Origin of the sequence: Pseudomonas sp. FW300-N2A2 (assembly GCF_017351735.1) — a bacterium.
Taxonomy (GTDB): domain Bacteria; phylum Pseudomonadota; class Gammaproteobacteria; order Pseudomonadales; family Pseudomonadaceae; genus Aquipseudomonas; species Aquipseudomonas migulae.
The window spans coordinates 1-57,671 of the sequence record NZ_JACNDU010000026.1; the positions used below are offsets into that span (position 1 = coordinate 1).

Annotated in this window: 48 protein-coding genes and 3 pseudogenes (1 of these 51 running past the window's edge); 32 read left to right on the forward strand and 19 right to left on the reverse strand. The window is 56.7% G+C overall.

Going from position 1 to position 57,671, the window contains the following annotated elements; all coding sequences use genetic code 11:
* Positions 1–100 precede the first annotated feature (100 nt).
* The 4 genes and pseudogenes from J4E42_RS23640 to J4E42_RS23655 all read right to left on the reverse strand — a co-directional run bounded on the left by J4E42_RS23640 (position 101) and on the right by J4E42_RS23655 (position 4,334).
* Positions 101–1,933, reverse strand: a complete 1,833-nt coding sequence (locus J4E42_RS23640) for an ABC transporter ATP-binding protein (protein ID WP_207286299.1) — start codon at positions 1,931–1,933, stop codon at positions 101–103.
* A gap of 90 nt (positions 1,934–2,023) precedes the next feature.
* The gene (locus J4E42_RS23645; RefSeq protein ID WP_008040944.1) at positions 2,024–2,587 is read right to left on the reverse strand and encodes a peptidylprolyl isomerase A; all 564 of its coding nucleotides are present in this window, start codon (positions 2,585–2,587) and stop codon (positions 2,024–2,026) included.
* Between the two features lie 3 nt (positions 2,588–2,590).
* A pseudogene (locus J4E42_RS23650) lies at positions 2,591–3,396 on the reverse strand (alpha/beta fold hydrolase).
* Positions 3,397–3,410: 14 nt separating this feature from the next.
* A complete protein-coding gene (locus J4E42_RS23655) occupies positions 3,411–4,334 on the reverse strand; it encodes a LysR family transcriptional regulator (protein WP_008034291.1) in 924 nt (307 codons plus the stop codon).
* Between the two features lie 49 nt (positions 4,335–4,383).
* Here J4E42_RS23655 and J4E42_RS23660 point away from each other — a divergent pair, with 49 nt between their 5' ends.
* The 3 genes from J4E42_RS23660 (at position 4,384) to J4E42_RS23670 (ending at position 6,728) form a co-directional block, all read left to right on the forward strand.
* Positions 4,384–4,698 carry a hypothetical protein gene (locus J4E42_RS23660; protein ID WP_008034289.1) on the forward strand — a complete coding sequence of 105 codons (315 nt, stop codon included), beginning with the start codon at positions 4,384–4,386 and terminating at the stop codon, positions 4,696–4,698.
* Positions 4,699–4,929: 231 nt separating this feature from the next.
* Positions 4,930–5,529 carry an FMN-dependent NADH-azoreductase gene (locus J4E42_RS23665; protein ID WP_207286301.1) on the forward strand — a complete coding sequence of 200 codons (600 nt, stop codon included), beginning with the start codon at positions 4,930–4,932 and terminating at the stop codon, positions 5,527–5,529.
* Between the two features lie 332 nt (positions 5,530–5,861).
* Positions 5,862–6,728, forward strand: a complete 867-nt coding sequence (locus tag J4E42_RS23670; RefSeq protein ID WP_207286302.1) for a carboxylate/amino acid/amine transporter — start codon at positions 5,862–5,864, stop codon at positions 6,726–6,728.
* A gap of 103 nt (positions 6,729–6,831) precedes the next feature.
* Here J4E42_RS23670 and J4E42_RS23675 read toward each other — a convergent pair whose 3' ends face one another.
* The gene (locus tag J4E42_RS23675) at positions 6,832–7,719 is read right to left on the reverse strand and encodes a LysR family transcriptional regulator (RefSeq protein WP_008034284.1); all 888 of its coding nucleotides are present in this window, start codon (positions 7,717–7,719) and stop codon (positions 6,832–6,834) included.
* Positions 7,720–7,878: 159 nt separating this feature from the next.
* Between J4E42_RS23675 and J4E42_RS23680 the strand changes: the two genes are divergently transcribed.
* Positions 7,879–8,523: a hydrolase gene (locus tag J4E42_RS23680; protein ID WP_008040938.1), complete on the forward strand. Its 645-nt coding sequence runs from the start codon at positions 7,879–7,881 to the stop codon at positions 8,521–8,523.
* Between the two features lie 133 nt (positions 8,524–8,656).
* On the opposite strand, the gene J4E42_RS23685 is transcribed toward J4E42_RS23680, so the two are convergent.
* A complete protein-coding gene (locus tag J4E42_RS23685; RefSeq protein WP_207286303.1) occupies positions 8,657–9,955 on the reverse strand; it encodes a mechanosensitive ion channel family protein in 1,299 nt (432 codons plus the stop codon).
* A 193-nt stretch (positions 9,956–10,148) separates the two neighbouring features.
* Here J4E42_RS23685 and J4E42_RS23690 point away from each other — a divergent pair, with 193 nt between their 5' ends.
* Positions 10,149–11,495, forward strand: a complete 1,347-nt coding sequence (locus J4E42_RS23690; RefSeq protein ID WP_008034278.1) for a DEAD/DEAH box helicase — start codon at positions 10,149–10,151, stop codon at positions 11,493–11,495.
* A gap of 159 nt (positions 11,496–11,654) precedes the next feature.
* On the opposite strand, the gene J4E42_RS23695 is transcribed toward J4E42_RS23690, so the two are convergent.
* A complete protein-coding gene (locus J4E42_RS23695) occupies positions 11,655–12,941 on the reverse strand; it encodes a CitMHS family transporter (RefSeq protein WP_008044013.1) in 1,287 nt (428 codons plus the stop codon).
* Between the two features lie 270 nt (positions 12,942–13,211).
* Between J4E42_RS23695 and J4E42_RS23700 the strand changes: the two genes are divergently transcribed.
* From J4E42_RS23700 to J4E42_RS23710, 3 genes are all read left to right on the forward strand, one after another.
* Positions 13,212–14,153 carry a hydroxymethylglutaryl-CoA lyase gene (locus tag J4E42_RS23700; RefSeq protein ID WP_008044010.1) on the forward strand — a complete coding sequence of 314 codons (942 nt, stop codon included), beginning with the start codon at positions 13,212–13,214 and terminating at the stop codon, positions 14,151–14,153.
* Positions 14,150–15,361 carry a CaiB/BaiF CoA-transferase family protein gene (locus tag J4E42_RS23705; protein ID WP_008044009.1) on the forward strand — a complete coding sequence of 404 codons (1,212 nt, stop codon included), beginning with the start codon at positions 14,150–14,152 and terminating at the stop codon, positions 15,359–15,361. Before J4E42_RS23700 ends, J4E42_RS23705 begins: the two co-directional genes overlap by 4 nt.
* 87 nt (positions 15,362–15,448) lie before the next feature.
* Complete coding sequence (locus J4E42_RS23710; protein WP_008044008.1) at positions 15,449–16,210, forward strand: IclR family transcriptional regulator; 762 nt, start codon at positions 15,449–15,451, stop codon at positions 16,208–16,210.
* Positions 16,211–16,308: 98 nt separating this feature from the next.
* Here the strand turns inward: J4E42_RS23710 and J4E42_RS23715 are convergent, their stop codons facing one another.
* Positions 16,309–16,584, reverse strand: coding sequence for a hypothetical protein (locus J4E42_RS23715; RefSeq protein ID WP_008044007.1), 276 nt, complete (start codon positions 16,582–16,584; stop codon positions 16,309–16,311).
* 292 nt (positions 16,585–16,876) lie between these two features.
* On the opposite strand from J4E42_RS23715, the gene J4E42_RS23720 reads away from it, so the two are divergent.
* The 18 genes and pseudogenes from J4E42_RS23720 (at position 16,877) to J4E42_RS23805 (ending at position 41,202) form a co-directional block, all read left to right on the forward strand.
* Complete coding sequence (locus J4E42_RS23720) at positions 16,877–18,583, forward strand: ShlB/FhaC/HecB family hemolysin secretion/activation protein (RefSeq protein WP_008044006.1); 1,707 nt, start codon at positions 16,877–16,879, stop codon at positions 18,581–18,583.
* A 24-nt stretch (positions 18,584–18,607) separates the two neighbouring features.
* Entirely contained in the window at positions 18,608–27,514 is an 8,907-nt protein-coding gene (locus J4E42_RS23725; protein WP_207286304.1) for a hemagglutinin repeat-containing protein, read from the forward strand.
* Between the two features lie 10 nt (positions 27,515–27,524).
* Positions 27,525–27,761 carry a hypothetical protein gene (locus J4E42_RS23730; protein WP_207286305.1) on the forward strand — a complete coding sequence of 79 codons (237 nt, stop codon included), beginning with the start codon at positions 27,525–27,527 and terminating at the stop codon, positions 27,759–27,761.
* 1,151 nt (positions 27,762–28,912) lie between these two features.
* Positions 28,913–29,272: a DUF6124 family protein gene (locus J4E42_RS23735; RefSeq protein ID WP_207286306.1), complete on the forward strand. Its 360-nt coding sequence runs from the start codon at positions 28,913–28,915 to the stop codon at positions 29,270–29,272.
* 56 nt (positions 29,273–29,328) lie between these two features.
* Positions 29,329–32,148, forward strand: a pseudogene (locus J4E42_RS23740) (DUF637 domain-containing protein); the annotation flags it as partial.
* A 9-nt stretch (positions 32,149–32,157) separates the two neighbouring features.
* Entirely contained in the window at positions 32,158–32,361 is a 204-nt protein-coding gene (locus tag J4E42_RS23745; protein ID WP_207286308.1) for a hypothetical protein, read from the forward strand.
* A gap of 270 nt (positions 32,362–32,631) precedes the next feature.
* Positions 32,632–32,949: a hypothetical protein gene (locus J4E42_RS23750; protein WP_207286309.1), complete on the forward strand. Its 318-nt coding sequence runs from the start codon at positions 32,632–32,634 to the stop codon at positions 32,947–32,949.
* A 566-nt stretch (positions 32,950–33,515) separates the two neighbouring features.
* A complete protein-coding gene (locus tag J4E42_RS23755; RefSeq protein WP_207286310.1) occupies positions 33,516–34,031 on the forward strand; it encodes a hypothetical protein in 516 nt (171 codons plus the stop codon).
* A 546-nt stretch (positions 34,032–34,577) separates the two neighbouring features.
* Positions 34,578–35,213 carry a hypothetical protein gene (locus tag J4E42_RS23760; protein ID WP_192225955.1) on the forward strand — a complete coding sequence of 212 codons (636 nt, stop codon included), beginning with the start codon at positions 34,578–34,580 and terminating at the stop codon, positions 35,211–35,213.
* 305 nt (positions 35,214–35,518) lie between these two features.
* On the forward strand, positions 35,519–36,169 hold the full coding sequence (locus J4E42_RS23765) for a hypothetical protein (RefSeq protein ID WP_207286311.1): 651 nt from the start codon (positions 35,519–35,521) through the stop codon (positions 36,167–36,169).
* A 137-nt stretch (positions 36,170–36,306) separates the two neighbouring features.
* Positions 36,307–37,002 carry a transposase gene (locus J4E42_RS23770; protein WP_207286312.1) on the forward strand — a complete coding sequence of 232 codons (696 nt, stop codon included), beginning with the start codon at positions 36,307–36,309 and terminating at the stop codon, positions 37,000–37,002.
* A gap of 224 nt (positions 37,003–37,226) precedes the next feature.
* Complete coding sequence (locus tag J4E42_RS23775; RefSeq protein ID WP_192226564.1) at positions 37,227–37,496, forward strand: hypothetical protein; 270 nt, start codon at positions 37,227–37,229, stop codon at positions 37,494–37,496.
* A 176-nt stretch (positions 37,497–37,672) separates the two neighbouring features.
* Complete coding sequence (gene cdiI, locus J4E42_RS23780; protein WP_207286313.1) at positions 37,673–38,035, forward strand: ribonuclease toxin immunity protein CdiI; 363 nt, start codon at positions 37,673–37,675, stop codon at positions 38,033–38,035.
* Positions 38,036–38,260: 225 nt separating this feature from the next.
* Entirely contained in the window at positions 38,261–38,545 is a 285-nt protein-coding gene (locus J4E42_RS23785) for a hypothetical protein (protein WP_192225961.1), read from the forward strand.
* A gap of 267 nt (positions 38,546–38,812) precedes the next feature.
* Complete coding sequence (locus J4E42_RS23790) at positions 38,813–39,220, forward strand: contact-dependent growth inhibition system immunity protein (RefSeq protein WP_207286314.1); 408 nt, start codon at positions 38,813–38,815, stop codon at positions 39,218–39,220.
* Positions 39,221–39,561: 341 nt separating this feature from the next.
* Entirely contained in the window at positions 39,562–40,122 is a 561-nt protein-coding gene (locus J4E42_RS23795) for a hypothetical protein (protein WP_207286315.1), read from the forward strand.
* A gap of 223 nt (positions 40,123–40,345) precedes the next feature.
* On the forward strand, positions 40,346–40,774 hold the full coding sequence (locus J4E42_RS23800) for an Sbal_3080 family lipoprotein (RefSeq protein ID WP_192225967.1): 429 nt from the start codon (positions 40,346–40,348) through the stop codon (positions 40,772–40,774).
* An 8-nt stretch (positions 40,775–40,782) separates the two neighbouring features.
* Positions 40,783–41,202: a DUF2846 domain-containing protein gene (locus tag J4E42_RS23805; protein WP_207286316.1), complete on the forward strand. Its 420-nt coding sequence runs from the start codon at positions 40,783–40,785 to the stop codon at positions 41,200–41,202.
* 144 nt (positions 41,203–41,346) lie between these two features.
* Here the strand turns inward: J4E42_RS23805 and J4E42_RS23810 are convergent, their stop codons facing one another.
* Complete coding sequence (locus J4E42_RS23810) at positions 41,347–42,081, reverse strand: thioredoxin family protein (protein WP_207286317.1); 735 nt, start codon at positions 42,079–42,081, stop codon at positions 41,347–41,349.
* A gap of 177 nt (positions 42,082–42,258) precedes the next feature.
* On the opposite strand from J4E42_RS23810, the gene J4E42_RS23815 reads away from it, so the two are divergent.
* A complete protein-coding gene (locus tag J4E42_RS23815; RefSeq protein ID WP_192225974.1) occupies positions 42,259–42,648 on the forward strand; it encodes a transcriptional regulator in 390 nt (129 codons plus the stop codon).
* A gap of 124 nt (positions 42,649–42,772) precedes the next feature.
* Here the strand turns inward: J4E42_RS23815 and J4E42_RS23820 are convergent, their stop codons facing one another.
* Entirely contained in the window at positions 42,773–43,642 is an 870-nt protein-coding gene (locus J4E42_RS23820) for a DUF6279 family lipoprotein (protein WP_207286318.1), read from the reverse strand.
* A gap of 276 nt (positions 43,643–43,918) precedes the next feature.
* Complete coding sequence (locus J4E42_RS23825; RefSeq protein ID WP_028621608.1) at positions 43,919–44,107, reverse strand: hypothetical protein; 189 nt, start codon at positions 44,105–44,107, stop codon at positions 43,919–43,921.
* 351 nt (positions 44,108–44,458) lie between these two features.
* On the opposite strand from J4E42_RS23825, the gene J4E42_RS23830 reads away from it, so the two are divergent.
* From J4E42_RS23830 to J4E42_RS29540, 3 genes are all read left to right on the forward strand, one after another.
* On the forward strand, positions 44,459–45,295 hold the full coding sequence (locus J4E42_RS23830; RefSeq protein WP_008034266.1) for a S1 RNA-binding domain-containing protein: 837 nt from the start codon (positions 44,459–44,461) through the stop codon (positions 45,293–45,295).
* Between the two features lie 165 nt (positions 45,296–45,460).
* On the forward strand, positions 45,461–46,393 hold the full coding sequence (locus J4E42_RS23835) for a DMT family transporter (protein WP_008040970.1): 933 nt from the start codon (positions 45,461–45,463) through the stop codon (positions 46,391–46,393).
* Between the two features lie 183 nt (positions 46,394–46,576).
* The gene (locus J4E42_RS29540) at positions 46,577–46,705 is read left to right on the forward strand and encodes a PA1414 family protein (RefSeq protein WP_007914492.1); all 129 of its coding nucleotides are present in this window, start codon (positions 46,577–46,579) and stop codon (positions 46,703–46,705) included.
* Positions 46,706–46,798: 93 nt separating this feature from the next.
* Here the strand turns inward: J4E42_RS29540 and J4E42_RS29545 are convergent.
* From J4E42_RS29545 to speB, 6 genes and pseudogenes are all read right to left on the reverse strand, one after another.
* A pseudogene (locus tag J4E42_RS29545) lies at positions 46,799–46,888 on the reverse strand (acyl carrier protein); the annotation flags it as partial.
* 34 nt (positions 46,889–46,922) lie between these two features.
* The gene (locus tag J4E42_RS23840; RefSeq protein WP_207286319.1) at positions 46,923–47,648 is read right to left on the reverse strand and encodes an MBL fold metallo-hydrolase; all 726 of its coding nucleotides are present in this window, start codon (positions 47,646–47,648) and stop codon (positions 46,923–46,925) included.
* An 85-nt stretch (positions 47,649–47,733) separates the two neighbouring features.
* Positions 47,734–49,113, reverse strand: a complete 1,380-nt coding sequence (locus J4E42_RS23845; protein WP_008034261.1) for a sodium:solute symporter — start codon at positions 49,111–49,113, stop codon at positions 47,734–47,736.
* Positions 49,114–49,301: 188 nt separating this feature from the next.
* Positions 49,302–50,813 (reverse strand): cytosine permease, encoded by a 1,512-nt coding sequence (locus tag J4E42_RS23850; RefSeq protein WP_008034259.1) that lies wholly within the window; start codon positions 50,811–50,813, stop codon positions 49,302–49,304.
* 54 nt (positions 50,814–50,867) lie between these two features.
* A complete protein-coding gene (locus tag J4E42_RS23855) occupies positions 50,868–51,290 on the reverse strand; it encodes a nuclear transport factor 2 family protein (protein WP_008040968.1) in 423 nt (140 codons plus the stop codon).
* A 9-nt stretch (positions 51,291–51,299) separates the two neighbouring features.
* Complete coding sequence (speB, locus tag J4E42_RS23860) at positions 51,300–52,250, reverse strand: agmatinase (protein WP_008034256.1); 951 nt, start codon at positions 52,248–52,250, stop codon at positions 51,300–51,302.
* A gap of 341 nt (positions 52,251–52,591) precedes the next feature.
* Here speB and J4E42_RS23865 point away from each other — a divergent pair, with 341 nt between their 5' ends.
* Together J4E42_RS23865 and J4E42_RS23870 are read left to right on the forward strand one after the other, a co-directional pair.
* Positions 52,592–53,485, forward strand: a complete 894-nt coding sequence (locus tag J4E42_RS23865) for a LysR family transcriptional regulator (RefSeq protein ID WP_008034255.1) — start codon at positions 52,592–52,594, stop codon at positions 53,483–53,485.
* 4 nt (positions 53,486–53,489) lie between these two features.
* Positions 53,490–54,086: a tRNA-uridine aminocarboxypropyltransferase gene (locus tag J4E42_RS23870; RefSeq protein ID WP_207286320.1), complete on the forward strand. Its 597-nt coding sequence runs from the start codon at positions 53,490–53,492 to the stop codon at positions 54,084–54,086.
* Between the two features lie 137 nt (positions 54,087–54,223).
* Here the strand turns inward: J4E42_RS23870 and J4E42_RS23875 are convergent, their stop codons facing one another.
* Both J4E42_RS23875 and J4E42_RS23880 read right to left on the reverse strand, forming a co-directional pair.
* Complete coding sequence (locus J4E42_RS23875; RefSeq protein ID WP_192420866.1) at positions 54,224–55,579, reverse strand: HlyD family type I secretion periplasmic adaptor subunit; 1,356 nt, start codon at positions 55,577–55,579, stop codon at positions 54,224–54,226.
* 10 nt (positions 55,580–55,589) lie between these two features.
* On the reverse strand, positions 55,590–57,671 hold the 3' portion of the coding sequence (locus J4E42_RS23880; protein ID WP_008034252.1) for a type I secretion system permease/ATPase. The gene runs 78 nt beyond the window's last position; only the last 2,082 of its 2,160 coding nucleotides appear in the window; its start codon lies beyond the right edge, outside the window; its stop codon occupies positions 55,590–55,592.

Sequence of the window (57,671 nt, forward strand, 5' to 3'; positions counted from 1 at the left end):
GCTTGGTTACTTGGCGCTTCTCCAAGTGACTCGCCGTAAGGGCGAAACCAATAGAAGCCGTTACCGCAGCAACGGATATGCCCCCAACCCCAATCCCCAATCAATCGATCCCAACAAACCCCCCAGTCTGATGCTGCCACAACCGCGCATACAACCCGCCATGCGCCAGCAGCTCAGCATGGGTCCCCGTCTCGGCAATCTTGCCTTTCTCAAGCACCACCAGCCGGTCCATCCGGGCGATGGTCGAGAGCCGGTGGGCAATGGCAATCACGGTTTTACCCTGCATCAGGGTTTCCAGGCTTTCCTGGATCGCCGCTTCGACTTCCGAATCCAGCGCCGAAGTCGCTTCGTCCATGATCAGAATCGGCGCGTCCTTGAGCAGCACGCGGGCAATGGCGATCCGCTGACGCTGACCACCGGAGAGTTTCACCCCACGCTCACCGACATGCGCATCGAAACCGGTGCGCCCCTCGGCGTCCGAGAGCAACGGGATAAACTCGTCGGCCCGGGCCTTGTGCACCGCTTCCCAGAGTTCGGAATCGGTTGCGTCCGGTTTGCCATAGAGCAAATTGTCGCGGATCGAACGGTGCAGCAGCGACGTGTCCTGGGTGATCATGCCGATGCGCTCGCGCAGGCTTTCCTGGCCGACTTCGGCGATGTTCTGGCCGTCGATCAGGATCCGCCCGCCCTGCACGTCATAGAGGCGCAGCAGCAGGTTGACCAGGGTCGATTTACCGGCGCCGGAAGGGCCGATCAAGCCGATTTTTTCACCGGGTTTGATCGTCAGGTTGAGGTCGCCAATGATCCCGCTCTTCTTGCCGTAGTGGAAATCCACGTGCTCGAAGCGCACTTCGCCCCGGGCGACGGTCAGCGGTTTGGCCTCTGCGTGATCAGTGACGCTGACCGGTTGCGAAATGGTCTGCAAACCGTCCTGAACCATGCCGATGTTTTCGAAAATGCCGGTCACCACCCACATGATCCAGCCGGACATGTTGACGATCCGGATCACCAGGCCGGTGGCCAGCGCAATGGCGCCCACCGTGATCAGCGACTGCGACCACAGCCACAGCGCCAGGCCCGTGGTGCTGACGATCAGCAAGCCGTTCATGCTGGTGATGACTACGTCCATGCTGGTGACCACGCGGCCAGCCAGTTGGGCTTTGACCGTCTGTTCTTCGATGGCTTCCTTGGCGTATTGCTGCTCGAAGTTGGTGTGGGCGAACAGCTTCAGCGTGGTGATGTTGGTGTAGCCGTCGACGATCCGGCCCATGAGCTTGGAACGCGCATCCGAAGACACCACGGAGCGCTCTTTCACCCGTGGCACGAAGTAGTAGAGGGCGCCGATGTAGGCAGCGATCCAGGTCAACAACGGGATCATCAGGCGCCAGTCGGCCTCGGCGAACAGCACCAGCGAACTGATCGCGTAAATCAGCACATGCCACAGCGCGTCCACCGCCTGCACGGCGGAATCGCGCAGCGAGTTGCCGGTCTGCATGATGCGTTGGGCGATGCGCCCTGCGAAGTCGTTCTGGAAGAAATTCAGGCTCTGTTTGAGCACGTAGCTGTGGTTTTGCCAGCGGATCATGCTGGTCATGCTCGGGCTCAGGGTCTGGTGCACCAGCAAGTCATGCAGGCCCACGAACACCGGGCGCAGGATCAGCGCCACGACGGCCATCCAGGCCAGTTCGATGCCGTGTTCCTTGAAGAAATTGACGTTCGGCGTGCCTTGGGCCAGGTCGATGATGCGGCTCAGGTAGCTGAACAGCGCCACTTCGATCAATGCACCGAACAGGCCGACGGTCAGCAGGGCGGCGAAACTCGGCCAGACCTGCTTCAGGTAATAGGTATAGAAGGGGAAAACACGGTCGGGCGGAGCCGCCGTCGGGGCGTCACGGAACACGTCAATCAATTGTTCAAAACGGCGATAAAGCATCGGTTCTCCGCCCGCGTGCGGGCTCTCCTTTAAACACTATGAGCGGCGCCGAATACCGGCGGCCGCTCAACATCCCTGTGCCTGTGGATCTTAGTCGATACGTTTGGCCGACTTGATCAGCACCGGGTCGATAGGCACGTTCTGCATGCCTTGTTTGGTAGTGGTTTGCGAATTGACGATGATGTCCACCACGTCCATGCCCTTGACCACTTTGGCGAACACTGCGTAACCGGCGTCGCGACCCGGGTCGAGGAACGCATTGTCGGCGACGTTGATGAAGAACTGGCTGGTGGCCGAATCCGGGTTCGACGTACGCGCCATCGACAAGGTGCCGCGCACGTTATGCAGGCCGTTGCTGGCTTCGTTCTTGATCGGTGCCTTGGTGTCTTTTTGCGCCATCTGCGCAGTGAAACCGCCGCCCTGGGCCATGAAGCCCGGGATCACACGGTGGAAAATCGTGTTGTTGTAGAAGCCGCTGTCGACGTACTCAAGAAAGTTCTTGGTACTGATCGGCGCCTTGACCGGGTCCAGTTCGATTTCGATCTGGCCGTTGGTGGTCTCCAGCAAAACGTGCGGCGCCTTGGCGGGCGTAGCGGCCATCAGGTTGGCGGCAAACAGAACGGTGCCAGCGACGAGGGCGATTTTTTTCAGCATGGGTCAGTGATCCTGAGTGTGGTGGTGTCGACTGCGGTGAGAAACTCGAGCAGGGTTTGGTTGAAGCGTTCGGGTTGATCCAGCGGGGTGGCGTGACGCGAATCGGCGATCACCACCAGCCGCGCATCGGGCAGCAGTTTTACATAGTTCTCTTTCAGCGCTACCGGCGTGTAGTCCCGGTCGGCGCTGACAATGAGGGTTGGACAGGACACCCTGGAAAGTCGTTCCTGAACCCCCCAACCAACAATCGCGTCGAAGCTGGCGAGATAAGCATGTTTGTCGTTTTTTGCCCAGCGCTCGGCCATCTTTTGACGCAATTCAGCCTGTTCCGGCTTGGGGAACAGTTTGCCACCAAGGGCCTTGCCGATGGTGCCCAGGCTAAGCGCACGCATCAGGCTCCAGCGCTTGAACCATTGCCAGTAATCGTCGCGGCTGCGCAATTTGACCTCGGGCGCGCTGTTGACGATGCACAGGCTCTTGAGCAATTGCGGCTGATCCACCGCCAGTTGGAAGCCGATCATGCCGCCCATCGAAAGTCCCACGTAATGTGCGGGGCCGAGGTTCAGATGTTCGATCAGGGCAACCAGGTCGGCGCTGAACCCGGCGATGCTGTAGCGCTCTCGGGGTTTGTCGGAGCGACCGTGGCCGCGCACATCCGGGACGATCACCCGGTAGCGGGCCGCCAATGCCGAGATCTGTTTTTCCCAGTCCAGGGTGCTGGAACCGAGCCCGTGAACCAGCAGCAACGGCGTGCCGTGGCCATATTCCTCATAGTGCAGGTTGCAACCTTCGTGTTCGAAATAGGCCATGCGATCACTCCGTGTCAGGCTTGTTCTGGGGCAGCGAAGGGCGCATCCAGCGGCGCGGTGTCGAAGGTGCGCAGCAGTTCGATGAGGATTTGCGTGGCCGGGCCCAAGGGTTTTTCCTTGTTTGAATACAGGTAGAAACTCGGGTTCCGGCTACCGCCCTGATCCAACGGTAGCAGCTTGAGCGTACCTTCCTTCAGTTCGCGTTCGATCATGTGCCGCGGCAACCAGGCAAATCCCAGGCCGCTGCTGACAAACGTCGCGGCGGTGGCCAGGCTGCCGACGGTCCAGCGCTGTTCGGCGCCGAGCCAGCCGACGTCGCGTGGCTGTTGACGGCCGGAGTCGCGGATCACCACTTGCATCTGGCTTTCCAGGTCCTGGAAATTCAGTTCACGGTTCAATCGATGCAGGGCGTGCTCGGGGTGGGCGACGGCGACAAATTCAACGTCGCTCAACTCCGCGCCCAGATAGCCGGGAATACTGAACCCGGTGATCGCCAGGTCGGCCACGCCTTCGAGCAGGACTTCCTCCACGCCCGACAATACTTCTTCGCGCAGACGCACGCGGCAGCCACGGCTTTGCGGCATGAACGCGGTCAAGGCGCGGACGAGGCGGGCGCTGGGGTAGGCGGCGTCGACCACCAACCGCACTTCCGCTTCCCAGCCTTGCTCCATGTGATGCGCCAGGTCTTCCAGTTGGCTGGCCTGTTTCACCAGTTGCCGCGAGCGACGCAGCAAGACGCCGCCGGCCTCGGTCAGTACTGCCTTGCGGCCGTCGATACGCAGCAATGGCACGCCGAGTTGATCCTGCATGCGCGCCACGGTGTAGCTGACCGACGATTGCGAGCGATGCAGCGCTTCGGCGGCCTGGGCGAAACCGCCGTGGTCGACCACGGCCTGTAACGTTCGCCATTGATCAAGGGTCACGCGGGGCGCTTTCATCTTGAGCTCCTCTTGTCCTAAGCTGGCGGTCCTTATTGGAGACTGCCGAATGAAAAAATTCTGTTGTGTGGTGCTGGCGATGTTGCCGTTGACTGCGTTTGCCTACCCGATCGACGTACAAAAACAGCTGAACGGCATGGACATCGACTACAACGCGTATGACACGGATACCGACATCGCCTCCATTCAGGTCAACAACTTCGGCAGCACCGATGCAGTCTGTAAGGTGGTTTTCAATAACGGTCCGGAAGCGCCGCGCACCCGCAATATCGAAGTGGCGGCCGGCAAGCACAAAAATGCCACTGCCAAGTTCAACCGGACCATCATCAAGATGCGCATCAACCTGACCTGCACCCCCAAATAACACTGCAACCCTGTAGGAGTGAGCCTGCTCGCGATAGCGGTATGTCAGTCAAAGTCAATTTTGAATGCGCCACCGCTATCGCGAGCAGGCTCGCTCCCACATGAAGCATGCTCAGCTTATAAACGAATTTATTGATGGGTTATAGCAGTTATTTGCGCTTTTTCATCGATATGACTCTGTTTAACCTTCACTCCATCGACTTACAGCATTCTCAGATGGAGGCTACATCCCATGTCCCGCGTTCTGATCATCGAAAGCAGCGCCCGTCAGCAAGACTCGGTTTCGCGTCAACTGACCCAGACCTTCATCAACCAGTGGAAAACCGCTCACCCGAACGACCAGATCACCGTCCGTGACCTGGCTGTCAATCCGGTGCCGCACCTGGACATCAACCTGCTGGGCGGCTGGATGAAACCCGCCGAGCAGCGCAACGACATCGAACAGGCTTCCCTGGAGCGCTCCAATCAGTTGACCGATGAATTGCTGGCCGCCGACGTATTGGTCATGGCCGCACCGATGTACAACTTCGCGATCCCCAGCACGCTGAAAGCCTGGCTCGACCACGTGCTGCGAGCCGGTGTGACCTTCAAATACACCGACACCGGCCCGCAAGGCCTGCTCAGCGGCAAACGCGCGTATGTGCTGACCGCTCGCGGCGGGATCTACGCCGGTAGCACCGCGGATCATCAGGAACCGTACCTGCGTCAGGTCATGGGTTTCATCGGAATCCACGATGTGACCTTCATCCACGCCGAAGGCATGAACCTGGGCGGTGACTTCCAGGAGAAGGGCCTGAACCAGGCCAACGCCAAGCTTTCCCAAGTGGCCTGAGGCTTTAATCGCCAGATAATCGCTGGATGGTCTAGTGACCTGGCGCAACCCTTCAAGCCTGTACGCGCATCGACCTCCCTTTGCACTTGTTGCTCCTGAGTGCTGTAGCCCGATTGAACGCTTTAGCGAGATCGGGCTTTTTTTTGCCTGCGATTTGGGGGGCACGCGTACCACTGTAGGAGCCGGCTTGCCGGCGATAGCGGTGTCATATGCAACATTGATGTCTGCTGATACACCGCTATCGCCGGCAAGCCGGCTCCTACAGGGGCCTGCGTGTCTCGCGATCGTCGGCAAAACCCGCTATCGTCGCCGCCATTCAAAACGAGGCGAGCATGGGCTATCTACTTTTTGTCACGCTGATCCAGGCGTTTTCCTTCAGTCTGATCGGCGAATACCTGGCCGGACATGTCGACAGTTACTTCGCGGTGCTGGTGCGCGTGCTGCTGGCGGGGCTGGTGTTTATTCCGTTGACGCGCTGGCGCTCGGTGGAGCCTGCGTTCATGCGCGGCATGCTGCTGATCGGTGCGTTGCAGTTCGGCGTGACTTACGTCTGCCTGTACCTGAGCTTCCGGGTGCTGACGGTGCCGGAAGTGTTGCTGTTCACCATCCTCACACCGCTGCATGTGACGCTGATCGAAGACGCGCTGAACCGGCGCTTCAATCCATGGGCACTGGTCGCGGCGTTGGTGGCGGTGCTCGGCGCGGCGGTGATTCGCTACGACCGGATCAACCCGGATTTCTTCATGGGGTTCCTGCTGCTGCAACTGGCCAACTTCACCTACGCCGCCGGGCAGGTGCTTTATAAGCATCTGGTGGCGCGTCATCCAAGCGATCTGCCGCATTACCGGCGCTTTGGCTATTTCTATCTCGGTGCACTGGCGGTGGCGTTGCCGGCGTTTCTGTTGTTCGGTAAACAGAACTTCCTGCCCGAAGCACCGCTGCAATGGGGCGTGCTGGTGTTCCTCGGCCTGGTCTCGACCGCGCTGGGGTTGTACTGGTGGAACAAGGGCGCGTGCCTGGTGAATGGCGGTACGCTGGCGGTGATGAACAACCTGCATGTGCCGGTGGGGTTGCTGATCAATCTGCTGATCTGGAATCAGCATGAAGAGCTGGGGCGGTTGTTCTTTGGCGGATCGGTGATTTTGATGGCGGTGTGGATCAGCCGGTTGGGCATACGAAAGTCCTTGGCAATCACCTGACTCCTGTAGGAGCCGGCTTGCCGGCGATAGCGGTGTATCAGCTGACATCAATGTTGCATATGACACCGCCATCGCCGGCAAGCCGGCTCCTACAAGGGACGTGTTATTTCTCTGCCAGTTGCGCCACCAGAAATTCGATGAACGTCCGGGTCTTCTGCGGCACCCGGCGTGCCGATGGATAGACCGCGTTAATCGTGATCGCAGGCGCCTGCCATTCACACATCACCGGCACCAACCGGCCAGCCGCCAGCGCATCCTCGACAATGAAGTTGGGCAGCAGCGCGATGCCCATGCCGGCTTCGGCAGCCTGGGCGAGCAAGTCGCCATTGTTGGCGTGCAGCGGGCCTGTGACGTTGACCCGTTGGGTTTCCTTGCCGTTGCACAGCTGCAAACTCACGCCGCTTTGCAAATACCCGTAGTTCAAACATTGATGGGCGCGCAGATCCTGCGGCGTCTGCGGAGTGCCTGCGCGTTCGAGATACGCAGGTGAAGCGACCATGATTCGCGGGGCCGGCGCCAGTTGCCGGGCAATCATGGTCGAGTCCGGCATGCTGGCGATGCGGATGGTCACGTCGAAACCACCGCGAACCGGGTCAACCTGCTGATCGCTGAGCACCAGTTGCAGCTCTATGTTCGGGTGTTGTTCATGAAACAGCGGAATCAGCGGCCCCAGTCGACGCAACCCGAAGGACATCGGCGCATTGACCCGCAGCACCCCACGTAACTCGCCGATGCCGTTGCGGGCACGCTGTTCGGCCTCGTCCAGCGAGGCCAGCACTTCCCGCGCCGCGTCGAAATACTCCGCGCCAGCCTCGGTCAGGTGCAGGCTGCGCGTGGTGCGTTGCAACAGTTGCACGCCGATGGCTTCTTCCAGCGCCTGAATCTGTTTGCTGACTTTTGATCGCGGCACATCCATTGCCCGTGCAGCGGCGGCAAAGCCGTTCTCGCCGACCGTGACGACGAACGCGCGCATGCATTCGATGCGATCCATGATTGTCCCTATTTTAGAATCAATGATTCTCTATTTTAGGTAATTGTCCCTTTCCTTGCTAGCCCCTAAAGTGACATCCAAGCCGACGACAAAGCCTCTGGAAGCCGCGTCGACTAACCCATTACTGATTTGAACTATCGACATCAAAAGGAACGCGCCATGTCTATTCGTGAACTGCTCAACCCAACCAACTCCGCTCTGATCCTGATTGACCACCAGCCGCAAATGGCTTTCGGCGTGCAGTCGATCGACCGTCAGACCCTGAAGAACAACACCGTCGGCCTGGCCAAGGCCGCCAAGATCTTCAACGTGCCGACGATCTACACCTCGGTGGAAACCGAAAGCTTCAGCGGTTTTATCTGGCCGGAGTTGCTGGCAGTGCACCCAGAGCAGAAGCCGATCGAGCGCACCTCGATGAACTCCTGGGAAGACAAGGCGCTGGTTGACGCGGTGAAAGCCACCGGCCGCAAGAAGCTGATCATTGCTGCGCTCTGGACTGAAGTCTGCCTGACCTTCCCGGCGCTGGAAGCCCTGGCTGAAGGCTACGAGGTGTACATCGTGACCGACGCTTCTGGCGGCACCACCAAAGAAGCTCACGACATGTCGGTGCAGCGGATGATTCAGGCAGGCGCGGTGCCGGTCACCTGGCAACAAGTGCTGCTGGAATACCAGCGTGACTGGGCACACAAAGACACTTACGAGGCGGTAATGGAACTGGTGCTGGAACACAGCGGCGCGTATGGCATGGGTGTGGATTACGCCTACACCATGGTGCACAAGGCGCCGCAGCGTCAGGTCAAATAACACCGGTGTCGCTAAATCAACTCTGCAACCTGTAGGAGCGAGCCTGCTCGCGATAGCGGAGTGTCAGACGACAGATATGTTGACTGACACGACCTCATCGCGAGCAGGCTCGCTCCCACATTGGTTGGTGGGGTTACATGATGTGTTTTTCGGGTTCGGGGATGTGGCTTGCGCCAAGCATCGCCGGGAGCAATCCGGCCCGCAGATCCCCGCCACTCGGCTGCTGATAAAGGCTCAAGCCAAACTCCGGCAGCACCGCCAGCAGATAATCGAAAATATCCCCCTGAATCCGCTCGTAATCCGCCCACGCCGTAGTGCGGGTGAAGCAGTAGATTTCCAGCGGAATCCCCTGCGCTGTGGTCTGCATCTGCCGAACCATGCAGGTCATGTTCGGCTGGACCTCCGGATGGCTTTTCAAATACGCCAGCGCGTAGGCGCGGAAGGTCCCGATGTTGGTCATCCGCCGACGGTTGGCCGACATTGCCGCGACGTTGCCCTGAGCCTCGTTCCAGGCCTTGAGTTCCGCCTGTTTGCGGCTGATGTAGTCGGTCAGCAGGTGCACCTGGGACAGCTTTTGCTCTTCGTCATCACGGATGAATCGCACGCCGCTGGCGTCGATGAACAGGCTGCGTTTGATCCGTCGTCCACCGGACTGCTGCATGCCACGCCAGTTCTTGAATGACTCGGACATCAGGCGCCAGGTCGGAATCGAAACGATGGTCTTGTCGAAGTTCTGCACCTTGACCGTGTGCAGCGTGATGTCCACCACATCGCCATCGGCGCCGACTTGCGGCATCTCGATCCAGTCGCCGACCCGCAGCATGTCGTTGCTGGTCAACTGCACGCTGGCGACAAACGACAACAGGGTGTCTTTGTAGACCAACAGAATCACCGCCGACATGGCGCCCAGACCCGACAGCAGCAACAGCGGCGAGCGGTCGATCAACGTGGCGACGATGATGATCGCGCCAAATACGTACAACACCATTTTCGCCAGTTGCACGTAGCCTTTGATCGAGCGGGTGCGGGCGTGTTCGGTGCGGGCGTAGATGTCCAGCAACGCATTGAGCAGGGCGCTGATCGCCAGCACCAGGAACAGAATGGTGAAGGCCAGTGCGACGTTGCCGAGGAAAATCAGGCTGGTTTTACCCAGCTCCGGCACCAGGTGCAGGCCGAACTGGATCACCAGCGACGGCGTCATCTGCGCCAGGCGATGAAACACTTTGTTCTGGCGAAAGTCGTTGACCCAGTGCAACGCCGGTTGGCGGCCGAGCATTTTGGTCGCGTGCAGGATCAGGTAACGCGCCACTCGTCCGAGGGTCAGCGCCACCACCAGCAACAGAAGCAGCCCGAGGCTGGAATGCAGGAGCGGATGCTGATCGAGCGCACCCCAGATGTCTTGGACGTTGAGCCAGAGCTGTTTGATATCCATGGGTAAAACCGTTTCTTCTATTGTCCGTGTCGGACCGATTAGAGCATTTAAGACGCTTTGCATGACGTTTAAGGACAAAAGAGGCAACAAAAAAGCCACTGTTTACGGTCGATTGCATAAAGAAACTCGGCCTTCGCGCTCGAAACCGTTACCCTATGCAGCTGTTTTTTTGTATTTCTTCGAGGTAGCACCCGTGTTTTCCCAATTCGCCCTGCACGAACGCCTGCTCAAAGCCGTGGCCGAGCTTAAATTTGTCGAGCCAACGCCTGTGCAAGCAGCGGCTATTCCGCTGGCGCTCCAAGGGCGTGACCTGCGGGTGACAGCGCAAACCGGTAGCGGCAAAACCGCTGCTTTCGTTTTGCCGATCCTCAACCGTCTGATCGGCCCGGCGAAAATCCGCGTCAGCATCAAGACCCTGATCCTGTTGCCGACCCGCGAGCTGGCCCAGCAGACCATCAAGGAAGTCGAGCGATTTGCGCAATTCACCTTCATCAAGTCCGGCCTGATCACCGGCGGTGAAGACTTCAAGGTCCAGGCCGCCATGCTGCGCAAGGTGCCGGACATCCTGATCGGTACGCCGGGCCGGATGATCGAGCAACTGAACGCCGGCAACCTCGACCTGAAAGAAGTCGAAGTGCTGGTGCTCGACGAAGCCGACCGCATGCTGGACATGGGCTTTGCCGAAGACGTGCAGCGTCTGGTGGACGAGTGCACCAATCGCCAGCAGACCATGCTGTTCTCCGCCACCACTGGCGGTTCGGGCCTGCGCGAGATGGTTGCCAAGGTTCTGAACAACCCGGAACACCTGCAGCTGAACAACGTCAGCGACCTGAATGCGACCACTCGTCAGCAGATCATCACCGCTGACCACAACCAGCACAAAGAGCAGATCGTGAACTGGCTGCTGGCCAACGAGACCTATCAGAAGGCCATCGTGTTCACCAACACCCGGGCCATGGCCGACCGTATCTACGGCCGCCTGGTGGCGCAGGAATACAAAGCGTTCGTCCTGCACGGTGACAAGGACCAGAAAGACCGCAAGCTGGCGATCGATCGCCTGAAGCAAGGCGGCGTGAAAATCCTCGTGGCCACCGACGTTGCCGCTCGCGGCCTGGACGTTGATGGCCTGGACCTGGTGATCAACTTCGACATGCCGCGCAGCGGCGACGAATACGTTCACCGCATCGGTCGTACCGGTCGTGCCGGCAACGATGGCCTGGCCATCTCGCTGATCTGCCACGGCGACTGGAACCTGATGTCGAGCATCGAGCGCTACCTCAAGCAGAGCTTCGAGCGCCGCACCATCAAGGAAGTCAAAGGCACCTACGGCGGACCGAAAAAGGTCAAGGCCTCGGGCAAAGCGGTTGGCGTGAAGAAGAAAAAGGTCGACGCCAAGGGCGAGAAGAAGAAAACCGGCGCCAAGGCACCGACCAAACGCAAAATCGCCAACCGCCCGAAGACCGACGCCCTGTCGCTGGTCAGCAAGGACGGCATGGCCCCGCTCAAGCGCCGCAAGCCGGAAGCCCCGGCTGCTGAATAAAGCGCCATAGCGATCCCATAAAAAAACCGGACCCAGGTCCGGTTTTTTTTTCGCCCGCAAATTGCACGCACCCCCTGTAGGAGCCGGCTTGCCGGCGATGCGATCTAACCGATACACCGCGGTGCAGCCATCGCCAGCAAGCTGGCTCCTACAGAACGATTACCGGATGACGGAAATCGACCCCAACGCCAGCGCCGCCAACAACATCACCCCCACCGTGCCGATCGTCCATTTCAACGTCATGCGCTGGTTATCGCCGTAGTCCAGATCCAGCAACCCACACAGCAGATACGTGGACGCCACCAGCGGACTGAGTAAATGCACCGGTTGGCCGATCAACCCGGCGATTGCCATCTCCTTGCCGCTGATGCCGTAGTGGCTGGCGGTTTCGGCGAGGATCGGCAGCACGCCAAAGTAGAACGCATCGTTGGTCAGCACGTAGGTGAACGGCATGCTGATGAACGCGGTGATGATCGACATCGAACTGCCGGCCCATTGCGGGATGACATGGATCAGGCTTTCGGAAATGGCCTTGGTCATGCCGGTGCCGCCCATGATGCCGACGAAAATCCCAGCCGCGAAGATCAGCAAGGTCACCGCCATGACGTTATCGGCGTGGCGCGCGATCACCGCTTTCTGCTCTTTGAGGTTGGGGAAATTCACCACCAGGCCGATACCGAACGCGAGCATGAACAACACCGCAGGTGGCATCACCGCGAGCATCATCATCGCGATCAGGGCGATGGTCAGCGCGGCATTGAACAGAAAGCGCCAGTCGTTCAAGCGAAATTCGGTGAAGTGCTCCAGCCCTTCATTGGCGTCGAGTTGCACCACGCCCAAGCGGCGTCGTTCCAGCCGTCCGAGGTACAGCGCCACAAAAATCACCCACACAAGTCCAATGGCCATCAATGGCAGCATCGCCACGAACAGCTCGGTAATGTCGACTTTCATGGCGCTGGCCGCCCGGGAAAACGGCCCGGCCCACGGCAGAATGTTCATCACGCCAATGGCCAGCAACAGCACCGTGGCCATGACTTGCAGGCGCACGCCGGTGCGGCGATACAACGGTAGCAGCGCCGCGCAGGTGATGATGTAAGTGGTGGCGCCATCGCCGTCGAGGCCGACGCAAATTCCGAGAATCGCCGTGCCCAGCACGATTTTCTGCGGATCGCCTTTCACTGCTTTGAGGATCAGTTTGACCAGCGGGTTGAACAATCCGGCGTCGGTCATCATGCAGAAATACAGGATCGCAAAGGTCAGCATCACCCCGGTCGGGGCCAGCATTTTCAGGCCATCGAACATCATCGGCCCCAGTGTCGTGGTGTAGCCGGCCAGGCAGGCAAAGGCGACCGGGACCAGCAACAGCGCAACCAGCGGCGACAGGCGTTTGCTCATGACCAGGTACATGAAGCACGTGATCATCGAATAGCTGAGTAGGGTCAGCATGATTTCCCTCGTTTTTTATAGGTTTTGTCCGGGTATGACGGCGGGCGAAAGCAACGCTTTGTCATTGATAGTGTTCTGCTGGACAGAACATCATTCCTTTTGGTGGAACAACTTTCCGGCCAAATTTTTACGCTGTCAAGTTTTTGTCCATTCGTTGACAAGCCACCGAAACCCGGCAGATACTAAAAATAGAACAATATTCTGTCAGGTAGAACGTTTATCGAAGTGCCCTGAAACAAGGGCTTTCGTGGCGTCTCAGGAGGGCTGGTGATGGGTCATTCGAACGAAATCGATATTCTGGTCAGCGAAGTCGGACCCCGTGACGGGTTGCAAAGCGTCGCGGCGACCATGCCGACCGAACTGAAACTGAAATGGATCGCCGCGTTGGCGAGCGCCGGGCTACGAGAGATCGAAGTGGGCTCCTTCGTGTCGCCGAAACTGCTGCCGCAGATGGCTGATACCGCTGCAGTGGTGGCTTTTGCGCGGACCTTGCCCAACCTGTTCGTGACCGCGCTGGTGCCCAACCTCAAGGGCGCCGAAGCGGCATTCAAGGCGGGCGTGCAGAAAATCACGATGCCGATTTCGGTGAGCGAACCCCATTCCCTGGCCAACATCCGCAAAACCCACGCCGAGGTTTATCAGGAGGTGCGCAACGTCGTTGCCTTGCGCAACGAGCAGTACCCGCACGTCGAAATCGAGGCCGGTTTGTCGACGGTGTTTGGCTGCACGATCCAGGGCGAAGTGCCGGACGACGACACCGTGCGCATGGCTCTGATCATGGCCGAGCTGGGCGTCAACGAAGTGGGGCTGGCCGACACCGTCGGTTACGCCAACCCGACACAAGTACGGCGCTTGTTCACCCGGCTGCGCCAGGAATTGCCGGGCATTGCCGGCAGTGCCCATTTCCACAACACCCGCGGCCAGGGCCTGGCCAATGTGCTCGCGGCGCTGGACGTCGGCGTGACCACCATCGACGCGTCTCAGGGCGGCATCGGCGGGTGCCCTTATGCGCCCGGCGCGTCCGGCAACATCGTCACCGAGGACCTGGTGTACCTGCTCGAATCCATGGGCCTGCGCACTGGCATCGACATCGATCGGCTGGTGCAGGCCCGCGAATGGTTGCGCCAGGGCCTGCCGGGAGAAGCGCTGTACGGCTTCATCCCGGACGCCGGAGTCGGCAAGAATTTTCACTATGCACAGAAGGCGCTATGAACATGAGCCCCAGCCAACAACAAAAGCCTCTGCCGCTGGCCGGCATTCGGGTCATCGAGTTTGTCCACATGGTCATGGGACCGACCTGCGGCCTGGTGCTGGCTGACCTCGGGGCCGAGGTGATCAAGGTCGAACCTGTTCCTGCGGGCGACAACACCCGGCGCTTGATGGGCTCCGGCGCGGGGTACTGGACCACCTACAACCGCAACAAGAAAAGCTTCGCCGTCGACCTGAAATCCGCCGAAGGCATTGCTGCGGTCAAAAAGCTGATTGCCACCGCCGATGTGGTCACCGAGAACTTTCGCCCCGGCACCATGGAAAAACTCGGCCTGGGCTACGCCGACGTGAAAGCCATCAAGCCGGACATTATTTACAGCTCCATGAAAGGTTTCCTGCCCGGCCCCTACGAACATCGTACGGCGCTGGACGAAGTGGTGCAGATGATGACGGGGTTGGCCTACATGACCGGCCCGGTCGGCCAGCCTTTGCGCGCCGGGGCGTCGGTCAACGATGTCATGGGCGGGATGTTCAGCGCGATTTCGATTCTGGCGGCGCTGTTGCAGCGTAACCAAGGCGCTCAGGGGCAGTTCGTGCAGACCGGCCTGTTCGAGAATTCGGCGTTCCTGGTGGCCCAGCACATGATGCAAAACGTGGTCACCGGTACACCGGCGGCACCGATGCCGAGTCGGGTTTCGGCGTGGGCGATTTATGACGTGTTCAGTTGCGCCGGTGAAGAGCAGGTCTTCCTCGGCGTGGTCAGCGACAGTCAGTGGAAAAGTTTTTGTGAGGTGTTCGGCTTCGATGCCTTCGGCAGTGATCCGCAGTTGGCCGGCAACAATCAGCGAGTCGCCGCGCGCAAGGTGATCCTGCCGCAAGTCCGCGAATGCCTGGCGGGCATGAGCAAGGAACAGGTGATGGCGCTGTGTGAAAAGGCCGGTCTGCCGTTTTCGCCGATCCAGCGACCTCAGGACCTGTTCGACGACAAACACCTGAACGAGTCGGGTGGCATGGCTGAGGTGACGTTGCCTGACGGTCAATCGGTCAAGGTGCCGATGCTGCCGTTTGAAATGGACGGCCAGCGCTTTGGTACGCGCTTGAATGTGCCTGAGTTGGGCAGCCATAGCGATGAGTTGCTGGTGGAGTTGGGTTATTCGGATAGCGATATCAGTGCACTGCATCGCGCTGGCGTGATCAAGTCCGAGGGGTGAAGGGTGGTCGCCCGTTCGCTCAACGGTTAAGGTAGCCGCTGCGCAGCCCGGTGCTGGCGCCGTCCTGAAGTTTTGTCACGAGCGAACATGAGCAAACAAACCCCATCGGAAGACGAACCTTCCACGCCCGCTGCCGAAGGCGGCGTGGCGGCCGTGGATCGCGCCTTTGCGATCCTTGCGGCGTTCGACGTCGGCAGCAACAGCCTGCCACTGGCGGAAATCGCCCGGCGCACCGGCCTGTATAAAAGCACCATCCTGCGTTTGATGAGTTCACTGGAACGCGCCGGTTTCATCCGCCGCCTCGGCGATGGCCAATACGCCGTCGGCCCCGAACCGCTGCGGTTGGCGCAGGTCTACCAGACTTCGTTCCGCCTGCGCGACGTGATCTACCCGCTGCTGGAATCCTTGTCCGACACGAGCGGCGAAACCTCCTCTTTTTACGTACGGGAAAACGACAGCCGCGTGGTGTTGTTTCGCGTCGAGCCGAAGCGCGCAGTCAGGGTTTCCCTGCATGAAGGTGCCCGATTTCCACTGAATGCCGGGGCGTCGGGCAAAGTCCTGCGAGCCTTCGGCGCGCTATCCGAGCCGACCCTCGGTGCGATTCGCGAGCAATTCTGGGCAAGTTCCTTTGGGGAACGGGATCCGGAGACGGCTTCGGTGTCGGTGCCTGTATTCAATGCCGCGTATGAATTGACCGGTGCGTTGACCTTGTCCGGCCCGGCGGAGCGATTCAGCCAGGAGAAAGTTGCCACGGCGTGCGGGTTGTTGCTCGACGCAGCGGCCAGGGCGACCGTCGCGTTAGGCGGGGACAATCGCGAATTGCTCAAGGCGGCTGAGCGCATCACTTAAGCATTGCACAAACCCTTGTAGGAGCCAGCTTGCCGGCGATCCTTGGCGACTCGGTGTATCTGGTCAACCGAATCGCCAGCAAGCTGGCTCCTACAAGGTCAGCTTTCAGCTTTTTTATCTGCTGTTTCCAACTCCCTCAGACGCTGATCGATCAACTGGCACTTGTCCGGCAGATCCGCGCTGGCCGTGCCCAAATCCATTTTCTGCAGCTCATCGTTGATCTCCTTGGCCTTCTTCGGATTCTGCTCGGTGAGCTTGGCCACTTCCTTGGCCAGTTGTTCGCGTTTGGCGGTGGCCTCCTCGGGTGTGCAAGCCCAGGCGGGGAGGGCGCAAGCGAGGGTGGCGGCGAGGGTGAGTTTCAGCAAGGTTTTCATGGAATGGGCCTCGGTTCCGTTTTGGGCGGTTAATCGGTTGAGGCCACTCGGGACCTTAAAGTTCCGCTTGCTGCACACGGTGGAAACAGCGCTTGGGAATCGTCCTGTTGCCCTTGGTTTTTCTTCCGGCATGCGTTCAGAGGTTTCCTGCCGTTTCCCGGATTGGTCTGCTTCAGGCGATAGCGCTCATCGGTTTGCGTTTCCTGGCAGGATGAATAATTGACGTCAGGATAGTGGCCATCTAACATCGCGCCACTATTTTGCTATTACGCCCTAATTCGAGGGATCGAACATGTCTCTGCCCGCCCTCGTGGCGAGGTTGTGCCTGGCTTTGCTGTGCCTTTCTCCACTGAATCTCGCTCATGCCGCGCCCACTCCCGGTGAAACCGACCTCATCCGTGAACGCCAGGATCGTCTGCTCGAAGAGCAGCGTCGGCGCCTCGAAGAGCTTAAAGAGTTGCCCGGCAAGGAAGTGAAACCGGTCCAGCCCTCGGCACCTGCCGACAGCCGTTGCTTCCCTATCCAGGACATCGAACTCAAAGGCACCGACAGCCTTTCTGCCGGTGAACGCGAACGCTTGCTCAAGCCCTACATCGGCCAATGCCTGGGCGTCTCTCAGCTCAACGAATTGCTCAAGGTCATCACCACTCGCTACATCGAAAAAGGCCTGGTGACCAGCCGCGCTTACTTGCCGCAGCAGGACTTGTCCGGTGGGCATTTAAAAGTCTTGGTCGTTGAAGGGCGGCTTGAAGGTCTGAAAGGTGCGCAGGGCAGCCAACTCTCGGACCGCGAACTGGCCATGGCTTTTCCGGGCCAGAGTGGCGGATTGGTCAATCTGCGTGAAATTGAACAGATGGTTGATCAGCTCAACCGCTTGCCGTCGAATCAGGCGCAGATGGAATTGACCCCGGGCCAGAACGTCGGCGGCAGCGAAATCCTGGTCAAGAACACACCGCAAAAGCCTTGGCGCGTCGGGTTGTCGCGCAGCAACGACGGTCAGCGCAGCACCGGCGAGCAGCAGTGGCGCACGACGCTGGACTGGGACAGTCCGCTGGGGCTGGCCGATCAGTTGATGCTGCGCGGCGGTGGCGATGTGATGACCGATCACCAGCACACATCCAACAACGCAACGCTGTATTACAGCCTGCCGTGGGGCTGGTGGGACTTCAGTTACACCTACACCCAGAACGAGTACCGCACGCAGCTTGTCGCCAACGATTACCCCTTCAAGCTGACCGGTGACACCGAAAACCATCAGCTGCGGGCCGAGCGGGTGATCCACCGCGATGCCATGAGCAAGACCTCACTCAGCGCCGGCCTCTCTTATTTGCGCACCAACAACTTCATTGAAGACAGCAAGCTCAAGTTCAGCAGCAACCGGATTACCGAGTCGCAGTTCGGCATCAATCACGGTCGGCGCGTCGGCAGCGCGTTCGTCAACCTCGACCTGGGTATGCAGGAAGGCATCGGCGCACTCGATGCTCAGGGCAATGACCATCCCGCCCCCGGCGAGCCGGATGCGCGTTACCGCAAATACATGGCCGTCGCGTCCTACCTGCAACCGTTCAAGGTGTGGGGCGAGTCGTTCAGTTTCACCAGCCTGATGACCGGCCAGCGCAGTGAAGACGTGTTGTTCAGTCCGCAACGCACCAGCCTCGGCGGGCAATCGTCGATTCGTGGCTACAAGGACCAATCCTTGTCGGGCGACAGTGGCGGTTACTGGCGCAACGATCTGCGCTGGACCCGTCCAGTGAGCGCCGAATGGCTGCGCCCGGTGTTCGCTGAATACGGCACTAGCCTCGGTTACGACCAGGGCGTGATCCGCGGCAATCGTTTCAATGACGATCAGCACGGGCGCATGTCCAGCAACTCGGTGGAGCTGTTTGCACGCGGTCAGCATGTCGCCGCCAGCGTGACCTTCGCCCACTCCCTGGAACGCCCGGACACCCTGACCGAGCGTGAAGCGCCGATCTATTTCCGCGTGGATTTCTTCCTTTAATTTCGCTGCATCGAGACCTTCCACATGGACGTTCGCCAGTACGCTTTCCTCGCTCGCCAGTCTTCTGCCGTGGTGAAAACCCGCGAGCACTTCTGGGGTATGCCCAAGCGCGGATTGGCGTTCCTGCTGGCCAACGTCATGTTCTGGCAACCGCTGTGGGCGCAGGCCGACGGCATTGTGGTCGCTACGCCGGGCACTACGCTGGACAATGCCGGCAACGGCATGCAAATCGTCAACATCGCCACGCCCAATGGCAGCGGTCTGTCGCATAACCAGTTCCATGATTACAACGTCAGCGCCCAAGGGCTGATTCTCAACAACGGCTCGGCGCAGACTTCGCTCACGCAAATGGGCGGCATCATCATCGGTAACCCGAACCTGAAAAACAGCGGTTCGGCGCAGACGATCCTCAACGAAGTCATCGGCGGCAGCCCCAGCCAGTTGCGCGGTTACACCGAAGTGGCGGGGCAGTCGGCACACGTCATTGTCGCCAACCCCTATGGCATCACCTGCAACGGCTGCGGCTTCATCAACACCCCGCGCGTGACCTTGACCACCGGCAAACCGGTGCTTGATGGCGCGGGTCGCGTCGATCACTTCCAGGTCGATCAAGGCAGCATTGCCATCGAAGGTGCCGGGCTCAACGCGAGCAACATCGATCAGTTCGACCTCATCACCCGCTCGGCGACGATCAACGCCAACCTCTACGCAAAAAAACTTAACGTCATTACCGGGCGCAACAACGTCGACGCCACCAGCCTGTCGGCCAAGTCCCTGGCGGCGGATGGTTCCACAGCGCCAATGCTGGCAATCGACAGCAGCGCGCTCGGCGGCATGTACGCCGGTGCGATCAAACTGGTGGGCACCGAGCAGGGCGTGGGCGTCAAACTCGGCGGGGAGATGGCGACCAGTGCCGGTGATCTCAACCTCGACGTCAATGGCAAGCTGACACTGGCGACCACCGGCGCCAGCGGCGCGCTCACGGTCAAGGCGCAAAGTGTGCAAGCGGATGGGCCGCTGTACGCCGGCGGCAACCTGAACGTCACGGCCAGTGAAGACCTGTTCAATCAGAAGAGCATCGCTGCAGGCGGCAACGTGATGCTGGCCAGTAACGGCCAACTGACCAACCTCGGCATCATCGAAGCCGGGATCAATGCCGACAACACCCACAACCTGACGGGCGACGTGCAGATCGACGCCAAAAACCTGCGCAACGCGGGCCAGGTCATTGCTGCGCGCAAGCTCACCGCCAACGTCGAAAAAGACTTGGATAATCGCAAGGGGCTGATGAGCGCGAACGCGGCGCTCGCAAAAGTGACGGTCGGCGGACGGCTCGACAACACCGAAGGCACCCTTCAGGCAAAGACTGATCTGGTGGTCAGCGGCGCAACGGTCATCAACCAGAACGGTGCGATGCTCGGTAAGGCGGTCACCGTTACCGCCACCCACCTCGACAACAGCCAGCAGGGCCGCGTCGTGGCGGACAGCGGCGCGCTGACCGTGACGGTGGATCAAGCCGTCAACAACCAGCAGGGACGGCTGCAAGCCACCGCCGGTGATGTTGCACTCAAAGCCGGCAGCGTCGACAACCGCGCAGGTGTCGTAGTCGGGCAAAAAGTGGCAGTGACCACCACGTCAGGCAATCTGGACAACCGCGCCGGGCAAGTGCTTGGCAACCGTCTGGAGGTCGACGCCAAAACCGCCGTTGATAACCGTGACAGCGGCCAACTGCTTGCGGGCAGCGACGGCTTGAAACTGAAAGCCAAAGGGCTACAGAACCAACAAGGCAACATCACCGCCGGCGGTAGCCACGCTGAACTCGATTTGGGTCAGGGCCGTCTGGACAACCAGTCGGGCACCCTCAGCGCGAGCAGCGTCAGCCTGACCGCGGGTGACGTCGATAACAGTGGCGGCAGCCTTGTCAGCCTGGCAGGCAACCTGCAATTGACGGTGGATCGTCTGATCAACCAGGGCGGCTTGATCGAAGCCAGCCAGAAGTTGCAGCTCGATGGGCAGAGCCTGGACAACAGTGCCGGGGGCCGACTGCTTGCGCACTTCGGTGATTTGAGTCGAATCGCCCTGCAAAACGAACTGGATAACCGTGGCGGACACATCGCCATCGGCAGCGACAACTTCGTCCTGCAGGCCAGCACCTTGCGCAACGGCGCCGGGCAGATCGAACACGCGGCCACCGGTCAGTTCAGCGTGAACTCCGCCAGCCTGTTCAGTGCCCAGGGCCGCTTGGTCGGTCTCGGCAGTGGCGACTGGAACATCACAAACGTCGACGGTATCGGCCTTTGGCATGTCAACGGTGCGCTGGATATCAGCGGCCTGCAAAGCATCGCCCTGCAAGCCGGTGACCGCATCGCCAGCGCCAGCAGCCTGAGCCTGGATGCGGTCAGCCTGAGCAATGCCGGCGAGTTGCTCAGCGACGGCGACCTCACGCTCAAGCTGTCCGGCAACCTGACAAACCAAGGGCTGATTTCGACCCAGCAGGCGTTGAAAATCAAAGCGGTCAACGTGACCCAGAACGACGGCCGAATCGCCAGTGCCGGCAACGGCGAACTGGTCCTGAGCGGCACGCTCGACAACCTCGGCCGGTTGACCTCCAGCGCCAATCTGAGCGTCGTCGCCGACCGCATCGACAACGGCGGCACCCTTGGCGCGCAACAGCTACTCACCCTCAGCGCTACCCGAGACATCAACAACCGGGCGGACAGCCTGATCTTCAGCGGCGCCGACATGACCTTGCGCGCCGACAGCCTGCTCAACCGCTACGCCGACTTCTACAGCAAAGGAAAACTCAGCTTCGCGGCCCGTGATGGCGGCAAGGCCAGCCAGTTGATCAACCGTTCCGGCAGCATCGAAAGCGCCAGTGACATCAACATCAAGGTGCGCGAGCTGACCAACGAAAAGGCCGAATTCGAAGCCACCCAAAGCATCGCCAGCCGCCGCATCGTGATCAACTGCACCGATTGCAGCGGCGGTACTCACTCCGGCTATTACATCGTCCGCACCCTTTACGAAGGCAGCATTCTCAAGGACTCCCCAGCGTCGCGACTGCTGGCTAACCAGGACCTGCTGCTAGACGCGGTCACCGTCACCAACGGCCAGAGCCTGCTGGCCGCCAACCGCCACACGACCATCACGGCCAGCAATTTTTATAACCGTGGCTTCACCCTCGACAATCGCGAAGAGAACATCAACTACTTCCTCGACGGTGTCAGCAAGAGTGCCTACCGGGTCACCGAGGCCGCGACCAACGCCTGGAACGACAGCTACGCCGGGCAGCCACTCGCCAGTCAGGCGCCGATTCCGATCGAGGTGACGAAATACCCGATCGAGAACATCACCAACACCATCATGCCCGGCAACAACACGACCCATGTCGGCACCGTGCAGGCCGGTGGCGCGCTGAAACTGAACGTCAGCGGTGAGCTGGTCAACGGCAGCCTCACCAACCAGGGGAACGCCCAACTCATCGGCGCCACCCTCGACAGCCAGGCCTTTGGCGCCGGTGGCCAGCAAATAATCCTGGCCAGCCCGGTGGGCAGCCCGGGCCCGTTGAAGGACGTCAAACGCATTGAAACCGTCGCTGTCGACGGCAGCGTAAAAGTCAGCTTTGTCCCGGTCGATTTTACCGGCGCAGCCTTCGTCGGCATCGACCCGACCTCGCTCCCGAGTTTCCGCCTGCCTCAAGGCAGTTACGGCCTGTTCACCCAGAGCCGCAACCCGGCCAACAAATACCTGATCGAAACCAACCCCTCGTTCGTCGACCTCTCGAAGTTCATGAGCTCGGACTACTTGATCGGCAAGCTGGGTTACGACCCCGACCAGGCCGCGCGCCGACTGGGCGACGGCCGCTACGAAACCCGACTGATTGCCGACGCCGTGCGCGCCCAGACCGGCCAGCGCTTCCTCGCCGACGGCCTGAGCAGCGACTACGAGCAATTCCAGTACCTGATGGACAACGCCATCAGCAGCAAAAACGCCCTGAACCTGAGCGTCGGCGTCATGCTGACCTCGCAGCAGGTGGCCGCCCTGACCCACGACATCGTCTGGATGGAAGAACGGGTCATCAACGGCGAAACCGTGCTGGTGCCGGTGCTGTACCTGGCCAAAGTCGACTCGCGAAATCTGCGCGGCGGCAGCCTGATTCAAGGGCGCAACGTAGAGATAATCACCGGCGGCGATCTGAAAAACGTCGGGACATTGCGCGCCAGTGAAGACCTCAGCGCCTTGAGCGGCGGCAGCATCTTGCAGGGCGGCCTGGCACAGGCCAACGCCAACCTGACCCTGCTGGCGCAAGACAGCATCCGCAACGCCATGGCCGGGGAAATCCGCGCCGACAAGGTCAACCTCACCAGCCTCAAAGGCGACATCGTCAACGACCGCACCGCCACGGCATTCAACATCGGCGCCGGCAGCGCCACGCAGGTCGATGCCGGCAGCAGCATCAGCGCCGGTTCAAAACTGACGATCAACGCGGCGAACAACCTGACCAGCAAAGGCCAGATCAGCAGCGGCGGCGATGCCACGTTGACCGCCGGCAACGACATCAACCTGCTCGCAGTGGAAGACCGCACCGTCACCCGTGACGCCCTGCGTCGCGGCCTGCGCACCGAAGAAACCCTCACCCAGTTGGGCTCCAGCGTAACCGCAGCGGGCAACCTGACCCTGCACGCCGGTCGCGACCTCAACGCCGTCGCCAGCAAGGCCAGTGCTGGAAAGGACTTGAACGCCAGCGCCGACGGCGACATCAACCTGATCTCGGCCGAGGACGAACACAACCTTGAGAGCCGCTACAAGAAGGGCAACAAAAAGGTTCATGAGATCGATGACCAGACTCGTCAGGTAGCCAGCGAGTTTAGTGCGGGGGGGAATCTGTCCGTTAAGGCCGCAGGGGATGTAACGCTGTTGGCCAGTAACTTGAGTGCCGGGAATGAGGCCTATCTGGCCGCCGGGAAGGATTTGCTGATTAGGGCAGCACAGGACGAAGACTACCGCTTCTTCAACCAGACCAAGAAAACCTCGTCGAGCAAAAAGAGCCTGCTTGAAGAGATTTTCAGCACGACCAGCGTCGGGAGTTCGGTGACGGCTCAGGGCAAAACCGTGTTACTCGCCGGCAACAACCTGCTGGTCGAAGGCAGCAATGTCATCTCCGAGAAAAGTGGCGTCAGCCTGGTTGCCGGCAATGATGTGAAGATTGTGGCTGCCACTGATTCAACCAGCATGCGTCATGAAAGCAGCTCAAGCAAAAGCAGTTGGGGCGGTTTTAAGTCGAGCAAGGTCAAGGATCAGGTTTCCGAGACGCAAACCAATGCTGTCGGCAGCATGATCTCGGGTAATACCGTGGATGTTGCCGCCAAGCGCGACGCCATAATTACCGGCTCATCCCTGGTCAGTACCCAGGATCTGACCGTACAGGCCGGGCGCGACCTGACAATCAATGCAGCAGAAAACACCTTTACCCGTGATGAACGCCATAAGGAAAAGAATCGCGATCTGACCGGTGTACTGACGGGCAATAAGCTCGGCGTCGATGACATTACCGGCAACCAGCACCTGTCGGTCAGCAGTCAGAATCACACCGGCAAGTCTGCGCAAACCACGCTGACGGGGAGCACCATCGGCTCCAGCGAGGGCAATGTCAGCCTCACCAGTGGTCGCGAACTGAGCGTGATTGCCAGCGACCTCGTCAGCACCAAGAACATGAGCCTGATCGGGGCCAAGGTGACCATCGCTGCCGGCATGGAAAGCGCGAGTCAGAGCAGTACCGACAAGTCGAGCAGTTTAGCGGTAGGCCGGGTCATAGGCGGCATGGTCCTCGATACGGTCAATACGATTCGCAGTTCAGTAAAAGCGGCCAACAGCGCAGACGATCCGCGACTCAAAGCGGTGAAGCTGGCTCAGGCGGTAATGGCGCTCAACGATCTGGGAAGCATGGCCGGTGATACCGAAAATGCGGGTTCGGACTATGCAAACAAACAGGGGAGTGCCAGTAACGGATCTCTGATCAAGATCGGCACCGAACTGGCAAACACCCACAGCAAAAGCACCAGCGAGTACGCCAGTCGGACTGCCAAGCAAAGCACGATCAATGCTGGCAAAAGCTTGTTGATCATCGCCGATGGCGGCGTGCCGGGAACGGCGGGTGATATTCATGTTATAGGCAGCAGCTTGAAGGCCGCCGATACCGTATTGCTGGCGAAAGACAACATCATTCTGGAGAGCGCACAGAACACCGCCGACTGGGCTAACAACAACAGCAACAACAAAACCGCCATCGGTGCCAGCTTCAACCTGGGTGAGCAGAATGGATTTACCCTCGACCTGGGCGCTTCCATCGCCAAGAGCATGGGCACCGGCAGCTCGGTCACCCAAGTCAACACCACGCTGGAGACCGGCACTCTTTCATTGCACAGCGGGCAGGACACCACCCTGGCTGGCGCGCAAGTCCGTGCCGACAGCATCAAAGCGTTAGTTGACGGCAACCTCAACATTACCTCGCGCCAGGACACCGAGAGCCAGAAAAACAAACAAGGCAGTGCCGGTTTCGGCGCCAGTATTTGTATTCCACCCTTCTGTTATGGCTCAACGGTAGCGGCGTCTGTAAACCTCGCTGCGAGCAACATGAACAGCGACTACAAGGCTGTGACAGACCAGAGCGGTTTGTTCGCCGGGAAGGGCGGTTACGACATCACTGTCGGTAAAAACACCGCCCTTCAAGGTGCGGTGATTGCCAGTGAGGCCTCGGCAGACAAGAACCTGCTCAGCACCGATCGCTTGTTCGTCAGCGACATCAAAAACACCAGCGAGATCAGCGCCCAATCGGCAGGCCTTACGGTGTCCTATGGCAGCTATGCCGGTTCGAGCCTGGGCGGTAGCGTTCCGCTGTCACTGAAAGATTCGGAGCACAGCAGCACCCGCAGCGCGGTCAGCGAAGGCACCATCATCGTGCGCAACGCTGAAGGTGCGAATGATCTGGTTGGATTGAATCGCGATACCGAAAACGCCAATCAGGCGCTGGACAAGCCTGATGAAAAAGCCATGCAGGAGCGCATAGAACTTGTCCAGAGCACGGTTAAGCTCGCGCAAAACATCATCGACAAAATGGCCAACGCCCAGCAGCAAGCGGCGTTGGACAAAGCCAATTCGGCGCCGACCGAAAAGGAGCGCGATGCCGCGCGTGATGATTACGATAGCTGGGGTGTGGGAGGCGATAAACGCTTTATGGCGGACATCGCTGCGGGCTTGATTGCGGCAGGCATGGGGAGTGTGGGGGGGGCGACGGCGGTAGGTTTGGTCGCTAATACCACGGCGGCAGATACCTACAAAAAGATAGGCGACTATGCCGATCAACAATTAGCGGATGCGATACACAGAGAAGACAAAAACCTACAAGCGGCATGGGTCGAAGGTGGCTCAGCACGTGTCTTGTTGCACAGCTTGGCGGGCGCAGTACAAGGCTTGTCCAGTGGCACGGTCGCGAATGGAGCCCTGAGCGCGGGCGCGTCGGCGGCAATTATGCCTGCGTTGGACAAGGTGCTGAAAAGTTACGACATTGGACTGGCAAGCCGAGATGCGTTTGGCACTTTAATCGCCGCAGGATTGGGGGCGGCAGCCGGAGGTGGTGGTTCGATTGCGCAGATGAGCGGTGCTGCAATTGCTTCCAATGTTGAGCGGTACAACCGTCAGATACACCCTATAGAAATTCCGTGGATTAAGGCGCAAGCGGAAGCATTGGCCAAGGACGCTGGTATCACAGAAGCCGAGGCTGAGAAACGATTGGCCAGAGCGTTGGTGTACTACACCGATGCCGGCTGGCGTAAGGTCATTGACTCCAAATCGTCGGTACCCGATGACATCACCCTCAAGCATTTAGGCACTGCATTAGCGCCGTTGGCGGATAGTTATGATGTCATTGCAACGGTCAACGGTTTTCCCGTGCCCGGAGACAAAAAGAGCTACACGCCAGAAGAAACCGTTCGTCTGCTTCAAAATTACGCCGTCACTCATCCAGAGGCGTATGCGAATAACCGTCTTAACGGCGAGTATCTGAATCCAAACTTCAATTTCTTTCCGACAACTGAGGACTATCGTAACCAGGATTTTTATAACAAAAATCTGAATTTCCGTGACGGTATCGGCGGTTTCCTTGCCGGTTCAATCACAGGGTTGCCGAAAGGGTATTGGGACGCCGCTGCGGGAGCTGCCTCCAATTTCTGGGCGCTGGGCGGTAGCCTTTTTAACCAGCCCGCGGACACGATGAGTCAGGTCGCCAACGGTCTATTGTTCTCGATGGCAAGCCCCGATAGGCTGTTCAACAGCTACCGTGATAACAAGAATGACGTAGAAATACTGTCCTATCTGTATCAGTTGCAGGGCGACACTTCTGCTAGCGCGGCGGTTCGAGCTAAATATGATGCGGAAATGGCAATTAATCTGTTGCCGGCGGGGCGGATTGGTAAGCTGGGTGAGGTTGGTGCGGAGGCGAACTGGTTAAATGCTACTGGTGCAGATAGGAGCGGCAAGGCATATACCACTGGCGCTCGCGAAATCTCAGTCGAGGAATATCTGAAGCGCGAACAATGGGCGGGAGATCAATACGAAAATATCCGGGCTTCTACTACGGATGTTTCCGATATTGCTAAGAGTTTAGGTGTTCCAGAGTTTCAAGTTGAAAAGGTAAAGGAGCATCTGTTCTTCAATGATCATATAATGCGTGATGGAAGTGTAGGGCGTTTTGATCCTGATGCAGGTATCGCTGACGCATGGTCTAGATTCCAAAATGGAACCTACAAGGCAGAAGACGTCCAGTTGTTTAAACATGAGTATTTTGAAGCTAGATTTGAAGGCATTTTTAAAGTTGACTATGGTGTTTCGCATGACAAAACACAGATTCGGTACCCGAGTCCACTAGGAAACTGAGAGAGGTTGTATGGCATTTTATATTGAAATGGATAAAGTTGCAGAAACTGAAGAGTATGTTGAATACACGTTCGGTAGGGGTCTTGAGATTGGAGTAATCCGGCTTGGGAAGAAGGATGGAACTATTCATGTGTTGAAAGAGTGCCCTCTCGATATGAAAGGAGAATGGTCTCAAAGAGCTGCTATGAAGCTAATTCGTCTTATGAGAAGTGGTGATTTTCCCGAGAGAACTCAGTGGGCTTCTTGACGAAAGAATGAATGGAAGAGGACGTGTTTTTGCTATGCGTAGATAACGGGTACAGACCACATTTTTGAGAGGTGAAGGGGGCAGGCGACATGTCCTGAGGTATATTTTGATTATGCTGAAATGATAGGGGATGAAATTACGCTCAGTCCCAAGGCGCAGGAATAATTACTATAAAAGGTCGCTATGCATCTCCGGAAGGGTCTTTGCTTGGAACTGGCAGCGTTAATAATATAAATCAAAGTTTTTCTTTTGGATTTTTAGCAGCTAGGGATGGGTTGAAGGAGTTTTTAAAGGGGGGGGTGAAAACTCGACGATCTCTTTTAAAAAGGATGAAAAGTATAGAGGGCTTAGGACGGGGGTGCGTTTATGAGGCTGCTAAAGAGGGGTGAGTCCTGTTTTCGATTAATCTGCAATATGGACAGATAGATGTGCATGTAGAAGGTTTCTCCTTTATGGAGAGTGACGTTGAGTGCAAAATATTGTTTGCCGATATTTCTAGTATTCATAGCCACTTGGATGTGGAGTCTTTTTCGAATGCAGTCGTTCAGGGTACTTGGATTTTTACGTTTCGTTAGATGTAGAGTATGGGTTGTTTCACTCGTCGTTATCTATACCATTCTTGACGTACTCTAATGTTATGAATATTTTGGTTGGGCTTGGGGAGGACTGGATGAAGCAGGTCTCTTCTAGTGGTTAGTTGCGCCAGCTGAGTGGTATATGAGGGGGCGCCATAGGTGGATCATTCAAGTTCGAAAAACGTCGTGGGTTTTGTGCGTTATCTCGCTCTTCCATTTGGTCGTGAAATGATGCTTGTTTAAAAGTGCTCAGCGTTACGTCCTGAAAGCTACAAGACCTTGCGCCGTTGCCTACGGTTACGCCAGAATCCGCCGGCTTGTGTGCCTTGACCCTGAACTCTATTGTTTCCCTGCCACTGCCCATCAGTGGTCGGGTTTAGTAGCTCGTGGTGTTTTCAGTTAGGTGTTCAAGCTCTGTCAGGCAGGTAGTTCCCTACCTATCCTTGATGGTGGCTGTGCGCAGGGCGCTTCGGCGCGCCGGTAAATGCTGATACTCCCCGGTCTACTAACCTGTGCACAGCCGCCACCCTTCTTTTAGTAGAGAAGTATTGGCGGCTCCTTCAGGAGTATCAGCAAATGATAAAGCCTACACCGAATCCGCCAGATACCGATCCGGCATCCCCGTACGAACCCGATTCAAACAAACTCAACGAGGCCGCCGAGCGGGCTCTCGATTATCACTTTCCGTCGGCTGCCGACATCAAAGCTACCCCGCGTACACCCAGCACCCTATTTACTGTGGATCCAGAGGTCACGACCGAAACCCTGGCGGTTTTTTTGGTTGAGACGCTGGCCTCGGTCGATGTGATGGTCCATCACTTGGTGGACCTTCTCGATGGTGGAGCGCGTAATGCCCTGCTGGGCATCTCCAACAGCATCATGCTGGCGGAGATCACGGCTAATCGGATGTTGGATCAGATAGACCCAACTGAGTAGGTCCGGGCCACTGTGGCAAGGGGACCGCCCCTTGCCACAGAAACGATCTTCTTTTGAATGGTTCGATTACTGCAATTGAAGTAATTGGAGGCAGGGAGCGTCGTTCGCACCCTTTACGAGACCGCACCGCCACGACCTTCAACATCGGCGCCGGCAGCGCCACGCAGGTCGATGCCGGCAGCAGCATCAGCGCCGGTTCAAAACTGACGATCAACGCGGCGAACAACCTGACCAGCAAAGGCCGGATCAGCAGCGGCGGCGATGCCACGTTGACCGCCGGCAACGACATCAACCTGCTCGCAGTGGAAGACCGCACCGTCACCCGCGACGCCCTGCGTCGCGGCCTGCGCACCGAAGAAACCCTCACCCAGTTGGGCTCCAGCGTAACCGCCGCGGGCAACCTGACCCTGCACGCCGGTCGCGACCTCAACGCCGTCGCCAGCAAGGCCAGTGCCGGAAAGGACCTGAACGCCAGCGCCGACGGCGACATCAACCTGATCTCGGCCGAGGACGAACACAACCTTGAGAGCCGCTACAAGAAGGGCAACAAAAAGGTTCATGAGATCGATGACCAGACTCGTCAGGTAGCCAGCGAGTTTAGTGCGGGGGGGAACCTGTCGGTCAAAGCCGCAGGGGATGTAACGCTGCGGGCCAGTAACCTGACAGCAGGCAACGAGGCCTACGTTTACGCCGGCAACAACCTCAACGTGCTCGCGGCGGAAAACAGGGATTACACGCTGTATGACATGACGGCCAAAGGCGCATTTGGGGCGAAGAAAACCAAGCGTGATGAAGTGACGGATGTGAAATATGTCGGCAGTCACATCACCAGCGGAGGGAACCTGACGCTGGAGAGTGGCGGGGATCAGTTGTATCAGGTGGCCAAGCTTGAGAGTGGCAAGGACATTACGCTGGACAGTGGTGGGAGCATCACGTTTGAGGCGGTGAAGGACCTGCATGATGAAAGCCACACCAAGAGTGATAACGACGCTTTCTGGAACTCATCCAAAGGCAAGGGCAATACCGACGAGACATTGCGCCAGACCCAGATGATTGCCAAAGGCAACATCGTGATCAAAGCGGTCGACGGTCTGAAGATCGACATCAAACAGGTTGATCAGCAAACCGTCAGTCAGACCATTGATGCGATGGTCCAGGCTGATCCGCAATTGGCTTGGCTGAAGCAGGCGGAGGCACGGGGGGATGTTGACTGGAGGCAGGTCAAGGAAATCCATGAGTCGTTCAAGTACAACAACTCGGGGTTAGGCCCCGCGTCGCAGTTGATCATTGCCATTGCCTTGGCGGCCGTGATGGGGCCGATGATGGTTGGCATGAACGCGATGTTGCAGGCGGTTGCGGTGAGTGCCGCGACGAAGGCCACCGTCAGTACCATCGACAACCGGGGCAATCTCGGGAAAGTCATCAAAGACGTTACTTCGAAGGACAGTATCAAAGGCTATGTGACGGCCGCTGCAACAGCGGGCGTTATGCAAGGACTTAAGTACGATCCGAGAGCAGTGGGGCTCGATGCCAAGAGCATGCGGGTTGTGGCCATCAAGATAACTGCGGATGCGCTGATCAAGACGGCTGTTTACGGAGGCAGCCTCAAGGACAATCTTGCTAGCTCAGCTGTGAGCGTTGCAGCGAACATCGGTGGCGCGATCGGAGCCGGAAAGATTGGGAATATGGTCCGCGCAGACGGTGGAATTGAGAAGATTCTCCTGCATGCGGGGTTGGGTGGTTTGTTGGCCGAAGTTATGGGAGGGGATTTCCGTACCGGGGCGCTGGCGGGTGGAGCTAACGAACTGTTGGTTGGGCTGCTCGGTGACAAGCTCTTGCCTTCCAACCTTGTTCAAGGTTCCGCGGATTACAACCAGGCCCAAGCTAATCTTCTGGCGCTTTCGCAAATTGTCGGTGTATTAGGTGCAGTGGCGACAGGTGGGGATGTCGGAATAGCAGCCACCGTGGCGGCCAATGCGACACAGAACAACTACCTGAGCCACAGCCAACTGCAGCGGGCCGCCAGAAAACTCAGCACCTGCACGACGACCGCTGATTGCGAGAGCATTGCTCAAGAGTTCAGGGAGATCAGTAAAGAGCAGGATATCGAAGCCATCAAGAACTGCGTGTTTGCAGTTGAACTTTGTCGTCCTACATCTCTGGATCACGCCAATACCATGGCTGACCTGAACAAGGTGTATGACGCATTAGGTGATGGCTCTCAAGCTGCTCAAAACGCGCTGAAGTCGCTAATCAGCGAAAACCACGACTTTCAGCAGATATTGACCATGGCAACAACTGGTCATTCCGCCGATGCGCTGGCAGGAGCGATGCAAGCCAAGTGGAACCTTACTAACGAACAAACAGAGGTTCTAAGGGACAACTTGGGCATGATTGCTGCTGCCGGTGCTGGTTTGGCGGCGGCTGGTGGTAAGGCTATAATTGGCTCCTTGAAGCCAGCGACAGGTACAAAAGCGACTACGATACCGCATACGCCACTAGCTGGTCCTACTGAAAACTGGAAAACCTTTGTTAATGCTGAAAAGCAGATTCAACTGGAGGCAGGTGCTGGGCAGCGTGTAGATCAAGTTATCAATGAAACTCTATCCGGTAAGAAAAATTTCACGAGTTCTATGACGCTCACAACCGATGAGGCCCTATCAGCAGGGCAGAAATATCTCGGTCCTGAGTACAGGGAAATCGGTAAGCCTGGATCTGGGGTGTTCCATAGCGCTGATGGCACCAAGGAATTCCGTATCGACTCAGGATCTATATCAGGAGCACACGCTCCAGGAGTTCCGCATGTGCATTTTGGAGTTAAAGACCCTGTGACTGGAGAATATATTTCTAACAATCATGTTCCCTATGCGGACTAGGATGTAAATATGTCTATCGTTCGGAAGGGTATTGTTGTCGCTGGCGAATATTCTGGCTGGAATATTTTTGTTGATGATGACCGTGATGGCGACACTGGTGGGTATTATCTTTACTTGAAAAAAAGTGATGCTGAGGGGTTTGATTACTGGTTTGAACATGAGGTTGGGCTTCAAGCCCAACTAGTTGGTTTTGAAGTGGATTGGATAGATTAGTATATTTAATGAGCATTATTTTTAGTTTGCCTTTGGTGCAAAAGGTGCAGGCGGGAGTGCTCTTCCAAACAGAGTTCCGGCTGTAGGTGTGCTAGATGATAGTGTCTTCGCACAAGTGTTAGCGAAGCCCACAAAAGCATTCGGTGAAGAAGGACAAAGTATTTATTCACCAGCAGCTGTGTGGGGTAACGTGGTCTGTCCCCATTTTTTCCTTGACTACTCGATCAATGGAACAAAAATGCGTAAGTCATTCAGGAATGAGGCCGGGCAATGAGCATTGAGCAACAAGTACAAGTCTTGAATTCGCTCACGCAGATTATGCATGATTCTGCGAGTGGGCAGTACGAAGAGATCCGCTGTGAATTTGAGTATGAGGTTTACGATGGAGGATGGTCTGTAGGTTCTAAATACTCATTTGTTCGCGATGGCTTGTTCTTTAGCGAGCTTTTAGATGACCCTGAAGATAGAGTTTCTAGTCATGTGCATAAGCTGCACGAACTGATGAAGTCGCACACGGGTGGCGATTGGAAAAAATTTGTATTGGTTATCGATCCTAGTGGTAAAGCGAATTCCAAATTCACCTATTAAGTTAGGGCAAAAGGCGCAGGTGGGATTGCTTGTCCAAACAGCGTTCCGGCTTTAAGTGTGTTAAATGATGGTAAGTGTTAGCGGAATCCACAAAAGCGTTCAGTGAGGAGGAACAGAGTATTTGTTCGCAAGCAGCTGGGCGGCCTATCAATACGGTTGCTGATCTTACTGTTGCCTGAAGGGGATAACAGGGGCAGATCACATTTTTGTAATTAAGATAGGCTACATTCTCTAAGCATATTTTGATTGGCCGAAATGATAGGGGAATGTGGTCTGCCCCCATTTTTCTCATGGGCGTCCGCAGGGGGTATTGATTGACGGAGGCATTATGGCCGGTTTGTTGGAAATTGTGTTTGAAGATGTCGGCAAGGACCTAATCTTGCCATTGCTGGAGGCGATTATTTCTGACTCTGAGTCAATCGTTGGTGCCGGGTGTTCAGAGGGTTTTCCGGTTTGCGAGATAACGGGGACAGACCACATTTCCTCCGCGTTATCAACAATACTATGATACCCAAGGAAATCGTCTGAAATATGAGGGCGGTGAGTGGAAGGGGTGGAAGTGATCTATGAGAAATTTATTCCCTGATTTGTACTCTGACCTTGTTCCAGGTATGTCAGCAGCAGGATTCTCTTTAGGTGAATCGTTTTCCAATGTTAGCGAAAAAGTTGGGGCGGTTGAGTGGTACGGTCCGGAAGTACCTGTTCGTGACATTCTCCTTCAGAATAACTCTTGGGTCGGAATTAAGAGAAAGATCGGTTTTGGCAATGAGCTTTTATTTTCATATCGATTTATGAATGAGGTGGTCTCGCTGTACTTCGAAAATAGCGGAAGGCTTTATAGGATTGCCGTAGGTGAAGGGTATTGTGGAAAATTTAATAGTGTCAGCGTGGGGGATGATCTCCGGAGCTTAGAAAGGGAGTTTGATGTTTTGTTTAATGATGCGGATGATGACTTTCTTCTAAGAAAAAGTGGAAGCATATTGACAGGGATTAGTTTTGTTACAGACTACAGAGCTTCCTTGGAAGATGCGCCAGAACAAGTTATCAAGTTTATATCAATACATGACTGGTCCCTTCGATAAAAATAGTGGGCAGACCACGTTTTCATAAGCCCATAAAAATAAATAGGTGCAAAAGGGGTAGCAGGAGTTGCTGATGAGATACCTGCGACTTCAGCTATCGCCCGAGATGGGGTGCGAGAAGACTTAGCCACACAGGCGGGAATACCGCGTAATCTTGTGGACCAGCCCTCTAGTATTTTGGGGGAACGATAGACGATATTAAGCAATCGTTCATTATGGATGGCGCTACGGTTACATCTGGGATAACGGGGGATAACGGGGACAGACCACGTTTTTGTGATGCCATGGATAATTGGGATAGACCACATTTCTAAAGCATATTTTAATTGGCCGATATGAAATAAAATAGAAAGGAATTATATTTTTTCTTAGGTTGTCTAAGCTTTCGGATTGCCTTGTATGAAAAGACTCACCAAATGCCTCGCAGAGCACGTATCTTTATGCTGGGAGACCGAGCAAACATTCAGTTTTTCAGGTGGAAAACGTGGTCTTTCCCCATTTTCCCCGTCCACATATATTAGTCCCGTTAGAAAATAGAGGCTGATGATGGAACGTAAAATTTACGATCTGTTGAATAGCGTGCCGAATTATGCGGACTATGCGGTTGATGCCGGAGACCTTGATTTGGAAGATGTTCCCGAGGAAAGAATCAATGCTGTAAGGGACTTGTTGTCTCATACGGATGACGACACGGAACGCTTTTTGGCTGCCAAGTTGCTGACCAGTTGGGGAGTGCATGAAGGTCTGCTTGCACTGGAACAGTGCATGGATAATTACAAAAATATTGAAGACTCCTACCCTCACCGATTACGTGGGTATGATGATACTTATCATCAAGTACTGATGACCGTTATCAGGTATTTTTCGAACTCGGCTGACAGTGGTCGTGCGCAAGAGGCAAGAGCTCAAGTTTATGCTCTATTGTCCAAGATAATAATGTTGTCTGGTCACATGCCGTTTGAAATAGCCAATGTTTTTGACTTTGTTGAACGAGAACAGTTTTTTGAATACGTGCCTCTTATAAAACAGCATCTTGTTTCGATAATTGATAATCCTGCGATGCATAGCTGGAAAATTACTGATGCTATTGATTTTTTGCTGAAAGTGGATGAGCCGTTTGTGCTGTCACTCCTGAAGGAGAAAGGTAAAGCTGTCGATGACTTCAAAGGGAGGTTTGACTGATATATTAAGGGGTATTAAGGGGTATTAAGGGGTAACGGGGACAGACCACGTTTTCTGTATAGAAAACGTGGTCTGTCCCCATTTTCCCTTCTAGGTTCTTGAGCAGCCGTGAAATCGCGGCCGAGTTGCAATCAAGGGTAGATGCGGCACGGGAGAAATACACGAACAACCCATCCACGAAAAATGAGACTTCATTGACGAGGGCAGAGGCAGAATTGCGGAACGCCACGCGTGATGGAGAGTGCTTGATCAAGGGTTGTGTCCCGGCCGACTATATTAAATTTATCGATAAATAGGTATTTATCATGGATCGGAAAACAAACGACCTGCTTAATGGTATTCCGGAACATGCAGATTATGCTGCTGATGCAGGAGACTTGGACCCGGAGGATATTCCGCAGGAAAGAATGGATGCTGTGATGGGTTTGCTTCTTCACGCAGATAATGATGTGGTGCGCTTCCTAGCTGCGAAATTATTGACCAGTTGGGGGGGCCATGAAGGCCTGATTGCCTTGGAGAAGAGCATGGAAAGACCTGAAATTATCGAAGGCATCTATTCTCATAGGCTGCATGGATACGATGATACTTATCGTCAGATACTTATGGCAGTGACCATGTATTTTGCCAATATGGCTGACAGGGGGGAAAGAGAGGTGGCGAGAACCCAAGTCTACTCACCCTTGTCGAAAATAATAGCGTTGGCGGGAAGTAAACCTTTTGAAATAACCGATGCTTTTGCTTTCGTGAAGCGAGAAAGATATCTGGAGTATGTACCTCCTATTGAACAGCATCTTGTTTCAATAATTGATCATCCAGAAATACATCGTTGGAAGATTTATGATGCTATCGAATTGTTGATGGATTTTGATCCTGAGTTTGTCATGTCTCTGTTGAAAGAAAAAAACAAGACGATTGATGATTTCAAAAGGGTAACGGGGACAGACACGTTTTTGTGATGCCATGGATAATTGGGATAGACGACATTTTCTAAAGCATATTTTGATTGGCCGAAATGATAGGAAATAGAAAGAAATTATGCTTTTTCTTAAGTTGACTAAGCTTTCAATTTGACTGGTATGAAAGGACTCACCATATGCCTCGCAGAGCACGTATCTTGATGCCGGGTGTACCCTTGCATCTAATTCAACGAGGAAATAATCGATCGGTTTGTTTCTTCTCAGAGGAGGACTATCTTTTTTATATAGAGCTGCTGGCTGAGCAAGCCAATAAAAATGTGTGTGAAGTTCATGCGTGGTGTTTGATGAGTAATCATGTCCATTTATTGATTAGTCCTCAAGAGCAAAGTGGTGCCAGTTTGCTTATGAAGGGTGTAGGGCAACGATATGTGCAGTACGTGAATCGTACATATGGACGTAGTGGGACTTTATGGGAGGGGCGCTTTCGTTCAAGCCTTGTTCAAAGTGATCGCTATGTTTTGGCCTGCTATCGTTATATTGAAATGAATCCTGTTCGAGCAAAAATGGTAGCGCATCCTGGGGAATATCGTTGGTCGAGTTATCGCAATAACGCACAATCAGAGTTTTCGTATTTCATTACCCCGCATGCTCAGTACCTGTCGCTTGGTGGAGCGAATATATCGACCACAGATGCCTATAGAGAGCTTTTTAGAAACGAGTTGGAGACAGGGTTGGTTAACCAGATTCGGGCTGCCACCAATGGTAACTATGCGCTTGGTGGCTCGCGATTTGCTGCTGAAATTGAAGCTATGATAGGACGGCGAGCCCAGCGAGGACGCCCGGGGAGACCGAGCAAACCTTCAATTTTTTAATGGAAAACGTGGTCTGTCCCCGTTTTTCCCAAAAGCATTCGGTGAAGAAGGACAAAGTATTTATTCACCAGCAGCTGTGTGGGGTAACGTGGTCTGTCCCCATTTCCCCTTTGCCAATGGAATGTTAAAAGACAATGCTGCTTTGAATACCTGGACAGGCCAAATATCCCAGAAATACGGATGCAGGAAGGTCGAAAAAATTGACACCATTGGTGAAATTACCTATGTCACTTTCGGAAAATAGAAATTTGTTAGCGAAAATACTGGATCGGAAGTCGCCAAGCATCGTGTTGAATATGATGCTGGAGGTCGGCCATGATTTAGATAAATACGCTTTAGCAGATATCTTTTTGGAAGAGTTTGATCGTCTGGATAGCAGAATTCTTCCTGTAATATGGAAGTGGAAGAGTGCCAAATCTATTAGAGGTATATCGGATCAAGAATTTGATGAGACGGTGCTGTTGCTGATGAGGTCTGCGGGTTACATGGTGTAAATAATAAGGGGGCTTAGGTTTTCCCTAAAATTCATTGTTGTAAAAGCAACAGGCGTAGTTGGCGAGACCGCAGGGTCGATAGTACGATGCTACAATCGGGGGGCTTTCAGGGTGTATTTAGATAAGGCTGCTGGGGCTGTGAGCAACTTCCACCCTAAATAAGGTAGTGTGTTTATATGAGAGAGTTGTTCGGTCAGCCATATAATGAGTCAGACCCTTATTGGGTTGTTAAAGGGTATTTCGACAGAATGTATGATGGTGGTTATTTCATTGAGGCGGTTGGCTATATTGTGAAAAGGTGGGGGTTCAGTACGGATGGTGCGTACTGTAACTTTCCTGATGAAAATAGCCCGTTCGATGAAGAACACTTCGAAGGGGTTGAGTTTGCTTATGGCTATCCCCCTAGGGATGAAGACACAGTTGTTGTGAACGAAGCGGTTTGCTCTAAATGTATTCGGTTGGCTTGCGAAAAATATCTTCAATGTCATCCCGAAGATACCGCGAAAGTAAAAGAGCTTTTGAATAGCCTCGCTTTCTAATTCTGCATGAAAATATCCCCGGCACTGCCGGGGATTTTCATAAGTTTTACTCCGTCGCAATCACCAAACACTCTTTCATAGATAACGAGGACAGACCACTTTTTTTGTGATGCCATGGAAGATTGGGATAGACCATATTTTCTAAAGCATATTTTGATTGGCCGAAATGATAGGGGAAACGTGGTATGGCCCCTTTTTTCTATAATGGTTTAGGGATGTAGACGTATGAATGTTTCTGAGTCGTGCTCTGAGTCAAATCGGTTCATGTTTTTTGAGGGTTATGAGGAAGAGCGGTTTGAAGAGTTTGTTGATGTTGTACTTAGAGCTCTAAATTCTAAAGTGGAAAGTCGTGAGTCTGGCCCGTATTCAGTGTTGGTTATTGTTTGTTATGCGGGGCATAAGTTGGTTTTGACGAGCGGGTCATTTGAAGGATGTTTCATTTCCATGGAGAAAAATGTGGATGGGGGAGTGGTAAAGAAAATAACTGAGGCTTTTAAAGTCACAGGTTAGGTAAAAAGCCAACAGAAACAGCAACTGCAACTGCTTAGTATTGCTTATGAATCAAGGTTTATTATCTAAAGAGGTTTTAATGGGGGCTATGGTGGTGCGTGTTTAGGAGTATTTAGTCAGCGGTCGATCACGTTATATCTGGACGATGAACCCAGATAGGATGCCCGGGGAGATCGAGAAAACATTCAGTTTTTCAGGTGGTAAACGTGGTTTGTTCCCATTTTCTCCGATTAAACTAATTGAAGATGAAATTTCTGGGATTGGTATATGAAAAAGACATTTCGGTCAGTAGCGAAAGAAAATAATAGCTCGTGGCAACCCGAGGCTGAAATGTCATCCTTGACTCAATGGTATCTTTCCATTCGCGATATACCTCTTGAAGATCTTCCGATGGAGGACCTATGTCGTGCAGTGAGGCAAGAATTATTTATATCTGACTTATTACCAATAGTGGTTTCTACTCTAGAGAAAGATTTGCTGTCGGGCTTCATAGATGATGGTGAGTTGCTGGGGGCGGTATCGCGGCTATCGCCACATTATTGGAGTGGGAATATTGTTCTCGCCAAAAAAATGATGTCTCTATTGTTAGAGGGTGAAGATGATTTGGCGGTGGATCCTAATGCGGTTAAATCTGCAAGTGTCCTTGATGGTAAGTTGCTGGATATTATTAATTAGTGGGGATGACGGGGGCGGACTACGTTGTCTGAGGCATATTTTGATTGGTCGAAATGATAGGAAATATAAGGGAGTTATATTTTTCTTGGGTTGACTAAGCATTCGGTTTGACTTGTATGAAAGGACTCACTGTATGTCTCGCAAAGCACGTATCTTGATGCCGGGAGACTGAGTAAACTCTCAGTTTTTAGGTGGAAAACGTGGTATAGCCTCATTTTCCTCCCATTTTTCCCTGCAAAATCTCCCCGCTGCGTTCAGTGGTTCAGCGTTTAGAACGTGCCACTTGGTGTAAGTCATCTTATCAGTCAAAAAATACGCGTTTATAAGGAAATCTATACGTCGTGAAGAAAATTACACTGCTACCACTGACCCTGGCTGTCGCATTGACCGGCTGCCATTCCAACGTCAGGGACTCGTCCCCCAGCCTGCTGAAAGACGGCATTCAACTGCGCCAGAACACGGTGACCGTCGATGCACAGCACGCCAAGGTCATCATGAAAGCTACAGGCAGCACCCATCCCGTACAGTTTTCAGTCAAGCGTGCCGCCGATCCTGACCAGCGTATGGAGTTGCTTGGAACTGTAGTGGATTCGGGCCAGGGCAAGGTGTTCGGCTGGATCGCCAAACTCAGCGAAGTGGCCAACAGTGCCACGGTTAAACGCTTCCCGCAGTTGGAAGCACAGGCCGATGCCGATAAGGCGTTTCAGGTGTCGGGATATTCGAATAGCAGGGTGGCAGGCGGCTTGTATAGCTGCGGTCCGCTGCAAAGTTCCTTTGTCCCGGAAAGAGCCAAGGTTTACCTGGTTGAGTTCCAGTTTATTGGCTCCGATTGCGAACAGCATGTTTACGATGTCACCCAGCCTGATCAGCGTATTCCCGTGGCGAGCGTACCTGCGGTGTGAAAGGGATTCATCTATTGCTCACGCGATAAAAAACGGGCGACCCAAAAGGTCGCCCGTTTTCATTGGCGGCGCAATTTTTGCTGAGAACAGTGTCGTTCTCGTGGGACCTAAATGCGAGCTTCCCGCGATCTGCTCCGCGTCAAACGACGTAAATTGACCCCGAAATTCTGCTGATCCAGTATGCGCCATTATTGCGCCATCATTCTGGATTCAGGGACCGAATATGCTGTCCAGAGCCATCACGGCAAGCCTTCTACTGGTATTGGCCGGTTGTACCAACATCAAAGTCGAGCCGGTCGCTCCTCAATATAAAATCTCCCAACTCTGCATCGAAGAGAACCCGAAAGTGGTGGTGGGCGATTTCGTCGATGGCCTGCAGACGCTGTTGCGCAAGCACAACATCGACAGTCGGCTTTACGCGACGCCCATTCCGGACAGCTGTGAGTATCGTCTGACTTACACCGCCATTCGTTCCTGGGACTTTTCCCCGTACTTGTCCGATGCCAATGTCCGGCTCTTCAAGGGCGATCAGCAGATCGGTTTCGGGCAATACCACCTGACGGGCGAGGGCGGTTTTGATCCGTCCAAAGTGGCGTCGGTCGAGGAAAAGATGGGGCCGGTGATCAACCAGTTACTGGGGCAAAACAAATGAGCGCAGTAATGAAAAGTATTCCGGCGTTGTTGCTCATGCTGTTGTTGGCCGGCTGCGGTCACACTAGCTCCAGCCAGCCTTATTTCGAGCCACCGGCGCCACCTCAGGGCAAGGCGTTGGTTTACATGATGCGGACCCAGGTCATTCAAGGCAGCTTTTATGACAGCGTGTTCAGCATCAATGACAGTGCGGTGGTGGGGCTTAATGACAAGACCTATTCCTGGGTGTTGGTGAGTCCGGGCCTGCACAAGGTATCGGCCGGGCCGCGTCCGCATCCCCGAAACGTATTTCTGACCCTCTCGGTCGAGCCAGGTAAAGAGTACTTCGTTGAATACACGCAGGAGTACGCGGCGGAGATGGTGCGGGTGCGGGATGCCAAGGACGGGAAAGCCATGGTGAAGGGGTATTCGTATAAACCGGTGAAGTAGCCGAAAGCGGTGTGTCAGTTGCATCGGCGTTGATTGTAAGTGAGTCATCGCGAGCAAGCTTGCTCCTACAGGAATTGCGGTGTTCACGGACATTGTGTCCGGTCCTGACCGCTGAGGGAGCAAGCTGGTTCGCGAAGGTGTGGTCTACCCCCCATGGCAGCAGCTCGAATTCACCTTGTCTTCATACCTGTCGTGATGCCTTACCCATTCCATGATCTGCTCTTCGTTGCGCCCCTTGGGCGTCAGGTCGAGGTAGTTATAGGCGCCGACCAGCATATCCAGGCCACGGGCATAAGTTGAATAGGTGTGAAAAATCTCGCCTGCTTCGTTGCGATAAAACACGCTAAGGCCTGGGAGTTCTTCTTCGGCGCCGTCAGTTTTTTCGTAGTTGTAGGTGGCCTTTCCAGCAGCAACATCTTCAGCTCGGGCCGAGACGCCAAAGTCATAGTTAAAGTCGCAACCTTCTGACGACACCCAATCGAATTTCCAGCCCATGCGTTGCTTGAACGCCTGGAATTCGGCGAAGGGGGCGTGGGAAACCGCCACCACCGCCACGTCGTGATGCGCCAGGTGCTGGTTGGCGCCGTCGATGTGGTCGGACAGGAATGAGCAACCGGGGCAGCCTTCGTCCCAACCGTCGGCAAACATGAAGTGGTAGATGACCAGTTGGCTGCGACCGCCGAACAGGTCGGCCAGCTTCAATTCACCATTGGGGCCCTGGAAGTGATAGTCCTTGTCGATTTTCACCCAGGGCAGGGCGCGGCGTTCGGCGCTGAGTTTGTCCCGTTCCCGGGTGAAGGCTTTTTCGTGGGCCAGGTGTTGTTTGCGGGCGGCGAGCCATTCTTCTCGCGACACGACCGGATGGTTCTGAACGTTCATCGGGTTTTCTCCTGCGCAATGCTGGGCGGTGACTGACACAACCTTGTCGTTTGACCTATGCCAAATTCGACATACCGCCGGTCAGCGCCGTTAAAGAACTGCGCTGAACGGCGGCGAGCACTGTCGGTCACAAGCTATGAAGGCCATCACACTCACGGGTTTTGGAGGTTGGACAGGATGACGACTTATAACTGGGATTTGATTGAACGCCTGCTGCACGAAGTGCAGAACGCAGCACCCAGCTTCACGCCACGGCCCTATGCCGAGCAGTACGCGGCGGAGAAAGCCATGGAGGGCGAAGAGACTGAGAACCTGGATCACCTGAAAGCGGTGGCCGGCGAGTATGAAAAGTTACTGTTGGCGCGTGGCTACATCGAGCCTCGACCTGAAGAGCAGGGTGGAACCGGTTCGAATTACAGGCTGACGATGCGGGGTTCGAGGTTGTTGAGCCTGATCGACAGCAGCATTCCGGGCAATGATCATCCGCGGCAGGTGCTGGATGAGCAGGACGATGCGCTGGATGAGGTGACGTTTGATGAGGTGGCGTCCCACGCGCAGATTGCCTGAAGAACTTCGATTACCAATGTGGGAGCGAGCCTGCTCGCGATGGCGGTGTGTCAGTCGACATCGATGTTGTCTGAAACACCGCCATCGCGAGCAGGCTCGCTCCCACATTGTTTTTGTGTTGTTCTTAGCTCTGTTGTGCTGCCTTAAGGCACTTCAAGTCGTTGAAGTCTTTGCGCACTCCTTCGATTTTTTTCAGCAGCCGCTGGCGTTGAGCCGGTGTGCTTTCGGCCATCAAATCCACAAACAGGCTTCGTGCTTGTGCTTCGGTGTTGGCGTAGGCCTTGCGGTAATCGGCTGTCCATAAGCTCTCGCGATTCACCAGAAGCGTCTCGATGCGCCGTGGGAATCCAGGACTCTGGCGTTGCGCAACCGCCGCGCTGAACTGTTTCTGCCAATGTACGCGGTTGGCAATCCATTGCGTGTTCTGGTCGCCCAACGCATTTGACCAGGCAACGACCCGTTGTTGTTGGGGCTGGCTCAGCGGTCCGATCCAGCCATCCAGACGTTTTTCCATGCGCTCGCTACGCTCCTTGATCTGTTGAACGAGCGATGGTTTTACGTAGTCCTGCTGGCGTTTGCGCTGGTCCTTGGCAAAGGCTTCGTTCATTTCCGCGACTTGTTTGTCGTCCAGCCCCTGCAACAGCTCGATGGCTGACGGGGTGATTTCCCGGGCGGTCTGGGCGATGGCTTGTTTGGCTTCCTGGGTGCGGGTTTGCAGCGCGGCGTCGGTGACCTGATTGGTTTCGACCATTACCTGCAAACGGTCCAGCCAGTCGAGATAGCCTGGCAGTTGCGTGGTGCAGTGCCAGCTCAGGTGTTCCTTGAGGCGCTCGTTGAACCAGCCTTTTTGCTCGCCGTTCATGTCCAGGTAATCGCTGAGCGTCCACGGGATGATCACGTCGAGGTTGCGATAGGCCAGGCCCATGCGGCTGCAGGCACCAAGGGCAAGGCTGAGGGTGATGACGACGGCGAGACACTTCAACCAGCGCGACATGGGCGAGTCCTTGCGAAAGCGTAGGTTCTCATGTGATCGCAGGATGAGCCTGCCAGTTCAGCCAATCAATAAAACGCGCATTCAGCCTTGAAGGTGGCCAGGCCATCGCACTGACTGTTGTGCCCGGAATAGGCGGAGCTACCGGCGAATGCTCGGCATCGAGGGCCGTTCGTCGATTTTTGAAATATTGATGGGGTTTGGCGGGGTGTTGCGGGGGAGGGTTCCAGTCCAAGCGCTTCGAAGCTCAAAGCGCTTAGGGACCAGGTAACGCGGGTGTTATTTTTTGCCCAAGGTAATCTGCTTGGACGGGCCGAACGTCTGGCCGCTGACGCCTTTGGCAATTTGCTGGATCTCGCCGCCGGATTTGAGGAACGCAGCAATCTGATTGTTGATCGATTCGCTGGTTTCAACGGCTGGAGCTGGCTTTGCTTTGCTGGTGGATGCTTTTACGCGCATGGCGGCCATTAACCTGTAGAAAATTAACTTGGCCACGCATCGTACAGGAAATACTTGACAATTGCTTGGCAAATATCCCCCTGAAATACACATCACAAAAGCGCCATTAATCGCAAGTTATTATTCGAGTTATGTCCCTAAGCTGCTGTTTTAAATAAGAACATCGTTGGGGAAGAATGGATTTTTGCCTGGCTGGAAGGGAGATGAATCGACAGGTTGGCCTGACGAGCGGCCAGACCCGCCTGTCAAACCCCAGGAAAATTAAGGCCCCCAGAGGATTTTCTCGCGCCACCGGGCCGGGCGCCGAACGCGGCCTGCAAAAACGGGTAGAATGCCGCCCACGCAATGAGGGTATTGGAAATGGCTTTAGTCGGGCGTTACAACAGTTTGCAAGTGGTTAAACACACTAACTTCGGTTTATATCTGGACGGTGGTGCGGACGGCGAAATCCTTCTGCCTAATCGTTATATTCCCAAAGATATTCCCAGCGAAGATGAAGACTGGCTCAACGTTTTTATTTATCTGGACAGCGATGACAAACTCATCGCAACTACCGAAAAGCCGAAAGTTCAGGTCGGTGAATTCGCCAGTTTGAAAGTCGTTGAAGTCAACAGCATCGGTGTCTTCCTGGATTGGGGCTTGCCGAAGGATCTGTTGCTGCCGTTTTCCGAAGAAAAGCGTCAGATGACCGCGGGCGAGTACGTCGTGGTGCATGTCTACCTCGACAAGCACACCCGTCGCATCACCGCGACCGCGCGTCTGGACCGTTACCTGGACAAGACCCCGGCCAACTACACCCCTGGCCAGGAAGTTGATCTGCTGGTTGCCGAAGCCACCGATATGGGCTTCAAGGCAATCATCAACAACAAGCACTGGGGCTTGATCCACAAGAACGAAATCTTCAAGTTCATGCGCGCCGGTAAAGAAGAGAAGGGCTTTATCAAAGAAGTCCGTGCCGACGGCAAGATCAGCCTGAGCCTGCAACCGGTGGGTGAAGAAGCCGCCACCAGCCTGAACTCGAAGATCCTCGCCAAGTTGCGCGACAACAACGGCGCGCTGCCGGTGAGCGACAAGAGCGATCCGGCGGTGATCACCAGCATGTTCGGTGTCAGCAAGGGCAACTTCAAGAAGGCCATCGGCGCGTTGTACAAGAATGGCCAGATCGTCATTCATGCCGATCGCATTGAACTGAAGTGACGTCGCGCAAGATGGCGTCCGTGGTGACTTGAAGGTCTCCCACAGGCTACTTTTTCTGGCCATCTGGTTAATAATCGACAGCATAAATATTTGCCCCGACCTTGAGTCGGGGCTTTGCTTTCTACTGTGAGTCACTGCCATGGATTGTATTGTCGAGGTGTTCCGGTGAGCGCCACCCGGCGTAGCGCCGATGGGTTTGCCCTGCAAGTGATGGTCGGGTTGTGCCTGATCTGGGGCGTACAGCAAGTCATGATCAAGTGGGCGGCGCCGGACATCGCGCCAGTCATGCAGGCGGCCGGTCGGTCAGGCATTTCTGCGTTGCTTGTAGGATTGCTGATCTGCTGGAAGGGCGGTTGGGATCAGGTCAGCCATACGTGGCGCGGCGGACTACTGGCCGGCGCGCTGTTTGGACTGGAATTTTTCTTCATTTCCGAAGGCTTGCAGCTGACCACGGCCGCACACATGTCGGTGTTCCTTTACACCGCGCCAATCTTCACCGCGTTGGGCGTGCACTGGCTGTTGCCGAGTGAGCGTTTAAGACCGGTGCAATGGTTGGGGATTTTTCTGGCGTTTGTCGGGATTGCCATCGCGTTTGCCGGTGGGGTGTCCTGGGACAACCTCGATCACCGCATGTTGATGGGCGATGCACTGGGCGTATTGGCCGGTGCCTCCTGGGGGGCGACCACGGTCGTGGTGCGGGCCTCGCGCCTGTCGGAAGCGCCGGTGACGCTCACGTTGTTCTATCAGTTGATTGTCGGTTTCGTCGGCCTGCTGCTGATCGCGATGCTCAGCGGCCAGGTTACCCACGTCAGTCTGACCACCGTGGCCGTGGCCAGCGTGCTGTTCCAGGGGCTGGTGGTCTCGTTTTTCAGCTACCTGACGTGGTTCTGGCTGTTGCGCCGGTATCTGGCGGCGAACCTCGCGGTGTTTTCGTTCATGACGCCGTTGTTCGGTGTCACGTTCGGTGTGGTGTTGCTGGGTGAGGCGCTGAGTCTCAACTTTGTCATCGGTGCCGTGCTGGTGCTGCTCGGCATTACGTTTGTCAGCGCTGAGCAGTGGGTGCGCCGTCGTTTGCGCAAAGCCCTTGGCCAGCAGTGACCGGTCTACCCAGGGTGTCGATTCAGGCCCAGGCGATTGCCTGAGCTAATGGTCAGGTATTTTGATCAATTCAGTAACAGATCATTGCGGATTTTGCCGAGCATTTCGTAGGACTTCGGACTATTATCAGTGCGAAGGGGCTACAGAATTTCAGCCGCTCGGCACTACCCTGAAGGGGGCACCATGAAAGAGAAAATTCAAAACTGGCTGCATGACCTGGGTGTCGCACTCGGTTTGATCGAACCGCCTCTGCAACCTGTGCCTATTCGCACTGACGATGAACAGCGTCGACGCCAGCAGCGTCGTCGGTAACGTCAAGGTCTGGAACACCGCAGCCGTGTTGTAGCAGCTGTCGACGGCTGCATTCGGCTGCGTAGCAGGTGTAAATTCAAAAAACGGGCGAAATCAGTGTCGCCCGATCTCCATCAAAAACCGACTCAGATCATTCGCCGTCCTGGCGATTTTGAGCATCCGCTCTTCTTCGGCGCTAAATGCCTGTTGTTTTCCCTGGTGTCGAGTACAGCAGGCGTCAGCCGTGCGAGCGCTGCCACTCATCAATCATCGTGCGCAGATGTTCCCCGGAAAAACTGCCGAAATGCCCGCCATGCACGGTGCGGATCGGCAACTCACGCAAGCGTTGCAGGCTGCGCGCGTAGTCGTTGAGGTTGGAATGGTAAGCGTCTTCAATCAGCGGCCCGTCGTAGATGATGTCGCCGCTGAACAGGGTTTCGGTCGCCGCTTCATACAGGCTGATGCCACCCGGTGAGTGTCCCGGCGTGTGTAGCACCTGCAATACGCGATTGCCCAGATCCAGCACGTCACCTTCCTCGATCATTCCCGTGGCCGGCGCGGCTTTGACCCGGTACTCGGCGTAGCACAGCGGGCAATCGGGATGCGCCTCGAACATATCGTCGCCGACAAATGCCCGGCTCAAATCGTTTTCGCCGTCAGGTGCCGCCAGGATATCGGCCTCGGCGGGATGCACCAGGCGTTCGGCAAATTCGTGATGGCCGGCGATGTGGTCGAAATGGCAGTGACTGGCCACCGCCACCAATGGCCGTTCGGTGATCCACGGCAGTTGCTCGCGCAGGCTCACCAAACCGGAGCCGCTGTCCAGCAGCAGGTCCTTGTCGCGGCCCTGAATGTGCCAGAGGTTGCAGCGGTAGAAGGGACGGATGTAAGGCTCGTGAATCAGACGGATGCCGTCGCTGAGTTGCTTGACCTCGAACCACTGATCGCGAGAAACAATCTTCATCAAAGGTTTTCTCCAGGCGAAAAAAAACGGGTGTGGCAACCGACGCCACACCCGTCGAAGAAAGCATCAAGTCGTTATAGAAAGCTTAGATGGCGTTCGCCACCGCAGCCGGGCGGCGAGACATCAGGCTCACCACAATGAAGCTCACCAGACCTGCGAGCAGGCTGTAGTAGATCGGGGTGTTGGCATCCAGACCGTCCTTGACCATGAACAGCAGCGCAGTGGCGAAGCCCAGGCCCATGCTGGCGATGGCGCCGGCGGTAGTGGCGCGTTTCCAGAAAATCGCACCCATCAGCGGGATCAGCATGCCGCCGACCAACAGGTTGTAGGCCAGGGTCAGGGCGCTGATCACATCGTTCACCACCAGGGCGATACCCAGCACGACAATACCGGTCAGCAGCGTCACCAGGCGGTTCAGGCTCAGGCTCGACTGTTTACCGCCACGCAGTTTAGGTAGCAGGTCTTCGCTCAGAGTAGTGGCGGCAGCCAACAGGCCTGCGCTGGCGGTGGACATCATGGCGGCCAGTGCAGCGGCGATGACCAGGCCACGGATACCGTCCGGCAGCGACAGTTTGACGATGGCGGCGAATGCGTTGTTGACGTTGTCCAGATCCGGGATCAGTACGTGAGCGGCCATGCCGATCAGGGCGCACGCCAGACCGTAGATGATGCAGTAGAGGCCTGCGGCAGTACCGGCGTATTGCGCGACCTTGGCGGTCTTGACGGTGAACACCCGTTGCCAGATGTCCTGACCGATCAGGATGCCGAAGAAGTAGATCACGAAGTAGGTGATGATGGTGTCCCAGCCGATGGTGGTGAAGCTGAAGCTCGCCTCCGGCAGTTTGGCCACCAACTGGTCCCAGCCGCCGACGCGGTACAGGCAGATTGGCAACAGGATGAACATCAGGCCCACCGTCTTGATGACGAACTGAACGATGTCGGTCAGGGTCAGGGACCACATGCCGCCGATCGCCGAGTAAATCACCACCACGCCACCGCCGACCAATACCGACAGCCAGAACGGCAGGTCGAACAGCACTTGCAGCACGGTGCCGATGGCCAGGATCGAAACCACGCCGATCATCAGTGCATACGCCAGCATGATCACCGCGCTCGCGGAGCGGGCCATCGGGTTGTAGCGTTTTTCCAGCACCTGGGTAACGGTGTAGATTTTCAGTTTCAGCAGCGGTTTGGCGAGGAACAGGTTCAGCGCCACGATCCCGCAACCGAGAGCCGCGCAGAGCCAGAAACCGGAAATGCCATGGACGTAGCCCAGGCGTACGGTGCCGACGGTAGATGCGCCGCCCAGAACGGTAGCGGCCATGGTGCCCATGTACAGGCTCGGACCGAGGTTACGACCGGCGACCAAAAAGTCTTCGTTGGTCTTGGCCTTGCGCATGCCGTAGTAGCCGAGTATCAGCATCGCGGCGGCGTAGATGAGTACGACGAATAAATCCAATGCCATGATGGCGTGTCTCCGATTGTCTTTTTTATGGTGAGGCGAAAATCAATCCCTGTGGAAAAACCATCTCTGTAGGAGCGAGGCTTGCCCGCGAAAGGAGCGCCGCGGACAGTCAGGCAGACCGCGTCATCGTTCTTCGCGGGCAAGCCTCGCTCCTACAGGTCATCCCTAACCACAGGTAATGCGTTTAATCAGGCGGCTTGTCGCAACGCCGGTTTACCGAGCGAATCCGTGCTCTTGCTGCGTGGATCATTCGGGCCGAACACCGCAGCCGATTCCGGGAACAGGCTCAGCAGCGCCAGGTACACCAGCGAGGCCAGGCCGAGGGTTACCGGCAGGCTGATGTCGATGCCATCCGCCAGGTTCCCCAGTACACCCACGAATTGCCCCGGCAGGTTCACAAAGCACAAACCGACCAATGCACTCGGGATCCAGGCACCCAGCCCACGCCAGTTCCAGCCGTGGGTGAACCAGTAACGACCGCCTTTCTCGCCGCGGGTGAACACTTGCAGGTCATCCGGGCAATAGAAGCCGCGGCGTACCAGCAGGCCGATGATCATGATCACCATCCACGGAGTGGTGCAGGTGATGATCAGCACGGCGAAGGTCGACACGCTCTGTACCAGGTTCGCTGCAAAGCGACCGATGAAGATGAAGGCAATCGACATCACACCGATCAGCAACGTGGCCTTGACCCGCGACAGCACACGCGGGAACACGCTGGACATGTCCAGCCCGGTGCCATACAGCGAGGTGGTGCCGGTGGACATGCCGCCGATCACCGCAATCAGGCACACCGGCAGGAAGAACCAGCTCGGCGAGACGGCCAGCAGGCCGCCGACGTAGTTGTTCGCGGCGATGTAGTCCGGCGCCTTGATCGCTACGATAGTGGCGGTGGCGAGGCCGAACAGGAACGGGATGAACGTTGCGATCTGCGAGATCACCACCGCGGCCATGATCCGGCGCTTGGAGGTTTCACGCGGGATGTAACGCGACCAGTCGCCGAGGAACGCGCCGAAGGAAATCGGGTTGCTCATCGCCACCAGCGCAGCGCCGATGAAGGCAGCCCAGAAACCCGGTTGGCCCATGCTCACGGTACCGGCGTAGTTCACATCGAAAGGACCGGCGAAAGCGAAGATGCCCAGCAGGAACAACAGGCTGGCGCTCCACACCGCGATCTTGTTGACCCACAGCAGGAAACGGAAGCCGTAGATGCAAACCGTCAGTACCAGGATCGCGAACAGACCGTAGGCCAGGCCCAGGGTCAGGTCGGTTTCCGGCAGGCCGATCAGGCGTTTCGCCCCACCGATCAGCGCATCACCCGAACTCCACACCGAGAGCGAGAAGAAGGCGATAGCGGTCAACAACGACAGGAACGAGCCGACGATCCGCCCGTGCACGCCGAAGTGCGCACCGGAAGACACGGCGTTGTTGGTGCCATTGATCGGGCCGAACAGGCCCATCGGCGCGAGGATCAGCGAACCCAGCAACACGCCCAGCACAATCGCCCAGACGCCCGCCTGGAATGACAGGCCGAACAGCACCGGGAAACTGCCGAGCACGGCGGTGGCAAAGGTATTGGAACCGCCGAAGATCATCCGGAACAAGTCCGTCGGGCCTGCGGTGCGTTCGTTGTCCGGGATCTGTTCGACCCCGTAGGTTTCAATGTGCGTAAGGCTTTGGTCGTTGTTGTTGTTATTCATGATCTGCTCCGATCATAAAGGCGCGCTCATCGTGTGTGAGCGTCACCTGTTTGGCTAAGGGGTTGGCAGCCCTTCCGGCATTGCGGACAAATGTTCGTGGCAGGCCAGCCATAGGCCTTGTTGTTCTTGGCCAGACGCTTGTTTCTTGAAAACAATCGTCTCGCGCTCCTGGCTGAAGTGTTGCTCCCCTTGCATGCGCAGCTCGGTGGCCACGTCATGGATGAAAATCGCGACGTCACCCTGCAGGCTGACGAAAGCGTTGCTCGAGGTGCACGACAGCACCTCGAAGCCATCCTCGGCACGCCAGGTGTCCCACAACGCCTGATAGGCATCGCGCGACAGCAGAGGCTGCTCGAGGGTGTAGAAGACGAAGCTGGCATCGGCGCTGAAGGCGCCGAAGTAGGCTTCGCGATCATTACGGGCAAAGGCTGCCACCAGATCGGCGGCAGCGTGCAGAACCTGATCACGTTCGTTCATGACCAATCCTCAGCGGTGGGCCACGCCAGGCAGTACGCAGAGCATTTCGTACAGCAGGTTGGCGCCCAGCAGCGAGGTGTTGCCGGTGGTGTCATAAGCGGGCGAGACTTCTACCAGGTCGCAACCGACCAGGTCGAGACCTTGGCAGCCACGAACGATCTCGATTGCCTGAATGGTGGTCAGGCCGCCGATTTCCGGAGTGCCGGTGCCAGGTGCCCAGGCCGGGTCGATACCGTCGATATCGAAGCTCAGGTACACCGGACCGCCGCCGACTTTCTCGCGAACTTCGGCCATCAGGGGGGCCAGGGATTTGTGCCAGCATTCTTCGGCCTGAACCACACGGAAGCCCTGATTGCGGCTCCAGTTGAAGTCATCGGCGGTGTAGCCCTGAGCGCGCAGGCCAATTTGCACTACACGGTCGCAATCCAGAAGACCTTCTTCGACGGCGCGACGGAAGGTGGTGCCGTGGGCGATTTTCTCGCCGAACATGTGATCGTTCACATCGGCGTGAGCGTCGATGTGCACCAGGCCGACCTTGCCGTGCTTTTTGTGGATGGCACGCAGGATCGGCAGGGTGATGGTGTGGTCGCCGCCGAGGGTCAGGGGGATCACATCGTGTTCAAGGATGTTGTCGTAGGACTCTTCGATGATCCGCACGGCGTCGAGCAGGTTGAAGGTGTTGATCGCGATGTCGCCGATGTCGGCAACCGACAGCGAGTCGAACGGTGCTGCGCCGGTGGCCATGTTGTACGGGCGGATCATGACCGATTCGGCGCGGATTTCACGCGGCCCGAAACGGGTGCCAGGGCGCAGGGAAGTACCGATGTCCAGTGGGATGCCGATAAAGGCAGCGTCCAGGCCGGCAGCGGTAGGTACATGGGGGAGTCGGAGCATGGTGGCGATGCCGCCGAAGCGCGGCATTTCGTTGCCGCCCAGTGGTTGGTGAAGAATCTTGTCCACGGGTAGGGCCTCATCGTCGTTGTTTTATTTATGTCGGTTGCACCGCACCGGGGAGGCTCGGGCACCGTTAGGGGCCGATTCTGCGAAATGTAGTGGCCGGGAAGAATCGCTACGGACAAATACTTAGTTCAGATTTTTCTAAACTAATGGCGGGAGGGGGGATAGACTTCGCGCCAGACGCCCAGCCACGGTGACCCCTTGTGGGAGCGAGCCTGCTCGCGATGGCGGTGGGTCAGTCAACATTGGAGTTGATTGTGCTGCCGCTATCGCGAGCAGGCTCGCTCCCACAATGATCTTCATTGTCTTCAACCGTGTGGGTTACCCCAAGATCGGAGCTTTCGATGGCCAACGCTTTACCCGACCTGAAACTATTACGCATCTTCGTCAGCGTGGTCCGCCATCAGGGGTTTGCCAACGCCCAGCAAGAGCTCAACCTCTCGACCTCGGCGATCAGCACCTACATGAGCCAGCTCGAAGCGGCCCTCGGCCTGGTGCTGTGCCATCGCGGGCGCGGCGGTTTCAGCCTGACCAGCAAAGGCGAGCTGTTCCATCAGGAAACCCTGCGCCTGCTCGGCGAACTCGAAGGCTTCGAGCAATACGCGGCGGCGCTGAAAGGTGAGCTGCGCGGTACGCTGAACCTCGGCGTCATCGACTCCACCGTCAGCGACAAGGCCTTGCCGTTCGCCGAAGCCATCGGCGCCTACAGCCAGGAACACCCGGCCGTGCATTTGCACCTGTCGGTGATGAGCCCGTACGAGCTGCAACTCGGCGTACAGGACAACCGCCTTGACCTGGCCATCGGTGCGTTTTCCACGCGCATGAGCGGGCTGGTCTACATGCCGTTGTACCGCGAGCAACACTGGCTGTATTGCAGCAGCCGTCATCCGCTGTTCACCGAGCGGCGCATTCCCGAACAGGTCATCACCCAGCAGCGCATGGTCGGCCGCGGCTATTGGAGCCAGGCCGAACTGGCGCGCCACGGCTTCAAGCACAGTGCCGCGACTGTGGAAAGTATGGAGGCGCAGTTGATTCTGGTGCTGTCCGGCGCCTACATCGGTTACCTGCCGGAGCATTACGCCCAGGCCTGGGCCGACAAGGGTGATTTGCGCGTATTGCTGCCGGCGACCTTTGGTTACCAGGCGCCGTTCTCGATGATCATGCGCCGGGGCCGCAGCCGCGAACCGTTGATCCAGACCTTCCGCGACCTGCTCAAGGCGCAGCTCAATCAGGCTTGAAACCATGTCCAGAATCCAATGCCCGCGCTGCCTGCGCCCGCAAACCCACTGCTTGTGCCCATTGATCCCGAGCCTCGACAGCCGCACTCGCGTGTTGCTGCTGCAGCATCCGAGCGAAGTGAACCATGCGCTGAACACAGCAAGGCTGGCGGCGTTGGGGTTGAACAATGCCGAATTGGTTGTGGGTGAGGTGTTCGAGGATTTGCCGGCGCTGTTGAATCAGCCGGGCTATCAGGCGCGATTATTGTTTCCGGCCGATGATGCGCAACCGATGCAGGCTTACACCGCAAACGATGAGCCACTCTTGTTGGTGGTTCCGGACGGCACCTGGCGCAAGGCGCGCAAAATGCTGCACCTCAATCCGCTGCTGGCGGCATTGCCCCGAGTGACATTGGCGGATGGCGGTGTGTCGCGTTATCGGTTGCGCAAGGCGCCGGCGCCGGGGGCGTTGTCGACGGTGGAGGCGATTGTGCAGGCGTTGCAGGTGCTGGAAGCGCCTGTCAGTTTCGAGCCGTTGTTGAAACCGTTCGAGGCGTTGATCGAGGGGCAGATTGCGGCGATGGGGGAGGAGGTTTTCCAGCGCAACCACGGTCCGAAATAATCGTTGGACTTGAAGGCCTCATCGCGAGCAGGCTCGCTCCCACAGTTGACCGGGTTCCTCCAGAAGAAACGCGATCACTGTGGGAGCGAGCCTGCTCGCGATGACGGTAAAACAATCAAAGAAAATCTCAGCAAAGACTACCTTTCCCGCATCGCCTCCGTCCGCGCTTTCAACACCGGTTTCAGCAGATAATCCAGCACACTCTTCTCCCCGGTAATGATATCCACCGTCGCCACCATCCCCGGAATGATCAGCAGTGGTTTCACATCCCCGCCCAAGTGGTTTTTATCGGTCCGCACCTGAATCAGATAGAAGCTATTGCCCTTGTCGTCAGTAATCGTGTCCGCACCAATCAACTCAAGCCTGGCACTCAACCCACCATAAATCGTGTAGTCGTACGCACTGAACTTGACCATCGCTTTCTGCCCCGGATGCAGGAACGCCACGTCTTGCGGGCGCACCTTGGCTTCGATCAGCAGGTTGTCTTCGATGGGCACGATTTCCACCATATCGCTGCCCGGCTGGACCACGCCGCCGATGGTGTTGACCTTCAGCACTTTGATAATCCCGTGTACCGGCGACACCACCGTCGTACGGCTGACGCGGTCATCGATGGCGATGCTCGACGCGGTGATTTTCGACAACTCGGTGCGTTTCTCATTCAGCTCTTTTGCCGCATCCGAGCGGAAGGATTGTTCCGATTCGTCGATCTTGCTTTTGATCTCGTTGATCGCCGACTCGGCGCGAGGAATCGCCAGCGTCGTGGCATTCAGCGAGCCGCGAATCTCCACTGCGCTGCGTTTGAGCCGCAGGATTTCCACCGGCGACACCGCCCCGGTGCCCACCAGTGGCGCGGACATGTTCATTTCCTGTTGCAGCAACGCCAGGCTTGAACTGTATTGACCCTGTTTGGAGCGGAACTCCGCCAGTTCCTGGGTTTTCTGCCGCAGTTGTTCGGTCAGCGTGCGTTGCTCGCTGGCCAACCGGCGTTGCCGTTGTTCGTACAGCGAGCGCTCGTCCTCGGCCACTTGCGGGGCCTTGGCGATTACCTCCGGCGACAAACTGAACGGCCGTCCCTCGGCCTCGGCAGACAGGCGTTCGACCTGCGCGGTCAAGGCATAACGATCCGCTTCACTCTCGCCCTTGTTCGACAGAAACCGCGTGTCATCCAGGCGCAGCAACGTGTCGCCCTTGTTCACCATTTGCCCTTCGCGCACGAAAATCTCGGTGACGATGCCGCCCTCCAGGTTCTGGATCACCTGCACCTTGCTCGACGGAATCGCCTTGCCTTCGCCCATGGTGACTTCCTGCAACACGGCGAATTTGGCCCAGACCACGGCGCTGATGATCAACGCAGCGGCGAGCCACACGGTGATCCGCGACCAGCGCGGTGAATCCTGCAACGAAGCGCCGGCCGTCTCCGGCATGAACTCGCTTTCGGCGCTTTTGCTGAAGCTGTCGAAGTAGCCGCGTGAGCTTTGTGACGATGACATGAGCGGACTCCTAGACGGCCGCAGAGCCGACACGGCCCTTGCGCAGTGCATCGATGACCGCTTCTTTCGGACCGTCGGCGACGATCCGCCCGTTGTCGAGCACCACCAGCCGATCCACCAGGCTGAGCATCGAGGTGCGGTGGGTCACCAGCAGCAAGGTTTTGCCCTGGACCCAACCGTGAAGTTTTTGCCGCAAAACATCTTCGCTGCTGTTGTCCATGGCGCTGGTGGGTTCGTCGAGCAGCATGATCGGCGGGTCGAGCAACAAGGCGCGGGCCAGCAATACGGCTTGGCGTTGCCCCCCCGACAGCAACTGCCCGCGTTCGCCGACGGGCCGGTCAAACCCTTGTGGGTGTTGACGCGCGAGCTCGGTGACGCCGGTCAGTTCGGCCACCTCCAGCATCCGCGCATCGCTGATGTAGCGTGCGCCGAGTGTCAGGTTGTCGCGCAGGCTGCCGGCCAGCAACGGCAGGTCATGGGCGACATAACCGATCTGCTGGCGCAGGTCGGCGACGTCCAGTTGCCGCAGGTCCAGGCCATCGAGCAGCAACTGGCCTTCTTCCGGTTCGTAGAACCCCATGACCAGTCGCCCCAGGGTGCTTTTGCCCGAACCGCTGCGACCGATGATGCCGACCCGCTCACCGGGTTTGAGGCTGAAACTGATGTTGGCCAGCGCTGGTGCATTCTGGCCGTTGTAGCGAAAGGTCACGCCGCTGACGTCGAGGGCGCCTTGCAGTTGCGTGCGCTCCAATGGCCGCTGTTTCGCATCGCGCTCCTGCGGCAGGCCCATCAGCGCATCGGTACTTTTCATGGTCAGTTGCGCTTGCTGATAGCGCGTGATCAGCCCGGCGATCTGCCCCAGCGGTGCGAGTACGCGACTGCCAAGCATGTAGGTCGCCACCAGTGCGCCGACGCTGAGGTTGCCGGCGATGATGCTGTAGACCCCGGCGACGATGGTCGCCATGCCGGAGAACTGCTGGATGAACAGCGTGCCGTTGGTGGCCAGCGCCGAGAGGTTGCGCGCGTGGCTGTCGAGGCGGGTGAGGGCGCCGTGGGTGCTTTCCCATTTGTGCTGGCGCTCGCTTTCGGCGCTGCAGGCCTTGAGGGTTTCCAGGCCGCCGAGGGTTTCGATCAGCAACGCCTGGCGTTCGGCGCCGAGGGTCAGGCTTTTTTGCACGGTGTCGCGCAGCCTTACCTGAATCACCATTGCGAACAGGATCGTAATCGGAAACGCCAGCAACGGAATGACTACCAGCCAGCCACCGAGCAGGCCGATCACCACCAGCATCAACACGGCGAAGGGCAGGTCGATCAGGCTGGTCAGCGTAACGGCGGTGAGGAATTCGCGCAGGCCCTGGAAGTCATGAATGCTCTGGGCAAAACCACCGATGGTCGCCGGCCGCGCTTTCATCGACATGCCGGTGATGCGTTCGAACAAGGTCGCGGACAGGATCACGTCGGTTTTCTTGCCGGCGGTGTCCAGCAAATGCGCGCGGACCACCCGCAATGCCAGCTCGAAACCGGTGCCGATCAGCAAGCCGATGGAAAGCACCCACAGGGTCGAAGTGGCCTGGTTCGGCACCACTCGGTCGTAGGTCTGCATCACGAACAACGGCACCATCAGCCCCAGCAGGTTGATCAGGAAACTCGCCAGGATCGCATCGCTGTACAGCCATTTCGACAGCTTCAAGGTGTCGCGAAACCACGCCTCCACACGCGGCACCAGTGGCGAACGCAGGTCTTCGAGTTCATGCCGTGGCCGGGCGAACAAGGCCTGGCCACTATAACTTTCGGCCAGCTCTTCACGGCTGACCCATTGCTCGCCGCCGTCGGCTTCGCTCGGCAGAATCAGCAGGCGACCATCATCGCCAAAGCGACGCAGCACGGCGGTGCGACCGTTGTCGAGGATCAGCAGTACGGGCAGGTTGAGCGCAGAAATGTCGTCCAGTTCACGGCGCAACAAACGCGCCTGCAAGCTGGCCCGGGCCGCTGCGCGCGGCAGCAGGTCCAGGCTCAGGCGTTGGTGTGCCATTGGCAGCCCGGCACTCAGGCTGGCACGACTGACCGTCGCGCCATGAAGTTTGCAGAGAAT

What these genes read in the sequence shown, in the direction of transcription:
- J4E42_RS23640 (WP_207286299.1), bottom strand. Translation starts at nt 1,933, where the DNA reads ATGCTTTATCGCCGTTTTGAACAATTGATTGACGTGTTCCGTGACGCC.
- J4E42_RS23645 (WP_008040944.1), bottom strand. Translation starts at nt 2,587, where the DNA reads ATGCTGAAAAAAATCGCCCTCGTCGCTGGCACCGTTCTGTTTGCCGCC.
- J4E42_RS23655 (WP_008034291.1), bottom strand. Translation starts at nt 4,334, where the DNA reads ATGAAAGCGCCCCGCGTGACCCTTGATCAATGGCGAACGTTACAGGCC.
- J4E42_RS23660 (WP_008034289.1), top strand. Translation starts at nt 4,384, where the DNA reads ATGAAAAAATTCTGTTGTGTGGTGCTGGCGATGTTGCCGTTGACTGCG.
- J4E42_RS23665 (WP_207286301.1), top strand. Translation starts at nt 4,930, where the DNA reads ATGTCCCGCGTTCTGATCATCGAAAGCAGCGCCCGTCAGCAAGACTCG.
- J4E42_RS23670 (WP_207286302.1), top strand. Translation starts at nt 5,862, where the DNA reads ATGGGCTATCTACTTTTTGTCACGCTGATCCAGGCGTTTTCCTTCAGT.
- J4E42_RS23675 (WP_008034284.1), bottom strand. Translation starts at nt 7,719, where the DNA reads ATGGATCGCATCGAATGCATGCGCGCGTTCGTCGTCACGGTCGGCGAG.
- J4E42_RS23680 (WP_008040938.1), top strand. Translation starts at nt 7,879, where the DNA reads ATGTCTATTCGTGAACTGCTCAACCCAACCAACTCCGCTCTGATCCTG.
- J4E42_RS23685 (WP_207286303.1), bottom strand. Translation starts at nt 9,955, where the DNA reads ATGGATATCAAACAGCTCTGGCTCAACGTCCAAGACATCTGGGGTGCG.
- J4E42_RS23695 (WP_008044013.1), bottom strand. Translation starts at nt 12,941, where the DNA reads ATGCTGACCCTACTCAGCTATTCGATGATCACGTGCTTCATGTACCTG.
- J4E42_RS23700 (WP_008044010.1), top strand. Translation starts at nt 13,212, where the DNA reads ATGGGTCATTCGAACGAAATCGATATTCTGGTCAGCGAAGTCGGACCC.
- J4E42_RS23705 (WP_008044009.1), top strand. Translation starts at nt 14,150, where the DNA reads ATGAACATGAGCCCCAGCCAACAACAAAAGCCTCTGCCGCTGGCCGGC.
- J4E42_RS23710 (WP_008044008.1), top strand. Translation starts at nt 15,449, where the DNA reads ATGAGCAAACAAACCCCATCGGAAGACGAACCTTCCACGCCCGCTGCC.
- J4E42_RS23715 (WP_008044007.1), bottom strand. Translation starts at nt 16,584, where the DNA reads ATGAAAACCTTGCTGAAACTCACCCTCGCCGCCACCCTCGCTTGCGCC.
- J4E42_RS23720 (WP_008044006.1), top strand. Translation starts at nt 16,877, where the DNA reads ATGTCTCTGCCCGCCCTCGTGGCGAGGTTGTGCCTGGCTTTGCTGTGC.
- J4E42_RS23725 (WP_207286304.1), top strand. Translation starts at nt 18,608, where the DNA reads ATGGACGTTCGCCAGTACGCTTTCCTCGCTCGCCAGTCTTCTGCCGTG.
- J4E42_RS23730 (WP_207286305.1), top strand. Translation starts at nt 27,525, where the DNA reads ATGGCATTTTATATTGAAATGGATAAAGTTGCAGAAACTGAAGAGTAT.
- J4E42_RS23735 (WP_207286306.1), top strand. Translation starts at nt 28,913, where the DNA reads ATGATAAAGCCTACACCGAATCCGCCAGATACCGATCCGGCATCCCCG.
- J4E42_RS23745 (WP_207286308.1), top strand. Translation starts at nt 32,158, where the DNA reads ATGTCTATCGTTCGGAAGGGTATTGTTGTCGCTGGCGAATATTCTGGC.
- J4E42_RS23750 (WP_207286309.1), top strand. Translation starts at nt 32,632, where the DNA reads ATGAGCATTGAGCAACAAGTACAAGTCTTGAATTCGCTCACGCAGATT.
- J4E42_RS23755 (WP_207286310.1), top strand. Translation starts at nt 33,516, where the DNA reads ATGAGAAATTTATTCCCTGATTTGTACTCTGACCTTGTTCCAGGTATG.
- J4E42_RS23760 (WP_192225955.1), top strand. Translation starts at nt 34,578, where the DNA reads ATGGAACGTAAAATTTACGATCTGTTGAATAGCGTGCCGAATTATGCG.
- J4E42_RS23765 (WP_207286311.1), top strand. Translation starts at nt 35,519, where the DNA reads ATGGATCGGAAAACAAACGACCTGCTTAATGGTATTCCGGAACATGCA.
- J4E42_RS23770 (WP_207286312.1), top strand. Translation starts at nt 36,307, where the DNA reads ATGCCTCGCAGAGCACGTATCTTGATGCCGGGTGTACCCTTGCATCTA.
- J4E42_RS23775 (WP_192226564.1), top strand. Translation starts at nt 37,227, where the DNA reads ATGTCACTTTCGGAAAATAGAAATTTGTTAGCGAAAATACTGGATCGG.
- cdiI (WP_207286313.1), top strand. Translation starts at nt 37,673, where the DNA reads ATGAGAGAGTTGTTCGGTCAGCCATATAATGAGTCAGACCCTTATTGG.
- J4E42_RS23785 (WP_192225961.1), top strand. Translation starts at nt 38,261, where the DNA reads ATGAATGTTTCTGAGTCGTGCTCTGAGTCAAATCGGTTCATGTTTTTT.
- J4E42_RS23790 (WP_207286314.1), top strand. Translation starts at nt 38,813, where the DNA reads ATGAAAAAGACATTTCGGTCAGTAGCGAAAGAAAATAATAGCTCGTGG.
- J4E42_RS23800 (WP_192225967.1), top strand. Translation starts at nt 40,346, where the DNA reads ATGCTGTCCAGAGCCATCACGGCAAGCCTTCTACTGGTATTGGCCGGT.
- J4E42_RS23805 (WP_207286316.1), top strand. Translation starts at nt 40,783, where the DNA reads ATGAAAAGTATTCCGGCGTTGTTGCTCATGCTGTTGTTGGCCGGCTGC.
- J4E42_RS23810 (WP_207286317.1), bottom strand. Translation starts at nt 42,081, where the DNA reads ATGAACGTTCAGAACCATCCGGTCGTGTCGCGAGAAGAATGGCTCGCC.
- J4E42_RS23815 (WP_192225974.1), top strand. Translation starts at nt 42,259, where the DNA reads ATGACGACTTATAACTGGGATTTGATTGAACGCCTGCTGCACGAAGTG.
- J4E42_RS23820 (WP_207286318.1), bottom strand. Translation starts at nt 43,642, where the DNA reads ATGTCGCGCTGGTTGAAGTGTCTCGCCGTCGTCATCACCCTCAGCCTT.
- J4E42_RS23825 (WP_028621608.1), bottom strand. Translation starts at nt 44,107, where the DNA reads ATGGCCGCCATGCGCGTAAAAGCATCCACCAGCAAAGCAAAGCCAGCT.
- J4E42_RS23830 (WP_008034266.1), top strand. Translation starts at nt 44,459, where the DNA reads ATGGCTTTAGTCGGGCGTTACAACAGTTTGCAAGTGGTTAAACACACT.
- J4E42_RS29540 (WP_007914492.1), top strand. Translation starts at nt 46,577, where the DNA reads ATGAAAGAGAAAATTCAAAACTGGCTGCATGACCTGGGTGTCGCACTC.
- J4E42_RS23840 (WP_207286319.1), bottom strand. Translation starts at nt 47,648, where the DNA reads ATGAAGATTGTTTCTCGCGATCAGTGGTTCGAGGTCAAGCAACTCAGC.
- J4E42_RS23845 (WP_008034261.1), bottom strand. Translation starts at nt 49,113, where the DNA reads ATGGCATTGGATTTATTCGTCGTACTCATCTACGCCGCCGCGATGCTG.
- J4E42_RS23850 (WP_008034259.1), bottom strand. Translation starts at nt 50,813, where the DNA reads ATGAATAACAACAACAACGACCAAAGCCTTACGCACATTGAAACCTAC.
- J4E42_RS23855 (WP_008040968.1), bottom strand. Translation starts at nt 51,290, where the DNA reads ATGAACGAACGTGATCAGGTTCTGCACGCTGCCGCCGATCTGGTGGCA.
- J4E42_RS23865 (WP_008034255.1), top strand. Translation starts at nt 52,592, where the DNA reads ATGGCCAACGCTTTACCCGACCTGAAACTATTACGCATCTTCGTCAGC.
- J4E42_RS23870 (WP_207286320.1), top strand. Translation starts at nt 53,490, where the DNA reads ATGTCCAGAATCCAATGCCCGCGCTGCCTGCGCCCGCAAACCCACTGC.
- J4E42_RS23875 (WP_192420866.1), bottom strand. Translation starts at nt 55,579, where the DNA reads ATGTCATCGTCACAAAGCTCACGCGGCTACTTCGACAGCTTCAGCAAA.